The 57,671-nt window shown below is 34.6% G+C and carries 53 protein-coding genes and 1 other annotated feature (2 of these 54 cut by a window edge); of the genes, 35 read left to right on the top strand and 18 right to left on the bottom strand.

The features are described from left to right. The 9 genes from DRZ96_RS03925 to rpmH all read right to left on the bottom strand — a co-directional run. Positions 1-335 carry the 5' portion of a ParA family protein gene (locus tag DRZ96_RS03925; protein ID WP_070701482.1) on the bottom strand. Its footprint begins 421 nt before the window's first position, so only the first 335 of its 756 coding nucleotides appear in the window; the start codon lies at positions 333-335; the stop codon falls past the left edge of the window. Between the two features lie 250 nt (positions 336-585). Further along, positions 586-1,278 (bottom strand): 16S rRNA (guanine(527)-N(7))-methyltransferase RsmG, encoded by a 693-nt coding sequence (gene rsmG / locus DRZ96_RS03920; RefSeq protein ID WP_112889651.1) that lies wholly within the window; start codon positions 1,276-1,278, stop codon positions 586-588. After that, the gene (mnmG, locus tag DRZ96_RS03915; protein WP_112889650.1) at positions 1,268-3,172 is read right to left on the bottom strand and encodes a tRNA uridine-5-carboxymethylaminomethyl(34) synthesis enzyme MnmG; all 1,905 of its coding nucleotides are present in this window, start codon (positions 3,170-3,172) and stop codon (positions 1,268-1,270) included. Before mnmG ends, rsmG begins: the two co-directional genes overlap by 11 nt. A 6-nt stretch (positions 3,173-3,178) precedes the next feature. Beyond that, the gene (gene mnmE / locus DRZ96_RS03910; RefSeq protein ID WP_112889649.1) at positions 3,179-4,558 is read right to left on the bottom strand and encodes a tRNA uridine-5-carboxymethylaminomethyl(34) synthesis GTPase MnmE; all 1,380 of its coding nucleotides are present in this window, start codon (positions 4,556-4,558) and stop codon (positions 3,179-3,181) included. Between the two features lie 77 nt (positions 4,559-4,635). Next, complete coding sequence (jag, locus tag DRZ96_RS03905) at positions 4,636-5,439, bottom strand: RNA-binding cell elongation regulator Jag/EloR (protein ID WP_070701474.1); 804 nt, start codon at positions 5,437-5,439, stop codon at positions 4,636-4,638. After that, the gene (locus DRZ96_RS03900; protein ID WP_112889648.1) at positions 5,439-6,173 is read right to left on the bottom strand and encodes a YidC/Oxa1 family membrane protein insertase; all 735 of its coding nucleotides are present in this window, start codon (positions 6,171-6,173) and stop codon (positions 5,439-5,441) included. The genes jag and DRZ96_RS03900 overlap by 1 nt, the downstream gene beginning before the upstream one ends. 17 nt (positions 6,174-6,190) lie before the next feature. Beyond that, on the bottom strand, positions 6,191-6,406 hold the full coding sequence (yidD, locus tag DRZ96_RS03895) for a membrane protein insertion efficiency factor YidD (protein ID WP_070701457.1): 216 nt from the start codon (positions 6,404-6,406) through the stop codon (positions 6,191-6,193). Continuing rightward, on the bottom strand, positions 6,403-6,738 hold the full coding sequence (gene rnpA, locus DRZ96_RS03890; protein ID WP_083315525.1) for a ribonuclease P protein component: 336 nt from the start codon (positions 6,736-6,738) through the stop codon (positions 6,403-6,405). Before rnpA ends, yidD begins: the two co-directional genes overlap by 4 nt. Before the next feature lie 8 nt (positions 6,739-6,746). Next, complete coding sequence (rpmH, locus tag DRZ96_RS03885; RefSeq protein WP_005955298.1) at positions 6,747-6,881, bottom strand: 50S ribosomal protein L34; 135 nt, start codon at positions 6,879-6,881, stop codon at positions 6,747-6,749. Positions 6,882-7,315: 434 nt separating this feature from the next. Between rpmH and dnaA the strand changes: the two genes are divergently transcribed. The 13 genes from dnaA (at position 7,316) to DRZ96_RS03820 (ending at position 22,646) form a co-directional block, all read left to right on the top strand. Further along, a complete protein-coding gene (gene dnaA / locus DRZ96_RS03880) occupies positions 7,316-8,665 on the top strand; it encodes a chromosomal replication initiator protein DnaA (RefSeq protein ID WP_112889647.1) in 1,350 nt (449 codons plus the stop codon). Positions 8,666-8,813: 148 nt separating this feature from the next. Next, positions 8,814-9,908, top strand: coding sequence for a DNA polymerase III subunit beta (gene dnaN, locus DRZ96_RS03875; RefSeq protein WP_112889646.1), 1,095 nt, complete (start codon positions 8,814-8,816; stop codon positions 9,906-9,908). A gap of 2 nt (positions 9,909-9,910) precedes the next feature. Beyond that, positions 9,911-10,123 (top strand): S4 domain-containing protein YaaA, encoded by a 213-nt coding sequence (gene yaaA, locus DRZ96_RS03870; RefSeq protein ID WP_070701449.1) that lies wholly within the window; start codon positions 9,911-9,913, stop codon positions 10,121-10,123. After that, a complete protein-coding gene (recF, locus tag DRZ96_RS03865; protein WP_112889645.1) occupies positions 10,120-11,193 on the top strand; it encodes a DNA replication/repair protein RecF in 1,074 nt (357 codons plus the stop codon). Before yaaA ends, recF begins: the two co-directional genes overlap by 4 nt. 16 nt (positions 11,194-11,209) lie before the next feature. Then, a complete protein-coding gene (gene gyrB, locus DRZ96_RS03860) occupies positions 11,210-13,123 on the top strand; it encodes a DNA topoisomerase (ATP-hydrolyzing) subunit B (protein WP_112889644.1) in 1,914 nt (637 codons plus the stop codon). 9 nt (positions 13,124-13,132) lie between these two features. Continuing rightward, positions 13,133-15,562: a DNA gyrase subunit A gene (gene gyrA, locus DRZ96_RS03855; RefSeq protein ID WP_112889643.1), complete on the top strand. Its 2,430-nt coding sequence runs from the start codon at positions 13,133-13,135 to the stop codon at positions 15,560-15,562. 8 nt (positions 15,563-15,570) lie between these two features. Further along, positions 15,571-15,882 carry an STAS domain-containing protein gene (locus DRZ96_RS03850; RefSeq protein WP_112889642.1) on the top strand — a complete coding sequence of 104 codons (312 nt, stop codon included), beginning with the start codon at positions 15,571-15,573 and terminating at the stop codon, positions 15,880-15,882. 1 nt (position 15,883) lies between these two features. Next, positions 15,884-16,234, top strand: coding sequence for an ATP-binding protein (locus DRZ96_RS03845; RefSeq protein WP_070701439.1), 351 nt, complete (start codon positions 15,884-15,886; stop codon positions 16,232-16,234). Between the two features lie 8 nt (positions 16,235-16,242). Continuing rightward, the gene (locus DRZ96_RS03840; protein ID WP_070701437.1) at positions 16,243-17,028 is read left to right on the top strand and encodes a SigB/SigF/SigG family RNA polymerase sigma factor; all 786 of its coding nucleotides are present in this window, start codon (positions 16,243-16,245) and stop codon (positions 17,026-17,028) included. Further along, positions 17,028-17,699 (top strand): transporter associated domain-containing protein, encoded by a 672-nt coding sequence (locus tag DRZ96_RS03835; protein ID WP_112889641.1) that lies wholly within the window; start codon positions 17,028-17,030, stop codon positions 17,697-17,699. The genes DRZ96_RS03840 and DRZ96_RS03835 overlap by 1 nt, the downstream gene beginning before the upstream one ends. Before the next feature lie 295 nt (positions 17,700-17,994). Next, the gene (glpK, locus tag DRZ96_RS03830; protein ID WP_172605457.1) at positions 17,995-19,485 is read left to right on the top strand and encodes a glycerol kinase GlpK; all 1,491 of its coding nucleotides are present in this window, start codon (positions 17,995-17,997) and stop codon (positions 19,483-19,485) included. A 377-nt stretch (positions 19,486-19,862) separates the two neighbouring features. Next, positions 19,863-20,097: a binding site (T-box leader), on the top strand. 49 nt (positions 20,098-20,146) lie between these two features. After that, positions 20,147-21,226, top strand: coding sequence for an iron-containing alcohol dehydrogenase family protein (locus tag DRZ96_RS03825; RefSeq protein WP_112889639.1), 1,080 nt, complete (start codon positions 20,147-20,149; stop codon positions 21,224-21,226). 175 nt (positions 21,227-21,401) lie between these two features. Beyond that, positions 21,402-22,646: an L-cysteine desulfidase family protein gene (locus DRZ96_RS03820; RefSeq protein WP_112889638.1), complete on the top strand. Its 1,245-nt coding sequence runs from the start codon at positions 21,402-21,404 to the stop codon at positions 22,644-22,646. Positions 22,647-22,745: 99 nt separating this feature from the next. On the opposite strand, the gene DRZ96_RS03815 is transcribed toward DRZ96_RS03820, so the two are convergent. Continuing rightward, positions 22,746-24,176, bottom strand: coding sequence for a TraB/GumN family protein (locus DRZ96_RS03815; protein WP_112889637.1), 1,431 nt, complete (start codon positions 24,174-24,176; stop codon positions 22,746-22,748). A 1-nt stretch (position 24,177) separates the two neighbouring features. Next, positions 24,178-25,254 carry a pyridoxal phosphate-dependent aminotransferase gene (locus DRZ96_RS03810; RefSeq protein ID WP_112889636.1) on the bottom strand — a complete coding sequence of 359 codons (1,077 nt, stop codon included), beginning with the start codon at positions 25,252-25,254 and terminating at the stop codon, positions 24,178-24,180. An 87-nt stretch (positions 25,255-25,341) separates the two neighbouring features. Here DRZ96_RS03810 and DRZ96_RS03805 point away from each other — a divergent pair, with 87 nt between their 5' ends. The 6 genes from DRZ96_RS03805 (at position 25,342) to DRZ96_RS03780 (ending at position 31,994) form a co-directional block, all read left to right on the top strand. Further along, positions 25,342-26,340 carry a threonine aldolase family protein gene (locus DRZ96_RS03805; RefSeq protein ID WP_112889635.1) on the top strand — a complete coding sequence of 333 codons (999 nt, stop codon included), beginning with the start codon at positions 25,342-25,344 and terminating at the stop codon, positions 26,338-26,340. Between the two features lie 8 nt (positions 26,341-26,348). Next, the gene (locus DRZ96_RS03800; protein ID WP_112889634.1) at positions 26,349-26,984 is read left to right on the top strand and encodes a hemerythrin domain-containing protein; all 636 of its coding nucleotides are present in this window, start codon (positions 26,349-26,351) and stop codon (positions 26,982-26,984) included. 265 nt (positions 26,985-27,249) lie between these two features. Continuing rightward, positions 27,250-28,293: a Fic family protein gene (locus tag DRZ96_RS03795; protein WP_112889633.1), complete on the top strand. Its 1,044-nt coding sequence runs from the start codon at positions 27,250-27,252 to the stop codon at positions 28,291-28,293. A 212-nt stretch (positions 28,294-28,505) separates the two neighbouring features. Further along, positions 28,506-31,259: a heavy metal translocating P-type ATPase gene (locus tag DRZ96_RS03790; protein WP_112889632.1), complete on the top strand. Its 2,754-nt coding sequence runs from the start codon at positions 28,506-28,508 to the stop codon at positions 31,257-31,259. Beyond that, entirely contained in the window at positions 31,256-31,525 is a 270-nt protein-coding gene (locus DRZ96_RS03785; protein WP_005955077.1) for a metal-sensing transcriptional repressor, read from the top strand. The genes DRZ96_RS03790 and DRZ96_RS03785 overlap by 4 nt, the downstream gene beginning before the upstream one ends. Before the next feature lie 7 nt (positions 31,526-31,532). Further along, positions 31,533-31,994: a hypothetical protein gene (locus DRZ96_RS03780; protein WP_112889631.1), complete on the top strand. Its 462-nt coding sequence runs from the start codon at positions 31,533-31,535 to the stop codon at positions 31,992-31,994. Positions 31,995-32,040: 46 nt separating this feature from the next. Here DRZ96_RS03780 and DRZ96_RS03775 read toward each other — a convergent pair whose 3' ends face one another. After that, on the bottom strand, positions 32,041-33,441 hold the full coding sequence (locus DRZ96_RS03775; protein ID WP_172605456.1) for a phospholipase D-like domain-containing protein: 1,401 nt from the start codon (positions 33,439-33,441) through the stop codon (positions 32,041-32,043). A gap of 20 nt (positions 33,442-33,461) precedes the next feature. Continuing rightward, positions 33,462-33,878, bottom strand: a complete 417-nt coding sequence (locus tag DRZ96_RS03770) for a hypothetical protein (protein WP_112889629.1) — start codon at positions 33,876-33,878, stop codon at positions 33,462-33,464. Positions 33,879-33,986: 108 nt separating this feature from the next. Between DRZ96_RS03770 and DRZ96_RS03765 the strand changes: the two genes are divergently transcribed. Genes DRZ96_RS03765 through DRZ96_RS03755 form a run of 3 tightly spaced genes read left to right on the top strand, consistent with a single transcriptional unit; the run spans position 33,987 to position 35,858 of the window. Continuing rightward, positions 33,987-34,376: a GntR family transcriptional regulator gene (locus DRZ96_RS03765; protein WP_112889628.1), complete on the top strand. Its 390-nt coding sequence runs from the start codon at positions 33,987-33,989 to the stop codon at positions 34,374-34,376. After that, positions 34,366-35,208, top strand: coding sequence for an ABC transporter ATP-binding protein (locus DRZ96_RS03760; RefSeq protein ID WP_112889627.1), 843 nt, complete (start codon positions 34,366-34,368; stop codon positions 35,206-35,208). The genes DRZ96_RS03765 and DRZ96_RS03760 overlap by 11 nt, the downstream gene beginning before the upstream one ends. Further along, complete coding sequence (locus DRZ96_RS03755) at positions 35,205-35,858, top strand: ABC-2 transporter permease (protein ID WP_112889626.1); 654 nt, start codon at positions 35,205-35,207, stop codon at positions 35,856-35,858. Before DRZ96_RS03760 ends, DRZ96_RS03755 begins: the two co-directional genes overlap by 4 nt. A gap of 50 nt (positions 35,859-35,908) precedes the next feature. Here DRZ96_RS03755 and DRZ96_RS03750 read toward each other — a convergent pair whose 3' ends face one another. Continuing rightward, positions 35,909-37,753, bottom strand: coding sequence for an ABC transporter ATP-binding protein (locus tag DRZ96_RS03750; RefSeq protein ID WP_112889625.1), 1,845 nt, complete (start codon positions 37,751-37,753; stop codon positions 35,909-35,911). Then, positions 37,740-39,476, bottom strand: a complete 1,737-nt coding sequence (locus DRZ96_RS03745) for an ABC transporter ATP-binding protein (RefSeq protein WP_112889624.1) — start codon at positions 39,474-39,476, stop codon at positions 37,740-37,742. Before DRZ96_RS03745 ends, DRZ96_RS03750 begins: the two co-directional genes overlap by 14 nt. A 167-nt stretch (positions 39,477-39,643) precedes the next feature. Here DRZ96_RS03745 and DRZ96_RS03740 point away from each other — a divergent pair, with 167 nt between their 5' ends. Beyond that, positions 39,644-39,883: a CDIF630_02480 family spore surface protein gene (locus DRZ96_RS03740; protein WP_070701395.1), complete on the top strand. Its 240-nt coding sequence runs from the start codon at positions 39,644-39,646 to the stop codon at positions 39,881-39,883. A 51-nt stretch (positions 39,884-39,934) separates the two neighbouring features. Beyond that, positions 39,935-40,486, top strand: coding sequence for a phosphatase PAP2 family protein (locus tag DRZ96_RS03735; RefSeq protein WP_112889623.1), 552 nt, complete (start codon positions 39,935-39,937; stop codon positions 40,484-40,486). On the opposite strand, the gene DRZ96_RS03730 is transcribed toward DRZ96_RS03735, so the two are convergent. Then, the gene (locus tag DRZ96_RS03730) at positions 40,460-40,897 is read right to left on the bottom strand and encodes a nucleoside deaminase (protein ID WP_172605455.1); all 438 of its coding nucleotides are present in this window, start codon (positions 40,895-40,897) and stop codon (positions 40,460-40,462) included. The genes DRZ96_RS03735 and DRZ96_RS03730 overlap by 27 nt on opposite strands. 268 nt (positions 40,898-41,165) lie before the next feature. Between DRZ96_RS03730 and DRZ96_RS03725 the strand changes: the two genes are divergently transcribed. After that, positions 41,166-42,044: a DegV family protein gene (locus DRZ96_RS03725; protein WP_112889621.1), complete on the top strand. Its 879-nt coding sequence runs from the start codon at positions 41,166-41,168 to the stop codon at positions 42,042-42,044. 79 nt (positions 42,045-42,123) lie between these two features. Here the strand turns inward: DRZ96_RS03725 and DRZ96_RS03720 are convergent, their stop codons facing one another. Next, positions 42,124-43,452: an MATE family efflux transporter gene (locus DRZ96_RS03720; RefSeq protein ID WP_112889620.1), complete on the bottom strand. Its 1,329-nt coding sequence runs from the start codon at positions 43,450-43,452 to the stop codon at positions 42,124-42,126. 130 nt (positions 43,453-43,582) lie between these two features. Between DRZ96_RS03720 and DRZ96_RS03715 the strand changes: the two genes are divergently transcribed. From DRZ96_RS03715 to DRZ96_RS03705, 3 genes are all read left to right on the top strand, one after another. Next, on the top strand, positions 43,583-44,317 hold the full coding sequence (locus DRZ96_RS03715) for a gamma-glutamyl-gamma-aminobutyrate hydrolase family protein (RefSeq protein ID WP_112889619.1): 735 nt from the start codon (positions 43,583-43,585) through the stop codon (positions 44,315-44,317). A 528-nt stretch (positions 44,318-44,845) separates the two neighbouring features. After that, on the top strand, positions 44,846-45,985 hold the full coding sequence (locus tag DRZ96_RS03710) for a YibE/F family protein (RefSeq protein ID WP_112889618.1): 1,140 nt from the start codon (positions 44,846-44,848) through the stop codon (positions 45,983-45,985). Between the two features lie 92 nt (positions 45,986-46,077). Continuing rightward, positions 46,078-49,977, top strand: a complete 3,900-nt coding sequence (locus DRZ96_RS03705; RefSeq protein WP_112889617.1) for an S-layer homology domain-containing protein — start codon at positions 46,078-46,080, stop codon at positions 49,975-49,977. 713 nt (positions 49,978-50,690) lie between these two features. On the opposite strand, the gene DRZ96_RS03700 is transcribed toward DRZ96_RS03705, so the two are convergent. After that, positions 50,691-51,770: a hypothetical protein gene (locus DRZ96_RS03700; RefSeq protein WP_112889616.1), complete on the bottom strand. Its 1,080-nt coding sequence runs from the start codon at positions 51,768-51,770 to the stop codon at positions 50,691-50,693. A gap of 115 nt (positions 51,771-51,885) precedes the next feature. Here DRZ96_RS03700 and DRZ96_RS03695 point away from each other — a divergent pair, with 115 nt between their 5' ends. The 7 genes from DRZ96_RS03695 to DRZ96_RS03670 all read left to right on the top strand — a co-directional run. Next, complete coding sequence (locus DRZ96_RS03695; RefSeq protein ID WP_070700085.1) at positions 51,886-52,155, top strand: ACT domain-containing protein; 270 nt, start codon at positions 51,886-51,888, stop codon at positions 52,153-52,155. Positions 52,156-52,164: 9 nt separating this feature from the next. Then, complete coding sequence (locus tag DRZ96_RS03690) at positions 52,165-53,520, top strand: PFL family protein (RefSeq protein WP_112889615.1); 1,356 nt, start codon at positions 52,165-52,167, stop codon at positions 53,518-53,520. 32 nt (positions 53,521-53,552) lie between these two features. Further along, positions 53,553-54,950: an APC family permease gene (locus tag DRZ96_RS03685; protein ID WP_112889614.1), complete on the top strand. Its 1,398-nt coding sequence runs from the start codon at positions 53,553-53,555 to the stop codon at positions 54,948-54,950. A 1-nt stretch (position 54,951) separates the two neighbouring features. Next, the gene (locus tag DRZ96_RS03680) at positions 54,952-56,577 is read left to right on the top strand and encodes an amidohydrolase (protein WP_112889613.1); all 1,626 of its coding nucleotides are present in this window, start codon (positions 54,952-54,954) and stop codon (positions 56,575-56,577) included. A gap of 6 nt (positions 56,578-56,583) precedes the next feature. Then, a complete protein-coding gene (locus DRZ96_RS03675) occupies positions 56,584-57,072 on the top strand; it encodes a GAF domain-containing protein (RefSeq protein ID WP_112889612.1) in 489 nt (162 codons plus the stop codon). A 160-nt stretch (positions 57,073-57,232) separates the two neighbouring features. Beyond that, a complete protein-coding gene (locus DRZ96_RS10500) occupies positions 57,233-57,382 on the top strand; it encodes a hypothetical protein (protein ID WP_172605454.1) in 150 nt (49 codons plus the stop codon). 50 nt (positions 57,383-57,432) lie between these two features. After that, on the top strand, positions 57,433-57,671 hold the 5' end (the start) of the coding sequence (locus DRZ96_RS03670; protein ID WP_112889611.1) for an ABC transporter ATP-binding protein. The gene runs 421 nt beyond the window's last position; 239 of the gene's 660 nt are visible here — the first part of the coding sequence; the start codon lies at positions 57,433-57,435; its stop codon lies beyond the right edge, outside the window.

Here is a 57,671-nt window from a genome sequence, read left to right as displayed (position 1 = left end):
TTCACCTTATCTATCATCTTTTTTAATTTAAATTGCCAATCTTCGTGCCTTGCTAGTTCTATCTCCACTCCAGCAAACTCCGAGTTTGATGGGATTATATCAAGTTTTGAAAAACCTGTTGGATATATCGAATCCAATTCTTCATCTATTAAAAAATCGTAAATCATATTGTCAAATTCATATAGACCAAGGCCCGATGTAGCATTTCCTTGGGGATCCATGTCCACTATTAGAGTTTTTTTGCCTCTTAGAGCCAATGCTGAACTTAAATTTATGACTGTGGTGCTCTTTCCAACACCACCCTTTTGATTAAAAACTGTAATTACAACAGACATATTCTTACCTCATTTCTATATAATTAATAATATCATGTTTAAGAAGCATTTTAAAGATGAGGAAAGTATTAGTGCAAAATTTTTATTCTAATTTTAGCCTCATGCTCTACGTAGAGCACAAATAATATTTATACTAAATGCTCTACGTGGAGCATAATAATTTATCGAAATATTAAGTTTTATTGCAAGCAAAAAGGCTCCACGTGGAGCCTTAATTTTTTCTTTGTGTTTGTTTGTGTAAATAACTAACTTATAGGGGAGACTTCCTAGGTTTACCTTCACCTCTTGGATATTTCTTGTCAGTAGCTTTTACCTTTTTTATTACAATTATATAGTGATCAATATCATTAGGTAGGGGAGTGTGAATTACATCTTCAACTTCTCCACCCATAACTTCTATTGCTCTTTTGCCATTCTTAATTTCTTCTTTATACTCTGGTCCTTTTTGAGATATGAAATATCCACCGACTTTCACAAAACCCATTGCATATTCTGTAAGAGTTGATAGGTTGGCCACAGCCCTTGATACCGCAACATCAAACTGTTCTCTATATTCATCTGTCCTTGCAACTTCTTCTGCTCTTGCATGAACTGCCCTTATGTTTTTAAGGCCTAGGTCTTCTATAACTCCATCCAAGAAGTCAATCCTCTTTCTTAGGGAGTCTAGTAGGGTTACATCGAGCTCTTCATTGTAGAGTTTTAATGGGACTCCAGGAAATCCTGCTCCTGTTCCAATGTCTATAATTTTTTCACTTCCGCTAAACTTTCCAGTTTTTATAAGGCTTAGGCAGTCCAAAAAGTGTTTTACATTAAACTCATCATCTTCAGTTATTCTTGTAAGATTTGTGTGTTGGTTATAATCTAGGATTAATTTTTTATATCTCTCATACTTATCTATATTTTTTGTATCAAGGTCATATTCCTTGAAATAATCAACTAACATTTTTTCTCCTCATTTGTTCTAAGTGGATAAGAAGGACATTTATATCAGCAGGTGAAACTCCAGTTATTCTCGATGCTTGACCAATAGATTCTGGCCTAATATCAGATAGCTTTTCTCTTGCTTCAATCCTAAGACCATCTATAGCCTTGTAGTCAAGGTTCTTTGAAAGCTTCTTATTTTCAAGCTTTTTAAATTGTTTGATTTGGATTTCTTGCTTCTTAATATATCCTTCGTATTTTATTTCTATTTCTATATTTCTTATTACATCTTCACGGACAGGAGGTCTATCTGGATCAAAGACTTCTAGTTTTTTATAATCAAGTTCTGGCCTTTTTATCATTTCATAAAGACTAAAGGAATTTTGAGTCTCAGTAGATCCAAGTGACTCTAAAATCTTATTGTTTTCAGCAGTTGGGTTGATTTGAATCTTCTTAATTCTCTTTATTTCATCTTCAATTGCCTTTTTTCTGTATAGGTAACCTTCATATCTCTCATCATCTACAAGACCAATTTCCCTTCCTCTTTCAGTCAATCTGAGGTCTGCGTTGTCTTGTCTAAGTGTTAGCCTGTACTCTGCCCTTGATGTCATCATCCTATAGGGTTCACGAGTTCCCTTGGTTACAAGATCATCGATTAAAACGCCTATATAAGCTTCAGACCTATCTAGGATAAAGGGATCTTTTCCTTGGACCTTTAGAGCTGCATTGATACCTGCAACTATGCCTTGGGCTCCTGCTTCTTCATAACCACTGGACCCATTTATTTGTCCTGCAAAGAAAAGACCTTCATAGTCCATGTGTTCAAGACTTCTCTTTAAAAGAGTTGCATCAATGGCATCATATTCTATGGCATAGGCAGGTCTAAGGATTTTGCAGTTTTCCATCCCAATTATTTCCTTGTAAAACTCTTGTTGAATTTCAACAGGTAGGGAAGAGGAAACACCTTGTATATACATTTCATCAGTAGTAAGTCCTTCTGGCTCAATAAATACTTGGTGGGAATCCCTGTCCCCAAACCTCATAACCTTGTCTTCAATAGATGGACAATATCTTGGGCCCTTTCCCTCAATGTCTCCAAGGGCCAAGGCAGACCTTTCAATATTATCCCTTATAATTTCGTGACATTTCTTAGTTGTGTAAGTAAGGTAACAAAGTTCTTGGTCAATATCATATTTCTTATCAATATTTAAGAAGGAAAATGGAATGATTTCTTCATCTCCAGCCTGTTCCTTCATAACAGATAAGTCAATAGAACTTCTTAGGACCCTGGCTGGTGTACCAGTTTTAAGCCTTTGAAGTTCCATTCCAAAATCTTCTTCCAAACTAGAAGAAAGGTGGTTGGCAGGTCCAAAACCAGATGGACCAGATGAGAAGTTAACTTCTCCCATAAAAATCCTTGCCCTAAGATAAGTTCCACTGCAGATTACAACAGCTTTGGTATTGTATTTTGCACCATTTCTTGTCAAAACTCCACTTACCTTATTACCTTCTTTTAAAATTCTTATAGCTTCATCTTCCACAAGATAGAGGTTTTCTTCATTTTCTAGAACTCTCTTCATCTCTTCGTGATATTTTCTCTTATCAGCTTGAACCCTAAGCGAATGAACTGCAGGTCCCTTAGATGTGTTTAGCATCTTAGATTGGATAAAAGTTTTGTCAATGTTTTTAGCCATTTCTCCACCAAGTGCGTCAATTTCACGAACTAGGTGGCCCTTTCCAGTTCCTCCAATATTTGGATTACAGCTCATTTGCGCAATTGAATCTAAATTTATACATAATAGGAGAGTCTTTGCACCAAGTCTTGCAGAGGCAAGGGCAGCCTCACTGCCAGCATGGCCTGCTCCAATGACTACTGTGTCAAAGTCTCCCGCTTCATAATATTTAACGTCTGACATCTTTACCTACTTTCCTATACAAAAATCAGAAAATACCCTGTCTAAAATATCTTCTGTTGTAATTGTTCCTGTTATTTCAGAAATGTGGCCTATTACATTTTCTAGGTCAACTTCAATTAAATCTAAAAAGACCTTTTTCTTTAAGCTCTCATTTACCTCTAAAAGAGATTTTTTTGCTTCCTTTAAGGCATTTATATGTCTTAGATTGGAAAGGACTGAATCAGAGGATATTTGAAGTTCTCCGTCAAAGAAGAGGTCAATAATTAGGTTTTCTATCTTTTTTACTGACTCATTTTCCATTACAGAAAGTCTCAAATAATCATCCTTGAAGTATTTTTTTATTTCTTCATCAGAAATCTTTTGTTCCAAGTCATCCTTATTTAAAATAGTGATGTGCTTCTTGTCCTTTATTAGATTTAAAATTTCTTCGTCGTCCTTGTCAAACTCACGAGAAATATCAAAAATTGCAATAACAAGGTCAGCTTCCTTTAGCTTTTCTCTGGCTATATTTACACCAATTTTTTCAACTTCATCGTCAGTTTCCCTGATTCCTGCTGTATCTGTGATCTTCAATAGGACACCATCGAGGTTTATATAGTCTTCTATAATATCCCTAGTTGTTCCAGCAATATCAGTGACTATGGCCCTGTCATATTTTAAAAGACCATTTAAAAGAGAGGACTTACCAACATTTGGTTTTCCAAGGATAACTGTGTTTATTCCATCCCTTAAAAGCCTTGAATTCTTTGAATTATCTAAGAGATTATCCATCTTATCAAGGATTTTGTTGGACCTTTCAATAAGGTCATTATAGGCAGCATCCTCAATATCCTCATCTGGAAAGTCAATGTTTGCAACAATTAGAGCCTGCATAGATACAAGTTCGTCCTTTAATTTATTAAGAACTTCACTCAAGGCACCACTTAATTGATTTAAACCCATGTCAAAAGACAAGTCAGTCTTTGCCTTAATCATGTCAATTACGGCTTCTGCTTGAGTTAAGTCAATTCTTCCATTTAAAAAGCCCCTCTTAGTGAACTCACCTTTTTCAGCAAGTCTTGCACCTTTAGAAAGAATTAAGTTAAGAATCCTTTTTACAGATACCACACCACCATGGCAGTGGATTTCAATAATGTCTTCTGCTGTATAGGAGTGGGGTCCCTTCATCTTAACAACTAGGACTTCATCGATTTGTTTATCTCCGTCAACTATATGACCGTATAAAAACTTCCTATTTTCAGCCTCTGCCATCTTTTTTCCACTGGCAGATTTGAAAATTTCATCTATTATATTAATTGAATCATCGCCACTCATTCTTACTACAGCAATGCCGGCCTCGCCGATTGCTGTAGAGATAGCAGCTATTGTATCATTTAAATTTCCCATTTTATCATTCCTTTTAGATTATATTACTACAATTAAGACAAATAAAAAAGAAGGCTTTTAAAATAAAGCCCTCTTTATCAATATTCTCTCTCTTTTTGAATTACTACTTTTCTAAAAGGATCCTTTCCTTCTGAATGAGTAAGTACTCCTTCAAAATCTTGTAAAGCTGTGTGGATAATCTTTCTTTCATAAGAATTCATAGGTTCAAGCTTTATGGACCTACCAGTCTTAAGAACCTTGTTGGCCATTTTGCCAGCAAGATTTTCAAGAGTCTTCTTTCTCTTATCCCTGTAGCCACTAGAGTCAAGGTTGACCCTAATGTATCTTGAAGATTTTTTATTAACAATTAAGTTTAAAATATATTGGATAGAATCAAGAGTTACCCCTCTTTTTCCAATTAAAATTCCAAGTCTATTTTCATCTCCGTTGACATTTACATTTAGAGTATTATTTTCTAATTCCATTTCCACAATATTATCAAGTTCAAGAGTTTCAAGGATTTTTCCTAAAAATTCTCTTGCAGCACTTAAGATTTCTTCATTTTCTTCATCAAGAGTCTTAATAGCTTCTTCCATATGAACTTCATCTGTGGAAACTTCTTCGTCTTCTATTTCAAGTTCATCATCAGTATTTTGAACTACTTCTTGGCTCGTCTCTGGTTCAATTTCTTCATTAAATATTTCATTTAAGATGCTTTTTGTCTCATCTACTTTTGGCCAAACTTTTACAGTGGCATCCTTAGAACCAATAAGTCCCAAGAAACCCTTTTGACCCTCATCAAGGACTTCAATTTCAGCATTATCTCTTGTAATATTTAATTCATTTAGAGCCTCTCTTACTGCTTCATCTACGGTTTTGCCCGTCTTAATTACATAATTCATTACTTGTCCTTAACCTCAACTTCTTCAATTTCATCTTCTACAATCTTATTAGTTATGAGCTGTTGACCTATTGAAAAAATATTGGAAACAGTCCAATAAATTACAAGTCCTGCTGCATATTTTCTTGCCATTGAAAAAATTAAAATTGGCATTACAACCATCATAGTAGACATCATTGACTTAGCTTGATCAGCACCTGCTCCTTGAGTTGCAGGGTTCTTAGTAGTAATAAAGGATACTAAGAAAGTCGAAGCTGCCGCTATAATAGGCATAATTAAAGTTTTGTCAGCATGATCAATATTTTCTATATAAAAGAAGTTCTTGTTCATTGCTTCATAAAAACCTGGATCTGTAAAAGCGAAGGTTTGTGGGTTCAAAAAGACCCTATAAAAGGCAATCAATACAACCATGGTAATAATCATTGGAAGACATCCTCCAGCCATGTTGTAGTTGGCATCCTTATAAAGCTTTTGTTGCTTAGCAGCCAAAGTTTGTGGGTCGTTTTTGTACTTCTTTTGAATCTTAGTAAGCTCTGGTTGAAGTTTTGCCATTTTCTTTTGATTTTTCATCTGAGAAATATTTAGTGGCAAAATCAAAAGCTTAATAATGATAGTTGCAATTATAATTGAAAGTGCAAAAAATGAAATTGCAGCTGGTTCTTGTGGTATAATTGCTGCTAGACCATCATAGATGAATCTAACAAAAGTACCAAGTATAGTACTAATTAAATGCATTAATAATTTCCTCCAATTTAAATGAGAGGATCGTATCCGCCCTTGTGGAAGGGATTACACTTTAAGATTCTCCTTATAGTCAAATAAGTTCCCTTAAAAAATCCATACTTCTCATAGGCTTCGTAGCTGTATTGTGAACAGGTTGGGTCAAACCTACAGTGTCTTCCTGGAAGAAGATAGGTTGAAATAAACCTTTGATAAAATCTTATTAAAATCATACAAATTTTACTCATTTAACCATCTTCTTTTGTCTTTTTAAAACAGAAAAAAAAGAATTCTTAAAGTCTTTAAAGTCCGAATCACATGCATCCTTCTTTGCGACAAATACATAATCGTATCCAGGCTTTATTTTATGAGAATTCTCTCTTAAAAGGTGTTTTAATCTTCTTCTGATAAAATTCCTATTTACTGCATTGCCGACTTTTTTTGTGGCAGTAATGCCAAATCTCGGATAGTCTCTATTGTTCTTAGCAGTAAAAAGAGTGATGTATCTAGATCCAGAAATCTTCTTATTAGAATAAACCCTTTGAAATTCACTATTCTTTTTTAAATAACAATCCTTCATTATAAAACCTAAGCTGAAAGTTTCTTTCTGCCCTTTCTTCTTCTTGCCTTAATTACGGCTCTACCTGCTCTTGTTCTCATTCTAGCACGAAAACCGTGTTCTCTTTTTCTTTGTTTGTTTTTTGGTTGATAAGTTCTTTTCAAAATTCTCACCTCTTTCTATCCTTATCATTTTATTTACAAATTAGAGTCTTGTCAAGTAATATAGTCAATTAATTAACTTTCAAAACCAAAAAAATATAAATATTAAATAATTTATGAGAGTTCATTCAAAGCCCTTATTGTTGATAAGTATAGTCTTATTTGTTAAAATATATGTGGATAATTGTGAGTTATATGTAGATAATAATAAACCTGTTTATAAATAAAGTTATTAACAATCTGTTGATAAGATGTTGATAGTTTTATTTTTATTTTTCTAAAAACTGTGATTTAGCAAATTTTTTAGGCAATCTATCAACAATTCAACCAAAATCATATTGTTTATATTTACTTATCCACAAGTTTACTCACAATTGTATATAGATTTATGAACTGTTATTTATCAACAATATATAAATTGTTAATAAGGAGGAAATATGGACAAGGAACTTTCCACTATGTGGGAGTCTTTCTTAAAAGAACTTGAAAAAAAATCAATGTCTCAAGTTACATACTCCACTTGGTTTTCCAGAATGCTTCCAAAATCAATTGATTATGATGAAGAAAAAATCATAATCACAGTTCCCTCTCCCTTTATAAGAGATTATCTTGTAAATAATAAGAGGCACTTTGACCTCGTAGGGGAAGCCCTCAATGAGATTACGGGAATTGATTTTGATATAAGCATAATTTCAGAAGATGAAGCAACAGACCAAAACCCTGCAGGCCTTATAAATAAGAACTTCTTAAGCATATCAAGGCTAAACCCAAAATACACTTTTGATACCTTTGTGGTGGGCAAGAGCAATGAATTCGCCCATGCAGCAGCTTTGGCTGTCTCTGAAAATTACGAAAATCCGCAAAATGCCTTTTCAAACCCCCTCTTCATTTATGGAGGTGTAGGACTTGGAAAGACCCATTTAATGCATGCAATTGGACATTTTGTACTAGAACAAGATCCTACAAAGAAAATTTTATACGTGACAAGTGAGCAGTTTACTAACGAGCTTATAAATTCAATCCAAACTAATAAGAATGAAGACTTTAGGAATAAATACAGGAAGGTTGACCTTCTACTTATAGACGATATCCAGTTTATAGCTGATAAGGACAGGACTCAGGAGGAATTTTTCCATACCTTTAATGAGCTCCATGAGCAAAATAAGCAAATTGTCCTTACATCTGATAAACCGCCTAAGGATATCAAGAGCCTTGAAGAAAGGCTTATTTCTAGGTTTGCCTGGGGTCTTGTAGTAGATATTGGACCTCCAGATCTTGAAACTAGGATTGCAATTTTGAGGAAAAAGGCCGATTCTGAAGGATTCGAGGTTTCCCAAGAGGTAATGAACTTTATTGCAGAAAATGTCAGAAGCAATATAAGAGAACTTGAGGGAGCCTTATCCAGGGTTATGGCCTATTCAAAGCTAACAGATTCAGATATTTCCGTTGAATCTGCTGCCATAGTCCTTAGGGATATCTACGAAACTAAGGCCAAAAAACAAATAACTGCAGAATATATAAAGTCTGAAGTTGCTAAAAAATATGGACTAAATCTTGATGATTTAAATTCTAGAAAAAGGACCAAGGCTATAGCCTATCCAAGACAAATAGCCATGTATATAACAAGAGAACTAACTGATCTTAGCCTTCCTAAGATTGGAGATGTATTTGGTGGACGTGACCACTCTACTGTTATTCATGCCTACGACAAAATAAGCAAGGATTTAGAAGATGATCCTGTATTTAAAATTGAGATTACTAATTTAATAAAAGAGATAAAATCTTAGCTGTTGATAAGTTTTTATAAGTGTCAATCTTATCCACAACTTATCAAGAGAAATTTTTATTGTAACTCATAACTTTTAGGGACTTATTAACAAATCCACAGGCCCTACTACTATTACTGATTAATATACTATTTTCTAGGAGGAAAAAATGCTAATAAAGGTTAACAGAAAAGAACTGACAAAACATATTTCCATAGTTCAAAAAGCAATTTCTCAAAGAACGACTATGCAAATACTTGAAGGTATAAAAATATCAGCCAAAGATAATATTCTTACTCTTACTGCAACAGATACAGAAATAAGCATAAAGACTGAGCTTAAGGCAATTGTTGAAAGAGAAGGAGAAATTGTAATAAATTCAAGACTCTTTGGAGATATTATTAGAAAACTTGAAAATGACATTATAAATATAAATGTAGAAAATTATATGATGAACCTTAAATGTGGTGATTCAATCTTTAACTTATCCACACAAAAGGCTGATGAATATCCAGACCTACCAAAAGTAGAAGAAGATATCACTATAGATATGTCAGCTAAGGACCTAAAAAACATTGTAAAGAAGACAACTTTTGCCGTTTCTAGTGACGAATCAAGAATTGTCTTTACAGGTGTCCTAATGGATATAAAGAAAAACTTTATAAATTTTGTTGCCCTAGATGGATTTAGGATGGCAATACAAAAACTTGAAAAGGAAACTGGAATTGAAAATTCAATTATAATTCCATCCAGGTCACTTAATGAACTTGTAAAGATAGTTGATGATGAAGAAAATCTTAAGTTAAATATTTCAAGAAATAATATTGTCTTTAAGTTTAACAATACTGTATTTTATTCAACTTTATTAAGTGGAGACTTTTTTAGCTACAGTGCTCTTCTAAGAGATGAACACAAGATTTCTACATCTGTATCAAAGAGAGAATTCCAACTTGCAGTGGAAAGGGCATCTCTTCTTGCAAGAGAAGACAGAGCCAACCTAATAAAATTAAATGTAGCTGAAAATTATATTGATATAAAAAGTAATTCAGAAATTGGAGATGTTTTTGAAAAAGTTAAAACATCAGAACATGATGAAAGTTTAGATATTGCTTTTAATTCAAGATATATTTTAGACGGGGTTAAGATACTAGAATCTGATGAAATTGTCCTTAATTTCACTGACTCAGTAAACCCACTAATAATTACAGAAAAAGAAAATGATTCCTATATATATCTTGTCTTACCAGTAAGACTTGCGGGGTAACTATGGAAACAATTAAAATAAATACTGAATTTATAAAACTAGATTCCTTCCTAAAACTAACAAACCTTTGTGAATCAGGTGGTCTTGCAAAGACCCTTATCCAAGAAGGTGCTGTTATGGTTAATGGAGAAGTGGAAACTAGGAGAGGAAAAAAATTATACAAGGGAGACAAAATTTCTTTTGAGGGAAATGACTTTATAATTGGTGAAAAATGAAACTCAACCATCTAAGACTTTTTAATTTTAGAAATTACAAGGGTTTAGATTTTATTCCAGGTGAAAATATAAATGTTCTCTATGGTCTAAATGCTTCGGGAAAGACCAACTTGTTGGAATCAATTTACATGTCTATAAGGGCCACTTCTTTTAGGAGCCTAAAGGACAATGACCTCATTAATATAGATGAAAATTCCTCAAGTATTATTACAAGATACATGACAGAGGACTACAAGGACGACTACAGGATTGAAATTTCAAAGTTTGAAAACAAGAAACTTTTTATAAACGATGACAAGGTAAATACTAAAGAATACAGAAAATCTAGATTTGTAGTGCTTTTTAATCCTGAAGATTTGAATATAATAAAATATTCACCCAAGGAAAGAAGAAAATTCTTAGACGACCTGCTTTCAAATATTGACCTAAATTATGATTTTTATATGTATAAGTATAGGAGACTTTTGTTCGAGAGGAACAAGCTTCTAAAGATGAACATGGACAGAAATCTTCTAGATGTCTACGACAGGGAAATCGTAAAAAATGGTACCAAGATAATTATAATGAGGTTAAAGACTATTAAAAAGTTAAATGAAATTGCCAAAAAACATTATAAAAACTTATCTGGAGACGATTTAAATATAACCTACCTATCTACAGTACCAGTTTTCGTGGACGAGGAAGAGCTAATGGAAAATTATTTGAAAATATTAAAGGAATCCCTCCCAAAGGACCTTGAGAAGAGATACACAACAATTGGGCCCCACAGGGATGACTTGGACTTCAAGATAAATAAATTTTCCTCTAAGTCTTATGGGTCCCAGGGAGAGCAGAGATCTATAGTCTTGAGTTTAAAATTATCTGAAGCAGATCTTATAAGAGATTTATATAAAACAAAGCCTCTACTTTTACTTGATGATGTCTTTTCGGAAATTGATTCTAAGAGAAGTAGATACTTATTACATTCACTAAAAGATTTACAGACCTTTATCACCACAACAGAGGCTGACGAATTTCTAAAATCCGTTGATGCCAATTTTTATAGGGTGAGTCAAGGTAGGATTTTGTAAAAGAACAGGAGAAAAAATGGCAAAGGACAAAAGACATTATGACGCGTCGGATATACAGGTCTTAGAAGGACTAGACCCCGTTAGAAAAAGACCGGGTATGTATATTGGATCTACTGGACCAAGAGGTCTACACCACCTAGTTTATGAGGTTGTAGACAACTCCATTGACGAGGCTCTTGCCGGTATATGTGATCATATTATTATAAAAATAAATAAAAATGGAAGCGTTGAAATAACTGACAATGGTTCAGGTATACCAGTTGACATCCATCCACAAACAGGTAAGTCTACAGTAGAAACAGTACTTACAATCCTTCATGCAGGTGGTAAGTTTGACAACTCTGCCTACAAGGTTTCTGGTGGACTTCACGGTGTTGGTGTATCTGTAGTTAACGCTCTTTCAAATAAATTAGTAGCAACTGTAAAAAGAAATGGAAAAATTTACAGGCAAGAATTTTCCAAGGGACACAGAAAAAGTGACCTAGAAGTTATTGGAGAAACTAAAAAAGATGATACTGGTACAACAATTTACTTTGAACCAGACGATACTATCTTTGAAACTGTAGAATTTTCTGATGAAGTTTTATCCAAGAGATTTAGGGAGATGGCCTTCCTAAATAAGGGGATAAAAATTGAATTTATAGATGAGAGAAAAGACTTAAAGGAAGTCTTTCACTATGAAGGTGGAATAAAATCCTTTGTTGAATTTATTAATGCAAAGAAAAAGCCAGTCCATGATGAAATCATCTACATAGATGAAATTAGGGAAGAGACAGCAGTTGAAATTGCAATCCAATACACAGACTCCTACTCAGAAGTTGTGCTTTCTTTTGCAAATAATATTAACACTGAAGAAGGTGGAACCCATCTTTCTGGTTTTAGGTCAGCCCTAACAAGGACCCTAAATGATTATGGTAGAAAAAATAATATTATAAAGGAAAAGGAAGAAAACCTATCTGGTGAAGACGTAAGAGAAGGTATTTCTGCAGTTATAAGTGTAAAATTACCTGACCCACAATTTGAAGGCCAAACTAAGGCAAAGCTAGGAAATTCTGAAACTAGGGGAGTTGTAGATTCAGTTTTATCTGAAGAATTGGCAATTTTCTTGGAAGAAAATCCAAGAGTTGGAAAGCAAATCCTAGACAAGGCTCTATCAGCAAGACGTGCAAGAGAAGCTGCCAGAAAGGCAAGAGACCTTACAAGAAAGAAAAATAATCTTGAATCCATGACCCTTCCAGGCAAGCTTGCAGACTGTCAAAATGACGATCCAAAGAGAAATGAAATCTTCCTAGTCGAAGGTAACTCTGCTGGTGGTTCTGCCAAGGACGGCAGGGACTCAGCTTACCAAGCAATCCTACCTCTTAGGGGTAAGATTATGAACGTTGAGAAAGCAAGGCTTGATAGGATGCTAAATTCTTCAGAAATCCGTGCCATGATTACAGCTTTTGGAACAGGGATTGGAGAAGAATTTAACCTAGAAAAATTAAGATACGACAAGATCATAATAATGACCGATGCCGACGTTGACGGTGCTCACATTATGACTCTTCTACTAACATTCTTCTTTAGATACATGAAGCCACTAATAGAAGAGGGACATGTCTATGTTGCCCAAGCTCCACTTTATGGAATAGAAAAGGGAACTAAGATTTTAAGATATTGTCACAATGAAAAGGAACTTAGACTTGCCCTTAAAGAATACAAAGATTCTAAGGTCAACATAAAGAGGTACAAGGGTCTTGGGGAAATGGACCCAGAACAACTTTGGGAGACTACAATGAACCCAGACAACAGGCTTCTTTTAAAGGTTAATATAGACGATTTAACAGAAGCAGATGACACTTTCTCAATCCTAATGGGATCAGAAGTTGAACCAAGAAGAGACTTTATAACAGAAAATGCAGTTTATGCAGATTATATAGATGCATAGGAGTAAACTATGAGTGAAAATAAGATTATAGAATCAGGAATACTTGATGTAGATATTAATAAAAAGATGAGATCATCTTATCTTGACTATTCAATGTCTGTAATTGTTGCAAGAGCACTTCCTGATGTACGTGATGGACTAAAACCAGTCCATAGAAGAATTTTATACGGTATGCAGGGACTTAATCTTGCATCCAATGGACCCTACAGAAAGTCAGCAAGGCTTGTTGGGGATGTAATGGGTAAGTATCACCCTCACGGTGACTCATCTATTTACGAAGCAACAGTTAGACTTGCCCAAGACTTTAACACAAGATATATCCTAGTTGATGGCCAAGGTAACTTTGGTAACATTGACGGTGATGGGGCTGCGGCTATGCGTTATACAGAAGTTAGGATGACCAAGCTTGCAGAAGAAATGCTAAGGGATATAAATAAGGATACAGTTGATTTTGTTCCAAACTTTGATGAGAACGAAAAGGAACCAACAATACTTCCAGCAAGATTTCCAAATCTTTTAGTAAATGGATCTAGTGGTATTGCAGTAGGTATGGCTACAAATATGGCTCCTCACAATATGAATGAGTCCATTGACGGAATTATAGCCTACATTGATAATGATGAAATTTCTATTGCTGAGCTTAATCAAATAATTAAGGGACCAGACTTCCCTACAGGTGCCCAAATTATGGGAACTGAAGGAATAAGAGCAGCCTATGAAACAGGTAGAGGAAAGATAACTGTAAGGGCAGTTGCAGAAATCAAGGCCTTTAAGAACAATCGTGAAAAAATTGTAATTACAGAGCTTCCTTACCAAGTTAACAAGTCTTCACTTATTATGAAGATAGCAGACCTTGCCAAGAACAAGGTAATTGATGGAATTTCTAATATAACTGATGCCTCAAACAGGAAGGGCATCAACATAATAGTTGAACTAAAAAGAGATGCCAATGCAGAAGTTGTTTTAAATAAGCTTTACAAAAACACTCAAATGCAAACAACTTTTGGGATTATAAATCTTGCTCTAGTTAATGGTAAACCAGAAATCCTAAATCTTAAGGAGATTATAAGATACTATGTTGACCACCAAGTTGAAGTGGTGACTAGGAGGACAAAGTTCGACCTAGACAAGGCAGAAAAGAGGGCCCACATAGTTGAAGGTCTTTTCATAGCTCTTGATAACATCGACAGGATTATAAAAATTGTAAGGGCATCTAAGGATGACAAGGAAGCTAAGGAAAAGTTCTATGAAGAATTTAAATTAACAGAAGAACAATCCCAAGCTATCTTGGACATGAGAATCAGAAGACTTACTGGACTTGAAAGAGATAGACTGGAAGCTGAATATGAAAAACTTCAAGCTGACATCAAGTGGTTTAGGGAAATCTTAGAAAATAATGATGTCCTTATGAACCTAATCAAGGAAGAACTTCTTGAAATAAAGGAAAAATATGGTGACCTAAGAAGAACTGTTATTTCCCACGATTCTACTGATATAGAAATTGAAGACATTATAAAGAAAGAAGATGTTGTAATAACTCTTACTCAATTTGGCTATATCAAGAGAATGAGCGAGGGAACTTATAAGCCACAAAAAAGAGGTGGCAGGGGAGTTTCTTCAGGCAATATGAGAGATAAGGACTTTGTCAAAGAATTATTCGTCACATCTACTCACGATATGATTTTATTCTTTACATCACTTGGTAATGTCTTTAAATTAAAGGCCTATGAAATACCAGAAGACTCAAGGACATCAAGGGGTACAGCTATTATAAATTTACTTGACCTTGAAGAAGATGAAAGGGTAACTTCAATAATACCTGTTAAAGAATATGACCCAGACCTAAACTTCTTAATGGTAACTGAAAAGGGACTTATTAAGAGAACTCCATTTAAGGATTACAAAAATATTAGAAAATCTGGTATCATTGCTATAAAGTTAAATGAAGATGATAAATTAATCAATGTTCATTTGACTAAGAATAATGAAGATGTAATACTTGTAACTAAAAAGGGCCTATCCATTAGGTTCAACGAAGAACAAGTTAGGAAGTCTGGCAGAAACTCCATGGGAGTTAAGTCCATAGACCTTGTTGATGATGACATTGTAGTTTCATCTGATTTAGTGGTGGAAGATAAGTATCTTCTTGTTATATCAGAAAATGGTTATGGAAAATTAACAGAAATAGACAAGTACAGACCACAAAATAGGGGTGGAAAGGGACTTCTAACTTACAAGATTACAAATAAAACTGGAGATGTTGCTTCAGCTGCTGTAGTAGAAAAAGAAGACGACGTTATGATAATTGCAAACTCTGGAATTATTATAAGGATTCTTACAGAAGATATCTCCATCCAAGGAAGAAATACATCTGGTGTTAAACTTATGAATTTGACAGATGCAAAAGTTGTAGCTGTTGCAAATTATATTGGAGACTAGGAGGATTTATGGAATTTAAATTAGAGTCAAAAAACACTGATGAATTTTTAGTATTATATCCAATGGGAGAACTTGACGTTTATAATACAAAGAAATTCAAGGAAAAATCTATAAAACTTTATGAAAAGGATAAGAAGGATATTTTATTTGATTGTAAAGAACTAGAATATTTAGACTCTACAGGCTTAGGATCTCTTATCTATATCCTAAAAGAAGTAGAAAAAAATGATAATAAAATTGTAATTGAAAACCTAAATCCACAAATTATGAAACTCTTCAAGATAACTAAGCTTGAAGATATGTTTGAAATCAGGGGGTAGTATGGATACTTTAAAATACCAAATACCCAATGATGCCAAATATTTTTCTACAGTTAGACTTATGCTTTCTGGAATCTTAAATATCCTAAATAGGGACATAGAAGAGATAGAAGACCTAAAGATGGCTGTAACAGAAACTTTAAATATTTGTCACAAGTTAGGCGAAGATGACCATATAGACTTGGTCTTTGAAATAGAAGAAGCTAAAAATATAAAAATTTATGTAAGTGAGATTAATGAAGAAAAATTAGATGCATCTGAAGACCTATCCCTTGCAAAGACTATTATAGATTGTCTTGTAGATGAATCTCATTTTGATGGAAATAAATTTATTTTATCTAAAAAATTATAAGGGTTGCTATGAATTTAAAAGAATACAACAATTTAGATAGAAGACTAACAAAGGAAGAGAGAAAAGAACTTTTTAATGAATATCACAAGACAAGAGAGCAAGAAATCAGGGATATTCTTATAGAAGAGCACCTCTACATTGCAGAAATCCTATCTAAAAAATATACGGGCAGGGGAATAGATTATGATGATATCTATCAAGTGGCATCTATTGGATTAATCTATGCCATTGAGAGATACGACCCTGAAAAGGGCTTCGAGTTTTCTTCCTTTGCCACTCCAACAATAATTGGAGAGATAAAAAAATATTTTAGGGACAATGGTTGGACTATTAGGGTCCCAAGGAGAATCCAAGAACTTTCAAAAAAGATTTCCAATGCGACTGTGAGTCTTTCACAAAAGTACCAAAAGACTCCAACTATAGACGAGATTGCAGAATACTTGGATTCAACTCCAGAGGAAGTTATGGAGGCCATGGAAGCATCTAAGGTCTACACTCCACAATCTCTTGATGTAACTTATGAATCTGGAGATGAAAATGAAGTCAACTTATCTGATTTAATAGGAATTGAAGAAGAATATTTTGACAAGATAGAATCCAATGACTTTTTTAAGAAGGCTATGGAAAACCTAGACGAAGTTGAAAGGACCATTTTAATTGACAGGTACTTCAACAAGAAGACTCAAGTTGTAATTGCCAAGAAATTAAACATTTCTCAAATGACAGTTTCAAGAATTGAGAAGAAGGTCTTGGAGAAGATGAAAAAAGAAGTCGCTAAGACTATGGAGGTATAATGAATAGAAATAGATACCTGGTTACACTTTTAAAATTAGTGAATACATTTGAAATAGTTGTTTCGATAATGCTTATAGCAGGAGTAATTGTTTCAGTGCCAGATATAATGAAGTATTACTTCAAGATACTGACAAGTGATGCAGGCTTGTCCTATGAAATATTCCAAAATTTTCTATCCCACGTCCTCTTGTTAGTAATAGCCATAGAGTTTGTGGTACTTATGATTGCACATACAGACACCAACATCATCCACTTGATCTTGCTTGTAATTTCTAGAAAGATGCTGGTTTATTCTGACACTATGCTTGATTTACTTATAGCAACTATTGCCATAGCAGTACTCTTTGCTGTTAGAAAGTTCTTGTTAACAGGAGTAAATATGGATGCTGAAGGAAATGAAAATGAGTACTCTGCATCAACTCCTATGAAGATTCTAAACAAGAGGTATGGATTTGATATAGAAGCAGGCGAAACTACGACTATTGGTGGTTATGTAGCGGGTCTTCTCATAAAGAATGCAGAAGAGCCAGAAGTTGGCGTTATTGTCGACGATGGCGAATACATCTTTCAAATTGTCAAGATGGCAAGTGGTGGTGTAATAGAAACTGTTTCTGTTGAGAGAATCGATGAGAAAATAGAAAAAGAAAAGAAAAAAGATATCAAAAAATAAGATAAATAAAGATTAAAAGTGTCGGTTTGTCCGGCACTTTTTTTGTGATTATAAAACTTATCTTAGTTAATTTTAGATTAGCAAGTGATAAAAAATTTGAACTTATAAAATTTATCTTAGTTAATTTTAGATTAGCAACTTATAAAAAAACTAGTAAGTGCAAAATTATTAGTTATTTAAAAAATTTTAAAAGTCTGTAATATTTTGTAAATTGTAAATTACAAGTCCATAATTTTTACTAAAACTACAAAAGGGAAGAAAAAAATATTTAAAATGTTATAATAAACTTGGTGATATGATGAAATACATAATGGCATTCGATGCAGGTACAACATCTGCAAGAACTATAATTTTTGATAAAAAGGGAAATCCAGTTTCTGTTGCCCAAAAGGACCTGATTAAACACTTTCCAAAACCTGGTTACGTAGAAGAAGAGCCAGATGACTTGTGGTCCAAGCAAATTGGTACAGCAGTTGAAGCCATGTCTAGGAAGGAAATTGACCCCGAAGACATAGCAGCAATTGGGATAACTAACCAAAGGGAAACGACAATTGTCTGGAACAAGAAGACAATGGAGCCAGTTTACAATGCAATTGTCTGGCAGTGTAAGAGGACTGCAAAATATTGTGAAGAATTAAAGGAAAGAGGCCTGGAAGAAACTATTAGGGAAAAGACAGGTCTTGTAATTGACCCTTATTTTTCTGCGACAAAAATCAGATGGATCCTTGAAAATGTGGAAGGAGCAAGAGAATTAGCAGATAAGGGAGACCTCCTCTTTGGGACAGTTGAGACCTATCTTATTTATAAGTTGACAGATGGAGAAGTCCATATAACTGACTATACCAATGCTTCAAGGACTATGCTCTTTAACATAAAAGAAAAGAAGTGGGACGATGAACTTCTTGAAATTTTTGACATTCCAAAGTCCATGCTTCCAGAGATAAAAAATTCTAGTGAAGTTTATGGCAAGTGTAAGTCCAAGTATCTTGGTTGCGAAATACCTATAGGAGGGGCAATTGGCGACCAACAGTCCTCACTTTTTGGGACAGCTTCCTTTGAAAAGGGGATGGCAAAGTCTACCTTTGGAACAGGAGCCTTTATCCTAATGAATACAGGTGATGAGCTAATTAGGTCGCAAAATGGTCTTGTGACAACTATAGCCTGGGCCATGGACGGACAAATAAAGTATGCCCTCGAAGGTTCAATCTTTGAGGCAGGATCTTGCATAGACTTTATGCGTGACAATTTAAGGATAATTGACCAGGCAGATGATTCTGAATACATGGCAAACAAGGTGGAAGATACTAACGACTGTTACTTTATTCCAGCCTTCACTGGTCTGGGTGCTCCCTACTGGGATCAATATGCCAGAGGGTCTATAGTAGGCCTTACAGGGTCCGTAAATAAATATCATGTAGTGAGAGCTGCCCTAGAATCAATAGCCTATTTATCCTGCGATGTAATAAAGGCCATGCAAGAGGATTCAAAGACAAAGATCAGGTCTCTGACAGTTGACGGTGGAGTTAGCAAGAATAACTTCTTGATGAAGTTTTTATCAGACATAGTTGATGTCCACATAGAAAGGCCAAAAGTTGTAGAACTAACTGCCTTAGGAGCTTGTTATATGGCAGGGCTGGCTGTAGGATTTTGGAAAGATATTGACGAAATAAGAGAAAATAACGCCATAGATAAGTGCTTCGATCCAGATATGGATGAAGAAGAGAGAAATAAAAAGATATCAAGATGGCATGAAGCTGTTAAATATTCCATGAATTGGGCAAAATAAATTTAATTTTTATAAAATTTAAAATATTAACCAGATCTATTTTACTTAGGTCTGGTTTTTTATTTGAGAAAATCAGAAAAATTTTGAAAATTATATTATTTATTTTTAAAATGATCTTAAAATTTAATAAACAAATTTATATTTTTTTAATTTGATTTTATAATTTTGTCCTAAATTTATTAATTTTATTTAATGATTTTTTATTTTAATAAATCAGGAAATTTGTTGATTTAATAAGGATTTGAATTGTATTTAAATTAAACAATATTTTAAAATAATAAAATTTTGTTTAAAAACCTATTGACTTTTTAATTAGAAGTATTTAAAATGGCACTTAATATTTAAAAATTTCTAATTTTTTAGAATTTAATATTTATTTAAATGTTTTGAAGTGGAAAAGTAAGTGAAGAATGTTTTTACAGAGAATTGCCATTAGCTGAGAGGCAAAAAATTGAATTTACTGAAAATGGCCACTGAACTAAAATGCTGAAATGAAGTTTAAATAAGTAAGTGTTTTCGGGATCTCCCGTTACAGAGAAGTTCATTATTGGATAAGTGCATCATTAAGATGAATTAGAGTGGTACCGCGAGTTTATGAATCCCGTCTCTTTGTATATAAAGAGACGGGTTTTTTTTTATTAGGTGCCCAAGGAGGAAAAAGATGAAGACAGTTAGATTACCAAATTATAGTATTTCAAATAGAGAATATGAGGGTCTGGGACAAATAGTGGAGTCCTATGGATTTAAAAAAGTTGTCCTTGTGGGTGGAAAAAGAGCTCTTAAAGCAGTTTCACAAAAGATAAGAGATGGCCTGAGAGATTCAAGTGTAGAAATCCTTGGGGAATTTATTTATGGAAAGGAATGCACACTTAAAAATATTGAAGCTCTTAAAAATAAAAAAGAGGTATTAGAAGCAGATGTAATTTTTGGAATAGGTGGGGGCAAGGCCCTTGATACAGTAAAAGTCCTCTCCTATTATCTTGGAAAACCCTGCATCTCATTTCCTACAATTTGTTCCAACTGTGCTGGAGGGACAGCAATAGCAGTTGTTTATAATGATGATGGATCCTTTTTAAAGTACGAACCAACACCAGCTGCAGTCCATATTTTTGTGGAAATAGAAACTATAGCCCAGGCTCCAGAAGAATATTTTTGGGCGGGAATTGGAGATGGAATTAGCAAGAAGGCTGAGGTCTTATTTGCATCACAAAATGATGATCCTATTGATTTTGTAGCCACAATGGGCCTTAGTTTAGCAGAATCATCTCAAGACACCCTAATAAAATATGGTGAAGAAGGTCTAAGGGATGTTAAGAATAAGGAAGTTTCAAGGTCTGTTGAATCTATTGCAAGTGAAATTTTAATAAACACAGGCTATATTTCTAACTTAACTAATGGGGAAGATTATTATTATAATTCTTCTCTTGCGCATGTATTTTTTAATCTCTCAACCCTAATAGAAAGAAAGGGAGAATACCTTCATGGTTATTTGGTTTCTTTTGGAGTCTTAGTCCTCCATGCTTACGACAAAAATTATGAAGAATTAGAAAAAATTGCTAGATTTAACAAAAAGCTTGACCTTGCATTGTGCTTGGAAGACTTGGGTCTTAAGAGAGAGGATGTTTTTACTATGGCAGACCACATTGAAGAAACTCTTGAATGGAAGAGGTCTAGTGTAGCCTTGACTCGAGATAAATTTATAGAAGCTTGCCTTTATGCAGATGAATTTGGAAAAAAATAAAAATACAAATACAAATACTCCTAATTATGATGGGACCCGGTGGATTCACTGGGTTCTTTTTAAAAAAATTTATTTGTACATAAGAATCTAAAACTAATAATTCATAAATTTAATATTAGGAAAAGCTTATCTTATTTTGTTATAATAAAGATAGATTAAATATAAGGAGATTTTTATGAACTATAATAAATATTTAAGGGAAAAAATGGTGCCGGCCTTTGGTTGTACCGAGCCCATAGCTTTAGCCTTTGCAGCCAGTCGTGCAAGATTTATCTTGGGAGAGGACCCAGATAAAATCAAGGCCAGCTTATCGGGCAATATTATAAAAAATGTAAATAGTGTAAAGGTTCCAGGGACTGATGGAAGAAAGGGAATTGAAATTTCTCTTGCAGCTGGTGCCTTCTTGGGAGACCACACAAAAAAACTTGAGGTCCTATCTGATGTAGACAAGTCAAAGCTTGAATATCTTGATGACCTAATAGATAAGGGACTTTGTGACATTGAACTCCTCCATGAGAAGAAGGGACTCTATATCGACGTAGCCATGGAAAAGGGAGATAAAAAATCTCGCGTCATCATCAAGGACTTCCACACAAATATTATTTATGAAAGTCTAAATGATGAAGTCCTTTTTGAAAAGAAGGAAGAAGAAATAAAAGAAGAAGACAAGATTGACCTTTCATTTGATAAAATTTATGATTTTGCAAAAAATGGAAATTATGACGAGATAATTGACGTCTTGGACAAGGAAATCGAGTACAATTACGCCATTGCCAAGGAAGGAATAGAAAATCCTTGGGGAGCAAATATTGGGAAGATGGTCTTAGAAGAAGCAGGAGACAAGTATTCTGAAAAACTTGTGGCCTATGCAGCTGCAGGTTCTGATGCTAGAATGTCAGGTTGTGAAAAACCAGTTGTTATAAACTCAGGATCAGGCAACCAAGGGATAACAGTTTCTGTCCCAATAATTATCTATGCCAAAGACCATGATATAGAAAAAGACAAACTTTATAGATCCCTTATTTTTGCCAACCTAATTGGCCTTTATATAAAAGAAGGAATTGGCGAACTTTCAGCCTACTGCGGAGTTGTATCTGCAGGTTCTGCTTCAGTTTGTGGCCTTGCCTTTATGGAAGATGAAGACAAGGACCTAATCAAGGAAATTTTAACAAATGCCCTTGCAACAAACTCTGGCCTAATTTGTGACGGAGCAAAAGAATCCTGCGCCATAAAAATTGCATCAAGTCTAAAGATGGGCTTCTTGGCCTACAAGCAAGCCAAGGCTGGTAACTCCTTTAAGGCAGGAGATGGAATCGTAAAGGGAGACATAGATGAGATGATAAAAACTGTGGGCCACATTGCCATGGAGGGTATGAAGGAGACAGACGAAGTCATCTTGAGAGAGATGATTGGCAAATAATTTTGCAATCTATTTTATTGAGATAAAAAATTAAAAGTTTATAAAAATTCACATAAAAAGACGAAGTCCAATGACCTCGTCTTATTTTTTCACAATTTTTTATTTTTCAAGAACTTCATAACCCATGTCTTTTAAAATTCCTGTTACAGAATTTTCTGGAACAAGGTGGGCTGCACCAACTAAGATGAAATAAGTATTTTCTCCATCTTCCTTTAGCATGGCGTCAATTTTTTTGGCCATATTCTTGTCTCTTTCACTTAAGAGGGACTCGTTAAATTTTTCTGAAGCCTCGTCCCCATCACTTGATAAAAGACTTATCATCTTGTCCTTATTTCCAATTTCCCAAGCACTTAACATTTCATTAAGTCCAGCATTTATATTCTTGTAACCATTTTTTTCTATTTCATCAGTTAAATTCTTAATCATAGAGATATAGGACTCTTTATCAAAGTTAGAAAGTAAATCTGATTGGAAATCAACAGACTCAAGTTCTCCTAATTCAAGATTATTTAAAAGACTAAGAGCTAAGAAATAGGACTCAATACCATAAGTTGCAGTTGCAACTTCTCCTTTAGGGTCTACTGACAATGAATTATATATGGCCCATGGCTTTAACTTATTGACTTGGTCCTCAGTCATTCCAAAGTCCTTAAAAATATTTGCAACTCTAGCAAATAATTCTTCTCCTAAGTCATTCTTTAGGCTTCCGCCATCTTTGTAATACATTTTTTCTTGCATTTCTTTTAATTTTTCTTGATTAGTTAAATCAATTTCCATAAAAATTTTGTCTGAATTTTTAAGAGAATTTATAATATTTTGGTCAATTGGATACATAGAGGATTTACCTATGTGAATAGATCCAAGCATATAAACCTTGTTTTTTTTATTTTCAATTTCGTAGAAAAATCCCTTAGCTACTTTATCATTGTCTTGTAAAATCTTTTTTGTAGCCCTGTTATAAAGAGCCAGGACTTCTTCTAGAGGAATTTTGCTATTTAAATATTTTTCATCTTCTTGTCCAAAAAATATTTTTGATTCTTTTAAATTTTTAACTGCAAACTTGTCATCATTTAAAAGTTTTGAAATTGATTCAAGTGTTTCAAGTCGAGTTAAATCTTTAAAAGTAAAATCTCCACCTGTTTTTAGACCACGAGATTCAATTTTTTCTTTTGCAAGTTTGTAGGCTGTGTTTGCATCTTCTAAAGTAACAGCTTTTCTAAAATCCTTTCCTTCAAAGAAACTTGAAGCAGGATATAAACCCATAAATTGAACATCATTAAGATCTACACTTGCCCATGGACTGAAACTTGGAGACTTGATTTTAGGAGTTTTTTCTTTAGATTTGATCTCTTTAGATTCTTCTATTTTTTTATCTAATGTATTTTGATTTTCTGCATTGTTGCTGACAGATTCTTCGACTTTAATTTCTGTAACTGCAGGACTTGTATCTTCTTGTGCAAAAGCAAAGTTAGGTAGGAAAAGTGTAGGTACTAGTGCTAAAGTCGTCAGTATTTTTTTAAATTTTTTCATATTAATCACCCTTATAAATTTCTTTTAGTTTTTTTAACAATTTTTCATTTGCAGGATCTTCCAAAATACAGATTCTAAAATAAGATTTGTCCAAATTTTTAAAACTTTTGCAATCTCTTACTACTAAACCTTCTGTGAGAAGTTTTTCTCTTAATATTGTAGAATTTATACCCTTAAGTATCTTAATTAAAATAAAATTCCCAAAACTCTCATAGGCCCTTAAATTTTCTATACCAGAAAGTTCCTTATAAAAATTTTCTCTACGGCTTCTTATAAAGTCAAAAACTTTTTCAAGATAAGCTTCATCAGAGAACATGACCTTGCCGCAAATTTCTGCCACAGAATTAATCTGCCAGAGGACCTCCTTGTCCTTGAAAAACTTCAAAAGTCCTTCATTGGAAGTCAGTCCATAGCCAAGTCTTATGCCAGGAAGGGCAAAAAACTTTGATGTCCCCCTTACGACCACCAAGTTGTCATAAGATTTTGTAAGACCTGATGATGAGTAGGTCTCCATGTTTGTGAACTCAATATAGGTTTCGTCCACCAAGACCTTGGCACTAGTTTCTCTTAAAACTATTTCAATCTCAGACTTTTTTAAGATTGTCCCAGTTGGATTGTTGGGGTTTGCAAAAATCAAGAAATCAATATTTTTTTCATTGATTGTATTTATTAGCTGGTCTAAATTTATTTTAAAATCATTTTTTTCTTCTAGATTGTACTCAAATATGTGGGAAGAAATTTTTCTTAACTCCCTCTCATATTCAGAGTAGCAAGGTGATAGGATCATGGCAGCTTTTGGAGCAAAATAATAGATTGTATCCCTCAAAATTTCTGTAGACCCAAGTCCAAGGACAATATTTTCTCTCTTGCAGGATGCGTATGTAGAGATGGCTTCCCTTAAATCAAGATAGTCCACGTCAGGGTAAGTTGAAAGTAAGTTTAAGTTGTCCTTTAGACTTTCAAGGGCTTTCTTAGATGGTCCCAAGGGATTTATATTGGAAGAAAAATCCCTAATGTCTTCAATTTTTATGCCTTCTTTTTTCGCAATCTCAAAAACATTTGCGCCGTGACTGTTCATATTAACACCTCGTTTTCTATTGTACCCTATTTGGTAAAATTTTACATATATTATATAATAAGGGGTAAGAAGAGGGTGAGGTGGCTTATGAATAATTTTAGAAATGACTACAGTGATTTTGGATCCAAGGAAATCTACCAAGAGATAGAAAAGATTTTTGACCATAAGATTTCTGGCTATGGGACTGATGAAATTTCAAACCAGGCTAGGGACTTAATATTAAGGGAAATTGGAAGGGACGCGGACATTGAGTTTGTGTCTGGAGGCACTGCCACAAATATTTTGGCGACGACTTTTGGTCTTAAGCCCTATGAAGCAGTCTTATCTGCATCAACAGGCCACATAACCCACCACGAAACTGGGTCCATTGAAGCCACAGGACACAAGGTTGTGACTATTAAAACGCATGATGGAAAGTTAAAAGCAGATAAAATTAGAGACTTTATTGATGACCAGCCAGGTGAAATTGATGTAAAGATAAAAGTTGTCTACATTTCTCAAACTACTGAAGTGGGAACTGTCTATTCCATAGATGAAATAAAGGAAATTTATGAAGTCTGCCAAGAAAAAGACCTATATCTTTATATTGACGGGGCGAGGATTGCCCATGCCATGGCTGCAAATTCTAGTAATTTATCAGATTATGCCAAGTATTCCCACATTTTTTCCATTGGTGGAACAAAGAACGGGGCAATCCTTGGTGAAGCCCTGGTGATTTTAGATGAAAACTTGAAGAAAGACTTTAGATATTACTTAAAACAAAGGGGAGCCATGATGGCAAAGTCCTTCTTAATTGGTCTATCTTTTAAGGTCTTATTCCAAGATGGACTTTATTACGAGAATGCCAAGAAGGCCTATGAAATGTCAAGGCTTTTAGTTGATGGTCTAAAGGATTTGGTAAGGGACCCAGTCTTTGGGGAATCTAACCAAGTTTTTATAAAATCTAACCCAGAAGAAATTGAAAAATTAGAAAAAGAAAATATTTTTGAAATAGAAAACAAGAAGGAATCTATAATTAGACTTGTTACAAATTATAGGACAAGTGAAGAGGAAGTAAGAGGATTTTTAAATTCTATAAATAATTAGGAGGAATTATGTTAGAAAGAAATATGACAGTTGAAGCTGCAGTAATGGAAAACCCAAAAGTCTTAAAGGAAATCCAAAAGCTTGGAGGAGAATACGACTTTATAGCTATGGAAAGGCTTGAAGATGCCCTAGAATCTCTTGGAGAAAACTATGACCTATTTATAAAAAAAGTTGAAGGTCAAGATGACTTCAAGGATATGGACAGAGTTAGGAAGATGAATAAGGAAGAATTAATCCACTACATTGTAGAAGAAATTCACCCACAAGAACTTGCTACAACAGAAAAAATCGACGAAATCTTTAGGGGAGCTATTAAAAAATATTACAGAGAAAGAGGAGAACAACTCTTTGTGATCTATGAAGTTCTTCTTCTTATAAAGGCCGAACTTGTTTCTCACTTTTCCAGCGAAGAAGAGTTTGAATTTAAGGACGCTCTTGCAGGCAAGGATGTCGACTTCGAAAATCTACTTGCGGAACACGAAAAGACTATTGGCCTATTTGACAGGATCAAATACCTAACTCGTGACTACAAGATGAATGCAGAAGAGCCAGAAATCAAGGAACTCAACAAGCTTATGGGAGAACTTGACGAAGACATGAGAAGACACATCTATATAGAAAACGAAATTCTATTTAAGATGTAAGGTCCTGGATTTATAAATAAATTATAAATTATAATTAAAATATTAGGATTGGCACTGGGGAGTGTAAAATATTTTATGAAATTTAAAATTTATAAATAATTAAAAGTAAAATGGTTTAGCCTAGGCTAGGCCATTTTTTATTGTTCCGAAAGATGCCTTATATTTTTCCTTTTGCTTGATATCCTTCCGAGGAAGAAAAATTATCCCATAAAAATATTTTTTTCGCATAAAACATGCTATAATTTATGCGAAAAGGGAGGTTTTTATGCGTAAATTTGATTATAGTTTATTGAAAGAAAAAAAATGGGATGCTGAAATCTTAAATTATATTTCACAAATTAGTGAGTATAAGGGAAGACAAGAATTATACTTAAGCCAGAAACCAGCAGTTCTCGATAATCTAGTAGAACTTGCTATTATACAGAGTACCCAAAGTTCCAATGAAATCGAGGGAATAAGGACAACTGATTCCAGAATAAAGGACTTAGTAAATAAAAAAGTTGCTCCAAAAAATAGAGATGAAGAAGAAATTATTGGTTACAAAGAAGTCCTATCTACAATTCATGAATCTTTTGATTATATCCCAATAAATTCAAAAATAATTTTACAACTTCATAGAGACCTCTACAAATATTCAAACAAATCAATTGGTGGAAAATATAAAAATTCACAAAATTATATTTCGGAAACAAGAAAAGATGGAGAAACTATAGTTAGGTTTAGACCTCTTGATCCCTTTGAAACTCCACAAGCAATTGAAAAAATTTGTCAAGAGTACAATAGAGAAATTGACAAGGGAGAAATAAACCCCCTAATACTAATTCCAATTTTTATACACGATTTCTTGTGCATCCACCCCTTCAATGATGGAAATGGAAGAATGTCAAGGCTTTTAACAACTTTGTTATTATATAAGCTAGGTTATGTCGTAGGACGATATATAAGTCTTGAAGAAAAAATAGAAAAAACCAAGACAAATTACTATCTTGCCCTAGAAAAAAGTGGTGTAAATTGGCATGGAAATAGTGAAGATCCAACATTTTTTATAAAATATATTTTGGCTATTATACTTGCTGCCTATAGAGATTTTGAAGATAGGGTAAATATTTTCGATACAAAGCCATCGTCACTTGACCAAGTTTTAAATGCTATTGATAAAAAATTAGGAAAATTTACCAAGAGTGAAATCATGGAACTTGCTCCTGCAATTAGCAAGTCCTCTGTGGAAAAATCCTTAAAAGAATTGTTAGAAAAAGATATAATTGAGAGACATGGAAGTGGAAGGGCAACCTATTATACAAAAAAATAATTTAGATAATATATTTAGGATAAGATTAATATCTTGTCCTTTTTATTTTTTTTAAAACTTATCCCATAAAAATAAAATTTTACCCGTAAAAAACCACGAAAATTATGAGTATTTTAAAGATATTAAGAAGTCTTATCAAAAACTTGTAAAAAAGTTCTTTTAGTGTTAGTATAAAAATAAAGGAACACCCCTAGGGGGGTATAGGAGGTAATATGGAAAAGAAATTTGATGTCAGTGGCATGACTTGTTCGTCTTGTGTCGCCAATGTCACAAAAGCTGTTGAAAAGCTTGATGGTGTAAGTGGCGCCAACGTCAACCTCATGACCAACTCAATGAAGGTAAATTTCGATGAAAATATAGTAGATGATGAAAAAATTATAGGTGCTGTGGAAAAGATTGGCTATGGAGCAAGCCCAGCTGGTGAAAAAACAAAAAGTGAAGATAAACCACTTGATGACAGGGAGAAGGCCCTAAAGCACAGGCTTATATCTTCAATTATCTTTATGGTGATTCTCATGTATATAGCCATGGGTCCTATGATTCACTTGCCAACTCCAGGAATCTTTCATGGAAGAGAAGGGGCTATTATCTTTGCCTTTTCACAATTTCTCTTGGCCCTTCCTGTAGTCTACATCAACAGGGATTTTTACATCTCTGGATTTAAGGGACTGAAGAACAGGGCTCCAAACATGGATAGCCTTGTTGCCATTGGTTCTCTTGCAGCCCTTGTCTATGGAATCTTTGCCATTTACATGATGGCCTATGGCTTTGGCCAAGGAGACATGGAACTTGTAGATTCTTACAGGCACAATCTTTATTTTGAGTCTTCAGCCATGATTCTTACTCTTATAACTGTTGGAAAATACTTGGAAGAAAAATCCAAAAACAAGACAAGGTCATCTCTTGCAAATTTAATGGACCTTGCCCCAAAAATGGCAACAGTAATAGAAGATGGCGAAGAAGTTGTGAAGAATATTGAAGATGTAAGAGTGGGAGATATCTTGCTTGTAAGGCCTGGCGAATCTGTGGCAGTTGACGGCAAGGTCATCGAAGGTGCATCTTCTCTTGATGAATCAGCGGTGACTGGAGAGTCAATACCAGTTCAAAAGTCTGTGGGAGACAAGGTAATCTCTGCTTCCATTAACACAACTGGGTCCTTTAAGTTCAAGGCAGAGAAGGTTGGAGAAGACACAACTATTTCTCAAATTATAAAATTAGTTGACGAGGCCAACCAGTCCAAGGCTCCTATAGCCAAGCTTGCAGATGAAATTGCCGGGGTCTTTGTGCCAGCAGTCTTAATTATAGCTGCCCTAACCTTTGTAGTTTGGATGGCTCTAGGTTATGGATTTGAAAATGCCCTTAACTTTGCAATTTCTGTTTTGGTTATTTCTTGTCCTTGTGCCTTAGGCCTTGCAACACCAGTTTCAATAATGGTGGCAACAGGCAAGTCTGCAGATTTTGGACTTCTCTTTAAAAATGCAGAAGTTCTAGAGAATCTCCACAAGATTGATGTAATCGTAATGGATAAGACTGGGACAATCACTGAAGGAAAGCCAATCCTAACAGATATTGTGACAGACTTAGATGAAGAGAACTTCTTAAAAATTGCTGGATCTATAGAAAAAAATTCCCAACATCCATTGGCTTCAGCAATTATAAATTACGCACAAGAAAATGATATAGACTTAGAAGAAATCACTAACTTCAATTCAGTTAGTGGCAGGGGCCTAAATGGAGAGATTGCAGGAAATAAGTATCTTGCAGGAAACCTTGAATATATGCTTGAAGAAAATATTGACCTTAAGGACTTTAAGTCCAAGGCAGAAGAATTAGCAGGAGAGGGCAAGACTTCCATGTACTTTGCCAATGAAAGTGAAGTCATGGGGATAATCTCTGTAAAGGACTTGCCTAAGGAGTCATCAAAAGATGCAATTAAACTCCTAAGAGATATGGGCAAAAAAATTATTATGCTAACTGGAGACAATGAAAAAACTGCAGAAGCAATTGCTGATGAAATTGGAGTTGACGAGACTCTTGCAGGACTTCTTCCACAAGATAAGAACAAGGAAATCGACAAGATCCAAAAATCTGGCAAGAAGGTCCTAATGATTGGTGACGGGATCAACGATGCCCCATCCCTTGCCAAGGCCGACATAGGCATGGCAATAGGTCACGGGACAGATGTGGCAATTGAGTCATCAGACGTAGTCCTAATGAGGTCAGACCTCTTAGATGTTGTTTCAGCCCTTGAACTTTCCAAGGCGACAATAAAAAACATCAAGCAAAATTTATTCTGGGCCTTTTTCTACAACACAATTGGAATTCCTCTTGCTGCAGGTCTCTTATTCCCAGCCTTTGGGATAAAACTTTCCCCAATGTTTGCAGCCCTAGCCATGAGTTTGTCCTCAGTCTTTGTTGTAAACAATGCTTTAAGGCTAAGAAGGTTTAAACCAAGGGGAGTGAAGAGATCCTTGGAAGAAGCAAATTCTTCAAGTGAAAAAGAAATTGCAAAAGAAGAAAATCTTATAGAAAAAAATGAAAAAAGAACTAAAATAAAAGTAGAAGGTATGACGTGTGGCCACTGCGAGAAAAGAGTTGCTGATGCCCTAGAAAAAACTGGCAAGGCAAAAGATGTTGTGGCAAGCCACGAAAATTCTTCTGTAGAATTTATAGACCAAGGTCTAAGCCCAGAAGAAATAGAAAATGCCATTGAAGAAGCAGGTTATAAAATTATTAAAAATAAAGGAGAAGATAATATGGAAAAAATTTTAAATGTTGAAGGAATGTCTTGTAACCACTGTAAAGCTGCAGTAAGAAAGGCTCTAGAAGGTCTTGACGGAGTAAAAGAAGCTGACGTTAGCCTAGAAGAAAAGAATGCAAAAGTAGAACTTGACAAGGACGTGGCAGATGAAGCACTTGTTAAGGCTGTTGAAGATGCAGGATATACTGCAAAAATAGCAAAATGAGAGCTGACAAGGAAGTCCAACTTAGGAAATTAAAAACTGTCAGGGGACAAATTGATGGCCTTATAAAAATGGTGGAGGAAGACAGGTACTGCCTAGACGTCTCCAACCAGCTCATGGCCTCAATCTCCATCCTAAAAAATATAAATAAGGATGTCCTGACAGCCCACCTAAGGGGTTGTGTCAAGGATTCCTACTCCAAGAGCCAGGAAGAAATTGACGAAAAAATCGAAGAAATCAACACAATTATAAATAAGTTGTCAAAGTAGGCTTGATATGAAATTTAAAAAAATATGTTATTTGTTTCTGGTCTTAATTTTTCTCACAGCTTGTAAGAAGGATGAAAGTCACGAGATAAAATTTTCCACTGGAGAAGTTTATAAGTTTCAAGATTTATCTGTGGAAGTAATAGCTGATGAAGAAGATATGACTACAAGAGAGATTTTTTCTTCTGAAGGCAATGAAGAAAAGTTAGGAGAGATAATAAGTCTCTTGGAAAATTGCAAAGTAGTGGACCAGGGATATTCCTATGCTTCAATCCCAGGTTACAATTCTTTATTAATTAATCTACACAATAAAGATGAGGAAGATACAATATATATGTACAACTCAGAAAGAGATAGGGACACAAATAAATTTCACTATTCTTTTTATGGAAAGCTTGGCGGCCAAGAAGGCCCTGCACTCTTATCCGATGACGACTTGATTTCAGAAATAAAGTATATAGTTGATAAATAAAAAAGATCACGGTAATTTTTACCGTGATTTTTTTATGTTTAAATTTTTACCAGGTGCAGAGGCCTGTTTTTTCTTGGATTTTCCAGAGAATCCTCATAATAAATCTACTTTCATAAAAGTCTTCGATAGGTAAGGTGTAATCGCCATCTTTATTATTCCAAATTCTTGTGTAGTAGTCTTTCATATCTCTTGCCATTGGTGAATCTTTTTTCATTTCAACTGCAAGATTTGTCTCAAGGTTAAAGTTATCCAAGTTTCTCCTTGTATAGTTGGCTGATCCAAGGATGGCAAGGGGATTCTTGTCCTTGAAGTCGAAGTAAATAAATTTTGTGTGGAACTGCTCTCCAGATGTTTGATACCAGCGAATATTTATGTCAGGATAGTCTTCCTTTAACTGACTAAGGGCAGGTCTGTTGGGTGATCCATTTTTCTCAAGTCCAAAGGCATCCTTGTTTAAATCTGCAATGATTTTTACATCAACTCCACGCTTTGCAGCTTCGCCAAGTTCTCTTAAAATCCTAAATTCTGATAGATAGAAGATTCCGAGATTTATCTCGTCGCCCTTTTTTGTTTCCTTAATATTTTTTGAAATTTCATCATAAATTTTTCCTTCAGTGATGACCTTTAGCTTGTAAGGAGAAGTGACTTCTTCTGCCTTAAAATTTTCTATTACGTCAGGTAATTTGTCAAAAAATATGGACTCAGACTTAATTAAATCTTCCATGGACTTGCCACGAAAGACCATGGCCACATTGGAGTGGTGGGCTGATGGGTCGTGGGGATTTGCCGATGCAACTAAAGCTTCCTTTTCTGAAATCAAGACTTTCCTGTGGTTGCCCTTGAAGTTGGCAAGTTTTAAAATTGACCTAATATTTACCTTGTCGGCATCCTTGTCAAAAAAGTTTTTGATCCAGCCGCCACCATATGTTCCAAACCACTGGATATAGGCCCTGTAAATTCCAGATACAAGGGCGTTGGAGTCACGCATCTTGTTTAAGTCAGTGACTACCACTTCAATTCCATTTTCACGAAGCCTCTTCAGATTATCTTCTTCATAGGCCCCGTAAAAATTATTTATTGGGTCTGTGACAAATAAAATTGGCATTTCAGGATTTTCCTTCTTCTTTGCAATTAAGAGGTCCGTCATATCCTTTACTTGACTTGGGAAGGTCATGGAGTCTGGGTACTCGTCGTTAAAGAGGAAGAAGTCCAGCATGAGAAAGTCCTGGGCATTCTTTATAAGGTCCATCTCGCGTTTAAAAATCCTCTTCTCGTGAAGTCTCTTTCCATCCTTTAGATAGGTCAAGTCATACAAAAACTCGCAATCAGCATCCCTAAAGTCAGATGAAAGGTTGGTGCCAGGGGGATTTTTTGTATTCAAGCTGTATATAATTGGAATAATAATAAGTAGTAAAATAATTATCATAATTTTCTTTTTCTTTTTCAAAATCTTCTCCAAAAATTAAATTAGTTTGTGGGGATCAGGTCTTGGACCCTTGTCCCAAGCTTTCCATATTCTCTATCAAATTTAATATAATATTTTCCTGTATTTTTATATCTAATATAAAAAGAAATTTCTTCTCCATTTCTCAAGTTTTCATTTTTGCTCCACTCAATGCTTGGGTTGTGAAGGATTTTTTCTATCTCTTCTCTGTCATTCTCATTTTTTAAACTGACAATTTTTGGATATTCAAGGATTTCTATCTCAGCCTTGCCAGACCCATCGTAGCCAGTGAAGTGAAACTGAATTGTGAGAGGGTCCATGGTCACATAGGCGTCAGGCTTTCTTAGCTTTAAATGATAAAAGCAAGTGGAAAATATTATTAAGCTTGCAAAAATTATAAAAGTCACATTCTTTTTATTTCTTAAGTTCTTCTTAGCCATCAATAAGCCCTCCTTTTCCCCTATTATATCAAAAATATTTATAAAAAATTAAAATAATTGACAAACTGTTATAGACTGTTATATAGTGTTATGTAACAAGGAGGCAAAATGAAAATTATTTTAATAAATGGATCCTCAGTTCCTCTTTATGAACAGATAAAGAATGCCATAAAAGAAAATATCTTAAAAAACAAGGTTAAAGAAGGAGAACAGCTTCCTTCTGTAAGGACTCTTTCTAAGGATCTAAAGGTCAGCATCTTGACAGTGAAGAAGGCCTACGACGAATTAGAAGAAGAAGGCTTTGTCGAGTCTAGGCAGGGACTTGGGACTTTTGTGGCAGGCAAGGACTCAGAGGTCAAAAGAGAAGAATTACAAAAAGAATTGGAAAATCACTTGCAAGAAGCCATAAAATTATCTGCCGATTTAGATTTAGATAAGGAAACAATTTTGGAATTATTTGAATTTTTATACAAGGAGGGCTTGGACTATGACGAATAAAATTGAAGTTAAAAATTTGAAAAAGACCTATGACAATTTTGTCTTGGGAGAAGATTCCTTTGAAATAAAAAAGGGATTTATCACTGGATTTATTGGAAAAAACGGAATGGGAAAGACAACAACTATAAAGTCTCTCTTGTCTCTAATAAATTATGATGGAGAAGTATTTGTGGAGGGAGAAGATGCAAGGAATTTAAATTATCTTCAAGATGTGGGGATAATTATGGACGACTCCTTCTTGTCAAAGGATTGGAAGATTTCTCTTGTAAATGAAGCCATGAAGTGTGGTTATGAAAATTGGAAGGAAGAAGAGTTTTTTGAATATGTCAAAAAATTTGGAATAGAAAAAGATAAAAAAGTTAGGGAATTATCTCGTGGAATGAAGATAAAACTTATGCTTTCTATTGCCCTTTCTCACGAGGCAAATCTCTTGATTTTAGATGAGCCAACAAGTGGACTTGACCCAAGTATGCGAGATGAACTCACAGATATTTTAAAAGACTTTGTGGAAGATGAAAATAATACAGTGCTTTTTTCCACCCACATAACTGAAGACCTAGACAGGATTGCCGACTATATTATTTTTATTGATGATGGAAAAATAATTGATTCATCTAGTAAGGAAGAATTCTTGGAAAAATATTTGGTCCTAAAGGGTGGATCAGAGGACAGGGACCTTTTAAAAGATTTTGATGTCCTTGGCATAAAAGCAAACTCAACTTCCTTTGATGCCCTTGTAAAAAATGTAGAGAGAGAAAAAATTCCAGAGGACTTATTTGTCGAAGAGCCAGATATAAATAAAATTTTAGTTTTATATGGGAGGATGAAATGAAAGATATAAAGAAGATTGTAAACTTAGACTATATTTCCATAAAGCCCTATTTTACCCTCAAAAATTTAATAATAATGATTTTCTTGTACTTGGTCTACTTCTTTGTAACAAGTAATCCCTTGACTGCAAACTCAGCAATCCTCATATTTTCTATAGTTTATTCTTCCTATCCCTTTTTAATAGGAGAAGAAGCAGGGAGCGACAGTCTTTATAGGATCTTTGGCATAAAATCTGAAAAAGTTGTTCTAGGCAGATATGTTTTTGCCTTGGTTTTATTTATCTTTGCCCTTTTAATAAGCATAGTTTTCTCCATAATTTTTTCTTTCTTTGTTGAGACCGCTGACATCAGAGAGTTTTTGGCGACAACTTTAGCTTATCTCCTAGTCTATTTAGTTTTTATTTCCCTTAAGTATCCACTTTATTTTAAGTTTGGATACAAGAAGGCTAAGTCCATTTCGGCTTTAACTTTTGTCTTAATTGGTCTACTTTCTTTTCTTGTTATGGCTCTCAAAGATTCTTTAAATGACCTATTTCTATTTATGGAAAACAATATTTTTATGACTTTACTAATTTCACTATTACTTGTTTTGCTAATAGTATTCATGTCTATAAAAGTCTCACAAAAATTTTATAAGAAAAGAGATTTCTAAAAGAAATAAGGTGTTGGAAATATCCAGCACCTTATTTCTTTTATAAAATTTTATTCGTCGAAGCCACCTGTATAGAGTTTGTAATAGATTCCCTTTTGTTCAAGTAGGTCGGCGTGGTCGCCTCTTTCTACTATCTCGCCATTTTCCAAGACGATAATAACGTCTGAGTTCATAATTGTTGAGAGCCTGTGGGCGATGACAAAGGTTGTTCTGCCCTTCATGATTTGGTCCATGCCCTCTTGGACAATTTTTTCTGTACGAGAGTCAATTGATGATGTTGCTTCATCTAGGATCATAACTGGTGGGTTGTAGATTTCTGCTCTTGCAATAGATAGGAGCTGCATTTGACCTTCAGATAGTTCGCCACCTGAACCACTTATCATGGTGTCATAACCATCCTTTAGGTTCTTGATAAAGTCGTGGGCGTTAGTCCTCTTTGCAACTGCAATAGTTTTTTCCATGTCAACATCTTCCACAGAGTAATTTATATTTTCTGCAATTGTACCTGTAAAGAGGTGGGTGTCTTGGAGAACCATGCCAAGTGATGAACGAAGGTGGTCCTTCCTAATCCTCCTAATGTCTATGCCGTCAAAGGTGATTTCTCCACTGTCGATTTCATAAAACCTGTTTATAAGGTTGGTAATAGTTGTCTTGCCGGCACCTGTTGCCCCAACAAAGGCAACCTTTTGGCCAGGTTTTGCATAAAGATTTATATTTTTTAGAATTTTCTTCTTTCCATCGTAGGAGAAGTCAACATTTTTAAAGCGAATGTCCCCCAAAAGCTCTCTATACTCGTCAGTCTTAAGGTCGTGCCAATAATATTTTTCTTCTCCATCAAGAACTTTTACAACTTTTTCAACTTCGCCAGAGTAGTCTTCTGGCTCAACTTCAAGGAAGTCAAAAATTCTTCTGGCACCTGCTATGGCAAGGACCACAGAGTTGATGTTACCACCAATTTGTCCCATGGGACCTGTTAATGTCCTTGAAAGTTGTAGGAAGGAAGCCACCACTCCAACAGTGATGCCAAAGCCACCGTGAACTGCCATTAGGCCACCGATTAGGGCAAAGAGAATGTACTGAAAGTTTCCAATTCCAAAAATTATTGGGAAGAGGAAGAGTCCCAGCCTATTGGCTATCATGGTGTTTTCCATTAGCTCTTCGTTGATTATCCTAAAGTCTTCTCTTGCATTTTCTTCATGGTTAAAGACCTTTACAACTCTTAGGCCGTCAATCATCTCTTCGATGTAGCCGTTAGTCTTGGCAAGAGATTTTTGTTGGTTCAAGAAGAAGTGAGAAGACTTGCCACCAATCACATTCATGGTAAAAATCATAAGTCCCACTGTCAAAATTATTATAAGTGACAGGAAGAAGGACTGTGAAAACATGGCGATTAAGACCATGATAATTGTCATGGCAGAGGACACAAAGGATGGGAAGGACTGGGCTATCATTTCCCCAAGAGCCCTGACATCATTTGTGTAGTAGGACATAATGTCTCCGTGACTATTCCCATCAAAGTAGGAGACAGGTAGGGACTGCATCTTCTTAAACATAGTCTTTCTCATTTCGCCAAGAGTTGTTTCAGATATTGAAACCATAAGTCTTGAATAGGTGAAGGAGCAAATAACCCCAATCCCCAAGAATATTCCCATCTTAATTAACATGGACAAGAGATTAGAGAAATCTGGGTTTGAACTATTTACCAAGGGGATGATGTAGTCATCAATTAAAAATCTCATGAAAAGTGACACAGAAATTGTGGCAAAGGATGAAATTATTACCATGAGGGCAACTCCTAGGAGTTTAAACTTATGCCTTTTAAAGATAAAGGAGAATAATTTTTTTGCCGCTTCCTTATTTTCAGGAGATGTAATTTTTGTCTTATTCTTCTGCATCAAAATCACCGTCACTTTCTTGAGTTTCATTAATTTCCCTATAGATTGGACTCGTTTCTATAAGTTCTTCATGTCTTCCTATAGATTCAATTTCTCCAAGGTCAAGGACTAGGGTGTAGTCAGTGTTCTTTAGGGACTTGATCTTTTGTGAAATCAAAATCTTTGTCATGTCTGGTCTCAACTTATTTAAAGAGGAAATTATTTTTTCTTCAGTCTTGTTGTCAAGAGCAGAAGTTGAGTCGTCCATAATTAAAATCTTTGGATTCTTTAATATTGACCTTGCAATAGAAATTCTCTGCCTTTGACCACCAGAGAAGTTTGTTCCTCCTCTTTGAACCTTCATGTCTAGGTCCTTTTCAGGATCGATGAAGTCGTCACAGGAAGCAATGTAGAGGGCTTCTTTTAACTCTTCGTCACTTAGGTCATCTCCAGCCCATTTTAAATTTTCACGCAGAGTCCCAGTGAAAAGTTGATTTTTTTGTAGGACTACAGAAACTTGGTCACGAAGAGACTCTAAGTCATAGTCACGCACATCTTTTCTCCCAACATAGACAGTCCCCTTTGTTGGGTCAAAGAGCCTTGCAATAAGACTAATGAGTGTAGACTTACCAGAACCTGTTGGTCCAATCATACCCACATAGTCGCCAGGATTTATCTTTAGATTAATATTTTTAAGGACTGACTTTTCTAGGTCTCCAGAATAAGAAAAGAAGACGTCATCAAAGACAATTTCTCCGTTTTTTACTTCCTTAACAGAGTCTTCTGGGCTGACAATAGAAGGTTTAGTTGCAATAACTTCGTTGATACGTCTTATAGAGTTTCTCGCAATTGTAATTTGAACTAGAATCATTGACAGCATAAGAAGGGAAATTTGAATTTGAATTGCGTAAGTCACAAGACCTGTCAAGGCTCCAGTTGTCATCTTGCCAGCCACAATAAAGTGACTTCCCAACCAGGCAATTAATATTGTCATGAGATAGGTGGAAAAGTTCATTAAAGGATTGGAAAAAGCTAGGAGCTTGGAAGCCTTGATGTAATTATTTTGTAGGTCATCAGAAACTTCATTGAACTTTTGAATTTCCTTTTCTTCTTTTACAAAGGACTTAACCACACGAATAGCAGATAGGTTTTCTGACACATCTGTGTTGAGCTTGTCTGTAATCTTAAAAACTTTTTCAAAAATTGGATAGGCTCCTTTTATTATAAGTCCCATCCCAATCCCTATTAGGGGGATGATAATAACAAAAGTCGGAGCAAGGTCCCTTGAAAGCCTAAAGGACATGATAAAGCAAAAGATTAGGGTAAGGGGCGAACGGATTGCCATCCTTATAGTCATTTGAAAGGCCATTTGCACTGATTGGACATCAGTTGTCATACGAGTGATAAGGGAACCAGACTTAAACTTGTCCATATTCTCAAAGGAAAAGTCTGTAATGTTTTTAAACATTGAGGCCCTCATATTTTTTGCAAGACCACTTGATGCCTTAGTGGCAAGATAGCCCGAGATCAATCCAGTGGCAAGGGAAATGCCTGCTGCAATAAATAAAATTATTCCGTACTTAATTATATTTTGAGAGGAGTTAATCAAGATCCCCTGGTCTATTATTTTTGTCATGAAGAAGGGGATTGATGCGTTCATCAAGACCTCTAGCAAAACAAAAAAAGGCGAGAGCACAGCGTACTTTTTATACTCGCCTAGGTTATCGAAAATTACTTTTAACATATAACACTTCCTAAATATATATATTTAACATAAAACAATTACCCAAATAAGATTTATTAAATCTAATTTAAAAACTTTAATAGATTATACTCAAGATTTACTCAAACTATTTGTAATTATAAGATATTTGTAATAATATATAACTAACAAATATATGGAGGGATAATATGACAGACAATAAAAAAGAAAAAGATTTAATAGAAAACTCAACAACTCTTTCTGATGCAAAGAAGAAAGAAATGAAAGCAAACATGGACCAACAAAAGGAAATTAACTCAGAAGATAGACCAGATTCTGATATCTATGCAAAGACTGAAGGACAAGATCCTGAAACAGGAATCGAAATTCCAACAGACGAAGAAGTTGAAGAAGCTAAAGAATGGGTTGACAACGAAAATAGAATGTAATTTTTAGGGCCTAGTGATAGGCCTTTTTTTGTAAAAAATATAGGAGTTTTTATGGATAGCAAATTTTTAAACTGGCTCCTTGGAATAAGGAACGACGTCTTAAATAGGTACATGATTGCCATCACTCACCTGGGGACTGGAGGAGCAATTTGGCTTTTTACAGTTTATATCCTCTTCTACTTAGGCTTTAGGGTTGAGAGCATAAATGTAATACTTGCCCTTATCTTTAACGGGATAGTCTGCAACCTCTTATTGAAAAATATCCTAAAGAGAAAGAGACCGTCTTGGATAAATAAGGTGGAGCTCCTTATAAAGGATCCCACAGACTTTTCCTTTCCATCAGGCCATGCTTCATCTTCCTTTGTCGCAGCCCTGACAATTTACTTTTACTTTAGGGGGATGGGGATTTTCTTCCTTGTGATAGCAGCCCTAATTGCCTTCTCAAGGATCTATCACTTCGTCCATTATCCCAGCGACGTAATCATTGGGGCAATCATTGGAATAATCATAGCCCTTCTCACAAAAAACTACTACGACAAATTTATATTGGACTTTATGCAGGTAAATCTTCCCTTCTTATTTGGACCTCTTCCTAAGATCTGAGAAGAAGTTAGAGATTTGGCTTGCACATTCTCTTTCCAAGATACCATACTCATAATTAATCCTGTGATTAGTTATGAGTTTTTCTATTTTTTGGTGGGAAATTACAGCACCAAACCTCTTGTTGCGGGCACCAAAATATAAATTTTTGATTCGTGCATTTAAAATTGCTCCCACACACATTAGGCAGGGCTCAAGGGTAACATAGATGTCACAGCCTTCTAAGTGGTAAGAATTTAAATGTCTTGAGGCCATGGATATTGCCATGATCTCTGCGTGGGCTGTGGGGTTTTGTAAATCTTCTTTTTTATTGTAACCATATCCAATTATTTTATTATTTTTTACGACGACACATCCAATGGGCACGTCATCTGATAAGAGAGACCTGCGACCATAGCGGATTGCCTCTTTCATAAACTTAATTTCCATAAAAATATTATATCAAAATGAAAAAAATAAAGAAGAAAGTCCCATGATTATTCAAATAAAAGAATATATGAATAATAAACACTGTGTTATAATATGATAAGAAGTAGTCATTAATATATAAACTATAATCTAATAAACATAAGTGACTAGAATAAGTTTTGAAAATAAAGTTTTAAAAGATAAATCGATTATTTATACAGCAAATTACTTTTAATTGAAATATACAGGCTGGACTTACAGCAGGGAGGAACAAATGACTTTTAAGATAATATCCGACTCCTCATGTGATTTAGATAAAAAGACATTGGACAATTTAGACTTAGAAATTTTTAAAATAAATTGTGTAGATGAAGAGGGTCAAGACCTATCTGAAGATATGTCCAATAAGGAAATCTATAAAAAAATGAGAGAAGGATTCTTTTTTAAGACAAGCCAGATAACTTTCTACGAGTACCTAAAGAAGTTTGAAGAGTTTGCAGAAGAAGGCACAGATATTATTTGCCTAACCCTATCCTCAGGCTTAAGTGGGACCTATCAAAATGCCTGGATGGCAAAAAAAGAAATTGAAGAAAAGTATAGCATAAGAGTTGAGATAGTGGACTCACTTGCAGCATCAGTTGGCTTTGGACAAATTACTTACTTTGCAGGACTGGCTGCAAAAAATGGTGCTACTTACGATGAAGTACTAGACCTTCTAAAATTTTTGGTGGAGAAAACTAAGCACATCTTCACAGTTTATGACCTTAAATATCTCTATGAAGGTGGAAGAGTCTCTAGGACCAAGGCAAAAATTTCAAACGTCCTAAATATACTTCCCATATTAGAAGTTGATGAAGAAGGAAGAATATATTTGTCAGAAATAGTTCGTGGCAAGAACAAGTCCTACAAGAAGATGATGGAGATGATGGACGAAAAGACATCATCAGATGGGTCAGATAGGGTCTTCCCAGTTTATGCTGACGATATAAAAGTTATTGACCCACTTATAAAAAAATTAGAAGAGAGGGGCTATGACAAGTTCCTATCCTTAGAGGTGGGACATACTATTGCAGCCCACGTGGGGCCAGATATTTTCGGCCTAGCCTATCTATCAGAAAACATACCAGAGGAATTTAAAAAGTATTTAGGTTGATTGATTTTAAAATTAAAAATACACAAAAAATTAGGAAGTCACGCGACTTCCTTTTTTAATGTCTTAAATTTTTATAATCTCATGCTTTTTTAATTCTTAGGGCAGACTTATTTAGCATCTTTCTTAGTGAATAAAGGGCAATAGCAAATACTATTAGTTCTGATACAACTGCTCCGAAGAAGAGGTATCTCACTCCAAATAAGTGAACCATTAGATAAATTGAAAGGAAAAGTGAAACTGATCCTCTTAAAATATTTATTATGATGGAATACTTTGGGTCTCCAATGGCAGATGAGAGGGATGCAATAAATAAATTGTGACCTGCAAATAAAAACATAAGGGCGTAAATCCTCATTGGCCTAATGGAAGATGAAATCATACTTTTGTTCTCCAAGAACATATTGAACTGAGTTTCTGCACCAAAGTAGGCGATGGCATACATAATCACAGAAATTATAAAGACAAAGACAAAACTCATCCTTATAATCTTTATGGACTTGTCTCTTTCCTTGGAACCATGGTAGTAGGAAAGTAGGGGCAGAGTCCCGTGGCAAACTCCTTGGAAGGTGGAGTTGGCAAAGAGTGACATGTAATTTATAACTGCGTAGGCAGAAAGATATTCTGGTGAAAGATACTTTATTATAAATAAGTTAAAGATAAAGACAAAGGTTGCAGTGTTTAGTTCAGAGATAAACTCTCCAAAACCATAGACAACAGTCTTTTTTAAATAATGAAAGACTTCTTTAGCACTCATCTTAATTTTTACAAAGCGAAGGTAACCCTTGGCGGCCCTAAAGTGAATAAAAAATATGAGGCAAGACAAAAATTGTGCAATGCCCGTTGCAAGGGCAGCTCCTCTTACTCCCATTTGAAACTTGTGGATTAAGATGTAGTCTAAGATTATATTAGTTACACAAGCAGAAACTGCACCAATAATTGCAGTCCTAGGAAAGCCGTCTACCTTTACCAAGACCTCAAAGGCATAGGCAATGATGTAGAAGGGCGAGAAGAAGACAATTACAGACAGATAGTCGTGAGATAGGTGGAATAGAGTTGAGTCTGCTCCCAAAAATCCTATTATTTGATCCATAAAAATTATTGCAATAAGGGCAAGCAATACAGAAAAGGCCAGGATAAATAAAATTATAAAGGTAAAGACCTTGTTGGCCTCATCCTTGTTTCCCTTACCTAGTTCTATTCCTATAATTGTTTGTGATCCGACACCAGTTATAATTGCAATTGCAAACAAGAAGTTCACATAAGGCACAACTATTGTTACAGCCGATAGCTCTAGCTCGCCGGCAAAGTTTGCAACGAAGAAGCCGTCAACAATTGTGTATATAGAAAAAACCCACATTGCAATAATAGATGGGATTACAAACTTAAAAAATTGTTTATTTAAACTCATAAAACACCTCTAATCTAGTAATTATATATTAATTAATTTTTTTAGGCAATAAGCTAGTCAATAACATATTCTATTACAATTTTTATAAGTCTTTGTTATAATGAGTTTAATAAAAAAAGGGAGGAAGATTATGAAACCAATTATAGGAATTTCTGTTAACTCACTTAGGGATATTTCTCAAAATGACGTTGGACAAATTGGAGTAGAAGGCCAAGACTGGCAACTAATAGCAGCAGATTATATTAGGGCAGTTGAAAGAAATGGTGGAATTCCAATTTTAATTCCAAACATCAAAACTATTGAAGACATGAGGACAGTTCTAGACAAGATTGACGGACTTCTCTTATCAGGCGGTCACGACGTAAACCCAAGGACTTACAACGAGAGAAACTCTGGCAAGGCTGGTAAGTTCGACAACTTAAGAGACCACGAAGAAATCTTCATGACAGAATACGCCCTTGAAAAGGACATCCCTTTCTTGGGGATATGTAGGGGACTTCAAATCTTAAACGTAACACTTGGAGGATCTATCCACCAAGATTTGCCATCAGCAGGTTTCCCAGCTCACTCTATGAGTAACTCTTTAAGAAACGAACCATCACACGAGCTAAAGGTCCTAGAAGACACTCCACTTTTTGACATCTTTAAAAGAGAAGAAATCTGGACAAACTCCTACCACCACCAAGGAATAAATGAATTGGGAAAGGGATTAAAGAAAGCTGCTCTATCAGAAGAAGGACTAGTAGAAGCAGTTTACTTAGATGACAAAAAATTTGCCCTTGCAGTTCAATGGCACCCAGAAATGATGTACGACGACAAGGAAATGAATATGATTTTTGAAAAATTTATTGACGCTTGCAAGTAAGTTTATAAATTTTTGAGAAAATTAAGGGGTTGTTGCAAAAGACCCCTATAATAGAAAAAAGACGAGGAAACATAAAAATCCTCGTCTTTTTGTAATTAGAATATCCCTGGTTAGACCAGGGGTTCAATTTAGCTTTAGCGATGAAAAACTAATAAAAAAATACCTCCATGTTGAAATAAATTGTGGTTTACCAGAACACAAAAATAACAGGAGGTTTTTTATTTATTTAATACCTCTATCTTATTTCTTTTGTTTAGTGTAAGACGTTTATAGCTCATAGTAACCTCCGTGTGTGTTTTTGTAGTTATTAACATTTTACACGAAGTTAGTATGAGTTTTTATTTTTTATTTGTGTCACATTTAATTTTATAACTTATCAAATGAAAAGAGAGACTCGAATTAAAGAGTCTCACCAATATTTGACATAGAGCCTTTTTATAAAAGTAATGGGATAATAAATTTTATTTTACATTAAATATATATAAAATTTACTTTTGAATGCAATAATTTTGCAGAAGGAGTGAAAAGATGAGTAAAAAAATAAAATATATTTGTAACGGGACGTTAGTTTTAATTTTAATTTTAATTTTTATTTTTTGGAAAGATGTAGACTTTGGAGATACAGTTATCGTTCAAAACGCAGTTTCTTATGAGAAGGGTAAGGTTATAAAAGTTTTAGATGAAGATACAGTTGAGAGTTATCCAAATTTAAAGACTGGATCCCAAAAAGTTTTGGTTGAAATGAAAAATAAAAGGTTTGATAAACCAATAACTATAGAAAATAATTTATTTTCGGAACATTCTGTGTACTTAAAGGAAGGTTCTAAGGTAATAGTTTATGTGGACGAACCAAAGGGGATTGAGCCATATTATACAATATATAATTACGACAGATCTGCCTCAATAGCTATTATGTTAATTTTATTTTTAATAATGTTATATGCAATTGGAAAGTCAAAGGGGATAAAATCTGCGGCATCACTTTTTATAAGTTTATATTTAATGTTTTGTTTTATGATCCCTCTAATATATTTGGGACATTCGCCAGTATGGGTTACAATATTAACCTGTGTCTTGGGAAGTATTTATTCGGTTGTAATACTTCAAGGTTACACATTAATTGGACTTGTAAACTTAATAAGTGTGTCAGTTGGATTTATATCTGCTGCAATATGTTTTTATATTTCATCTTATTTCACACACTTAAGTGGATATAATTTAGCTGATGTAGAAGGACTCTTACTTATAAATTCAAAAACAGGATTACAAATATATCCTCTTATGTTTGCAGGTGTTGCCATAGCAGCCTATGGAGCTTGTAAGGATGTTTCCGTTTCAATATCTTCTGCACTTCATGAGATATATGTAAAAAATCCTAAAATAACAAAAATAGAACTTTTTAAATCTGGGATGATAATAGGAAAGGATATTATAGGTACTATGGTCGATACTTTGGTATTTGCATTTTTGGGAAGCTCCATAGCTACAGTTTTAGTTTTAATATCCTATGGAGTTGATTTTAATCAATTAGTTAGTTCAGATTTTTTTGCTGTTGAACTTGTCAATTCGCTCATAGGTACAGCAGTAGTAATTATAATGGTTCCAGTTAGTGCTTATCTATCAGGAGTAATCTATAAAAAAGAAAAAATTAAATTAAAAAGAAGATAAATTTACAAAATCTTTAAAAAAACATTACAGATTATATTCTTTGACTTTACAATATTGTGAAATAATAATTCTAACTGAAGAGGAGGTATATAATGAAAAGGAGATTCAGTTTATTTTTAGCTATACTAATGTTAGTTTCAGTATTTTCACCATTAGGATTGGGATTTGAAGGTAATGAAATTAGATTTAGTACAAATGTAGTAGAAGCAGCAGAAGATGATGCTCAATCAAATGAAGGAACACCAAAAGAAGAAGTTAATGATGCATCAAATGAAGTGACACCTAAAGAAGTTAATAATGCATCAGATGAAGTGACACCAGATATGGACAATGGAACATCTTCTACAGATGAAGAAGTTAAATTGACAAATGATATATTGACTATAGGAAAAGATGGCACAGAAAGAAACTTCACATGGTATGCCAATACAAAAGAAAAAGGAAAGTTTGAGTTTGCAAAACTAAATGCAGAAAAAGATTTTAAAGATGCAACAGTTCTTGATGCAACAGTTAAAGAAACAAATAAGGACGGTTTCTCAAGTAATCAAGTAACTTTAGATGGATTAGAACCAGACACTGAATATATGTATAGATTCTCTAATGGAGATACAGTTTCTGAAGTTAAAACTTTTAAAACTGGTGGAACAGGAGATTTTAGTTTCTTTGCAGCAGGAGACCCTCAAATAGGGGCTGGTTTTGAAGACGAAGATGAAAAAGGTTGGGACAAAACACTAAAGCTTTTACCAGAATTAGATCCTAGTGCATCATTCTTACTCTCACTTGGAGATCAAGTAAATATTTCAGACAATGAAAGACAATATGATGCTTACATTAATAGAGATGGATTCAATGGATTAACTCTTGCACCAATAATAGGAAACCATGATTCAGGAAATCATGCTTACACAGAACATTTTAAACTTTCAAATGTTCAAGAAGAAGGTAAAACAACAGCAGGAAGCAATTACTACTATGTTTATAATAATACTTTATTTATTTGCTTAAACTCAAATAATAGAAATTATGCTGAGCATAAATCGACAATAAAAAAAGCAATCGCAGAAAATCCAAATGTAAAATGGAAAGTAGTGGCATTCCACCACCCTCCATATACAGTAGCCTCTCATGCATTAGATGGATATATTAGTAATATGAGATCAACACTTGTTCCAATATTAAAAGAAAATAAAATTGACCTTGTACTAAATGGACACGACCACGTTTATACAAGAACTCATGTAATGGATGGAACAAAACCAATAATTGAATGGGAAAATGGAGAAGAAGGGAAAGCACCAAATGAATATGTAAATCCAAAGGGAATTATATATGTAACAACAAACTCGGCATCAGGCTCCAAACATTACGATATAATGAAGAATCAAAACTTTGAATTTTCAGCATTTAAAAATCAAGAATATGTTCCAAATATTTCAAACCTAAAAATCACAGATAATTCTATTGAAGTAACAACTTATAGAACTAATGATAGTTCAGTTGTAGATAGCTTTAAAATTATAAAAGGAGATCCAACACCAGTAAAGCCATCAGAAGTTAGAGTTACTTTTAAAGTTGATGAAAACAAAGGGAAATTCGTACCAAATGAAGATGGCGTAATTCTAAATACAAGAGTTCTTCCAATGAATTTTGATGCAACAAAATTAGAAAAAATGGCACCAGAAGTAGAAGGACTTGATGGATATGAATTTAAAGGTTGGGACAAAGAGTTTGTAGGCGAATTAGACCAAGATTTAATAATTAATGCTATATTTGAAAAAGTAGAAAAAACTGAACCAGAAGCAGGAAGTATTCAAACAAATGCCATATTGACTATAGGAAAAGATGGCACAGAAAGAAACTTCACATGGTATGCCAATACAAAAGAAAAAGGAAAATTTGAGTTTGCAAAACTAAATGCAGAAAAAGATTTTAAAGATGCAAAAGTTCTTGATGCAACAGTTATCGAAAAAACAAATCTTTCAGGATATTCAAGTAATCAAGTAACTTTAGATGGATTAGAACCAGACACTGAATATATGTATAGATTCTCTAATGGAGATGCAGTTTCTGAAGTTAAAACTTTTAAAACTGGTGGAACAGGAGATTTTAGTTTCTTCGCAGCAGGAGACCCTCAAATAGGATCAGGTGGACCTTTAAATGGTAAAGAAGGATGGGATAAAACACTAAATCTTTTACCAGAATTAGATTCTAGTGCATCATTCTTACTTTCACTTGGAGATCAAGTACAGGCTGGAAAGGACGAAGAAGAATATGATGCATATATTAATAGAGAAGGTTTCAATGGATTAACTCTTGCACCAATAATAGGAAATCATGATGATAGAGGAAATGCTCACGAAGAACACTTCAAAGTTTCAAATGTACAAAATGAAGGAAAATCAAATGCAGGAAGTAATTACTATTATGTTTACAACAACACATTATTTATCTGTTTAAATTCAAATAACAAAGATTATGGAGAACACAAAGTTACAATTGAAAAAGCAATTGCAGAAAATCCAAATGTAAAATGGAGAGTAGTAACATTTCACCATCCTCCATACACAGTAGCACGTCATGCATTAGATAAGTATATTACAGATATGAGATCAACACTTGTTCCAATATTAAAAGAAAATAAAATTGATCTTGTATTAAATGGACACGACCACGTTTATACAAGAACTCATGTAATGGATGGAACAAAACCAATAATTGAATGGGAAAATGGAGAAGAAGGAAAAGCACCGAATGAATATGTAAATCCAAAGGGAATTATATATGTTACAACAAACTCTGCATCAGGTTCTAAATTTTATGACATAATGCAAGATAAAAAGTTTGAATATTCAGCAGTAAAGAACCAAGAAAAAGTTCCAAATATTTCAAATGTAAAAGTTACAGATAATTCAATTGAAGTTACAACTTATAGAACTAGCGACAAATCTATTGTAGATAGTTTTAAAATTGTAAAAGAAGATCCAACACCAGTAAAGCCATCAGAAGTTAGAGTTACTTTTAAAGTTGATGAAAATAAAGGAAAATTCTTACCAAATGAAGATGGTGTAATTCTAAATACAAGAGTTCTTCCAATGAATTTTGATGCAACAAAATTAGAGAAAATGGCACCAGAAGTAGAAGGACTTGAAGGATATAAATTTAAAGGTTGGGACAAAGAGTTTGTAGGCGAATTAGACCAAGATTTAACAATAAATGCTATATTTGAAAAAGTAGAAAAAACTGAACCAGAAGAAGATAATTCAGTTGAACCAACTAAACCAACTCCTACTCAACCAGAAAAAGATGACACAAGAGAAGAACCAATAAGACTCTTCCCTAGACATCATGATCGAACAGAAACTCATCCTGTTTATGTATCAAAATCAAGTATATTCACAAAAGAAGATGCATTAAAAAAGGGAAAGGAAATTGCAAATAAAAATTTAGCAAAAAATTCTGGAAAAGCTACTGATATTGATGGACATTGGGCTAAAGATTCAATAAATTACGCACTTGAAAATAATTTAATTGACTTAATAGGAAATGAATTTAAACCAAATAAAAATGCTACAAGATATACTGTAGTAAAGGCATTGGGAAAATTCAAAAAAATTGATGTGGAAGAATATAAAGGCAAGTCTTTGAAAGATGTTGATGCAAATTCAGAAGAATCTGCTTATGTAAATTGGGCAATCGAAAATGGTATTATAGCAGGCTATGAAGATAATACTTTTGGAGGAGATAGAGAGATAACTCGTGAAGAAATTGCGAGAATACTAAATTTATTTGCTGAAAAATTTGATATAAAAGTAAAGAATCTAGAAGCTCCTAAATTTAAGGATCAAAATAAGATTTCTGACTGGGCATCAAAAGATGTAAAAGAAGCAACAGAAAAGGGTCTATTAGTTGGACGTGATGATGGAACTTTTGGACCTAAAGATAATTTAACTAGGGCAGAAGTCGCTCAAATGATTGTAAACATGATTAAATAAAATCACAAGTTAAAGTAAATCTCAGTGTAAGAGCTGAGGTTTATTTTTATCCAATTCTTTATTAAAAAACAATAAAAATTCATTGAAAATCATTAAATTAAGTTTTATTTTTAAGGCAAAAGAAGGTTCTCATGAAAAATTTTAGAGTAAAATTTATTGATGCTTGTAAGTAAGTTTATAAATTTTTTAGAAAAAAAATTAAGAAAAAGTTTTTTATTTTTTCATTAAAAAAACACATAAATTAAATTTTTGTAAGTGGATATTTGCCTAAATTTATAGGTGGCATCCACTTTTTAATTAAAAACTATAAATTATATATTAGGAGGGGGAGTAATACCCATTCGGGCACGCAGGGGTCCTCGGAACGATCCTTACCCTCTCTTAAAACCTCCCCCCTATCCCAACGGCCTGGCAGGGGCCTAGATTACAAAATAAAAATAAGACAGCCTAAAGAATAAAGAAACACAAATTGTCGCAAGCTTCAATTTGCGAACTGACTAACATCATTTGCTTCGCAAAATGTGTTAGATCATGTCACTCGCTTCGCTCAAACAATTGGATTTTTTACGGCTGTCTTTTATTTTTATTTTCTTCTACCTAAACTCATTTGTTAATTGATAGTTTGAAATAAAATGAACTTAGGTGAACTCAAATAAGCTTTAAATGTAATTAAGACTTTAAAATAAATAAACTTTAATGATAAATTGATTGAATCATTCGAAATAATCAACTGTCCACTTTACTGCAATTCCTGTTTTTTCGTGGTAGAGGATTCCGTCGCAATGAGGCCAGTTTTCTTTTCCCATTTTCTCCTTTGCTTCTTCATAGTCTTTTTTCTTGGCTATTTCTATTGTGCCTGGGATATGGCTTGGTCCCTTATCAATGTAGACCACATCTTCTTCGTAGCCAGGAACTTCTTCTAGCTTGTGACTGAAGTCCTTTAGTCCTTTTTCCTGAGCCAGATAAAATAGTTCTTCCATTATGAAATCATAATTTTCTTTTCTCTCATTAGCAAACATTAATTTGCCAGCGATTTCATCGTCATTCCTAGCCATTTTTTTAATTGAAGGTCCATAGCCTGCCCCATCCATAGCTTCAATCTTTTCATCGAAGACAAAATTTTTATCATTATCTAAAACATATTGGATTTCCATGGGAATAGTATAGCCAGATACTTCATTAAAAATTCCATTATTATAGGAATAATTTGCATTATTTACAGATGCAAGAAAAATTAACTTGCCATCTTCAAAGAAGTCTTTAACTAATTGAGTGCAATAAATTTGGTAGTCACCAGGGTTCTTCATAGTTTCAATATTTTGAACTTGATTTGAAATTAGAAGTCCTAGGGCCTTGTTCCTTAAATTTTCTTTTGACTCAAGAATTTTAGATTGGTCGTCTGTAAACTCTTCGTTGTGAAAAATATTATCTTGACTCTCTCTTGCTAGCTTAACTTCTCTGGATTCGGAAGAAACTATTACATCGCCCAAGTTATCCTCGATCTTATCTATTGTCTTATCAGATAAACTTGTGTCCTTAAAAATTTTTTTGTAGTCACTGTCACTTAAGCTGCCAATAATTTCTGATTTAGGAAATTTTTCACCAGACTCACCAGCATTTTCCCTAGCAATAAAAAGTTTTATATTGCTATTACTTGTCTCAGTTTTTCCACTTTCTTCGACTTTATTTTTTTCTTCAGAATTCTTATCTCCATTAGAATTTTTATTTCCTCCACAAGAGGATAAAAACAAAATTCCTATCAAAGCAAGAATAATAATTTTAAATTTTTTCATGTCGTCCTCCTTTAATTTAATATTATAATAAAGTTTAATTAATGACAACAGAAAATAGAGCATTAGAGCCTTAAATTATGGTATAATAATTGTAATTTTATTTAAGGGGGAAATTATGAGAGCCGTTATAACCGTAGTAGGTAGTGACAAAATTGGTATTGTATATGAAGTAGTAAAAAAGATGGTGGAATTTGACCTAAACATTGTTGATATTACACAAACAATTTTAGATGATTACTTCACAATGATTGTTATTGTTGATTTGACTAAGATGAACGTTGAGTTCCAAGAAATTGTAGACGCTTATGAAAAACTTGGAGAAGAGCTTGGACTTTCTATAAGAGTTCAACACCAAGGTATCTTCGACAAGATGCACCAAATTTAAGGAGCAGACATGGATAGACAAAGAATTTTAGAAACTGTAAGAATGCTGGACCAAGAGAACCTAGACATTAGAACAGTTACTCTTGGAATATCACTTCTAGATTGTATAGACAAGGACGGAGATGTTGCCCGCAAGAAGATTTACGACAAGATCACAAAATATGGCAAGCACCTAGTTGAATATGCCGACGAAATTGGACACAAGTACGGGGTAGAAATTGTAAACAAGAGGGTTTCAGTTACTCCAATTGCCCTAATCGCTGGTGCCACTGATGAGAAGGACTACATAGAATTTGCTAGGACTCTTGATGCTGCTGCAAAGGAAATTGGTGTAGACTTCATTGGTGGTTATTCTGCCCTTGTTCATGGAAAAATGACTCCTGCTGATGAAATTTTAATAAATTCCATCCCAGGAGCTCTTGCTGAAACAGAAAAAGTTTGCTCTTCTGTAAATGTTGGTACAACAAAAAATGGTCTCAACATGGACGCAGTTAAGCTAATGGGAGAAAAAATTGTAGAAACTGCAGAATTAACTAAAGAGGCAGACTCCATTGGATGTGCAAAGCTTGTTGTATTTGCCAACGCAGTTGAGGACAATCCCTTTATGGCAGGTGCCTTCCACGGTGTTGGAATGGGCGACGTAGTCCTTCATGTTGGAGTTTCTGGCCCAGGAGTTGTCAAGTACGCCCTAGAAAAAGTTAGGGGAGAAAGCTTCCACGTAGTTTCAGAAACTATTAAGAAGACTGCCTTTAAGATAACAAGACTTGGAGAATTAATTGGCACTGAAGTTGCCAAAAAAATTGGAGTTCCTTTTGGAACAATTGACCTATCCCTTGCTCCAACTCCAGCAATTGGAGATTCTGTTGCAAGAATCCTAGAAGAAATTGGAGTTGAATTTGCCGGTGGTCATGGAACTACTGCAGCCCTTGCCATGTTAAATGACGCAGTTAAAAAGGGTGGCATCATGGCATCTGACCACGTTGGTGGTCTATCTGGTGCCTTCATACCAGTGAGTGAAGACGAGGGAATGATTGAAGCTGCAAGAAATGGTCACATTGGTCTTGATAAGCTTGAAGCCATGACTTGCGTATGCTCCGTTGGTCTCGACATGATTGCAATTCCAGGAGACACAAAGGCAACAACTATTGCTGCAATTATTGCTGACGAAGCTATGATTGGAATTATAAATCAAAAAACTACTGCTGCTAGACTTGTTCCTGTAATTGGAAAGGGTATTGGCGACGAAGCAGTTTTCGGTGGCCTACTAGGATCTGCTCCTATTGTACCAGTTCATCCAGGAAATGCTGATAGGTTTGCAAACCGTGGTGGCTATATACCAGCACCAGTTCACAGCTTTAAAAATTAAAATTAAAATAAAAATAAAGAAAGAGGTGTGCTATGAATAACAATTCAAAGGACATTGAAAAATTAACCACAGAGAACACTCAGTTTAATAGAGAAATTGGAGTCTTTGGTGGAGTAAGTATTATTGGCGGGATTATGATAGGGTCAGGTATCTTTTACCTAGGTTCCTATGTTCTACAAAGGACTAATATGAACTCTGGCCTTGCTCTTATTTGTTGGATTATTGGTGGACTTATTACCTTATTTGGTGGCCTCTGCTATGCAGAACTTGGTACTGCCATGCCAAAGGCTGGTGGAAGAATTGTCTACCTAAACGAAGCCTACCACCCAATAGTTGGATTTATATCTGGTTTTACTGATTGGATAGTTGGTGGACCAGGTTCCGTTGCCGCAGTTGCCATTGCCCTTATGTCAGTTTTCAAAAGTTTCTTTGAAATTTCTGATTTTGGAATTAAGATGGCAGCCATAACTTTGATAATTGTCTTAACTATCTACAATATGTTTGGAGTTAAGGCTTCATCAATATTACAAAACCTATCCATGGTGGCAAAACTTGTTCCTATTGGTATTGTAATGATCGCAGCCCTCTTTGTAGGTAAGGTTAGTCCAGACTTGAGCCTTACAACAGCCCTTGAACACTCAAGGACAAGTGACACAAATATCTTTGGCATGATTGCCATAGCAGTTGTTGCAACTCTTTGGGCCTACGAAGGATGGACTAACTTAAACACAGTTGCAGAAGAAATTAAGGATCCTCACAAGAACCTGCCCCTAGCCCTTATAATTGCTATTGGTGGAATTACAGTTCTTTACACTTTATTTAACTTTGCTATTATGAAGGTTATCCCTCATGAAGAAATTGTTGCAATGATAGATGGTGGAGACCTATACCTTGGAACAGAAGTTGCCAAGAGGGTATTTGGAAATGCAGGGCTTATTATAGTAAGTGTGGGTATGATCCTTGCAATGTTTGGTACTCTTAATGGACTTATACTTGCCCAACCAAGGATGTACTATGCCATGGCAGTTGAAGGTCACTTCTTCAAGTCCTTTGCCAAACTTCATCCAAAGTACAGGGTTCCAACAGCACCAATGATTGTACAATGCGTATTCGCTTGCCTACTTGTACTTTCATCAAACCTTGACCAACTTACAAACATGGCTGTAATAACAGGAATGATTTTCTCAGTTCTTACAATTTTATGTGTGCCAATATTAAGAAAGAAATATCCTAAGATTGAAAGACCTTACAAGGTTTGGTTCTACCCAGTGTCTGTTATAATTACAGCCCTAATCTTTGCAGGACTTGTTGTCCAAGGTGCAATAGAAGACCCAATCACAGGACTTACTGGACTAATAGTGCCAATCCTTGGTGCAATCACTTATATGATTTTTGATGCAAAAATAAAAAGAGAAAAAAACGAGGGATAAGATGAAAAAATTATTTTACAATGGAAAAGTTTATGTCAATAGAGATGAATTTCAAGAGGCAATCTACCTTGAAGGGGAATTTATAAAAGAAGTTGGAAAAACAGAAGACCTTGTAAAAAAATATGATCAAGAAGATGTAGAGAAAGTTGACCTTGAAGGAAGAACAGTTATACCTGGTCTTAACGATTCCCACCTTCACTTTATGCAATTTGGCGAAAGCATGAACCAAGTTGACATCGAAGGAGTTGAATCCATTCAAGAAATGATTGATAGATGCAAGATCTTCATGGAAAAAAATCCCAAGAGATGCGAAAAGGGAATCCACGCTATTGGTTGGAACCAAGACTTCTTCAAGGGAGACAAGAGGATACCAAATCGATTTGACTTAGATAAAATTTCTACAGAAATCCCCATAGTTCTTGAGAGAGTTTGCGGTCACATAGTTTCATCAAACACAAAGGTTATAGAAATTCTTGGGCTTACAAAGGACAGCCCACAATATCCTGACGGCGAATTTTTGATTGGCGATGATGGCTACCCATCTGGAGTTTACACAGCCAATGCCTGCAACTTTGCCAAGGACGTAATACCTGACTTCACCCTTGAAGAAAGACGTGAAATGCTAATAGAAACTATGGACTACGCAGTATCTTGTGGACTTACATCAGTTCAATCCAATGATGTAGGAACAACTTTTATGAATGGACCTGTGGCCTTTGACCTCTTAAAGAACATTTATAAAGAAAATAAAAAAATTAGATACAGACACCAAGTTTGCTTTAACGACTTTGGAGAATTTGAAAATTATTTGACTGACGGAGAATACTCTAAGAAGGACAAGGAATATGATACAAATTACTTAAAGCTTGGACCTTTAAAACTCTTTAAGGACGGTTCACTTGGTGCAAGGACTGCCCTAATGCGTGATGGCTACAATGACGACAAAGACAACCACGGACTACCTTGGATCAAGGACGAAGAGATGAGAAAGTATGTAAATCTTGCATTAGAGAATAATCTTCAAGTTATAACTCACGTTATTGGGGACAAGGCCATTGAAGACACGATAAAGTGTTATGAAGATGCTTTTGTTGATGGAGAAAATAAACTCCGTCACACTCTTGTTCACTGCCAAATCACTGACAGAGAATTAGTTGAAAGGATAGCAAGAGATGACATCTGCGTAATGGCACAGCCAATCTTCTTGGACTACGACATGCAAGTTGTGGAAGACAGGTGTGGCAAAGAACTTGCCTCCACATCCTATGCCTTCAAGAGCCTAAAGGACCTTGGAGCCCACGTAGCCTATGGAACTGATGCACCAGTAGAAAATCTAAATCCTTTCCCAAATATTTACATGGCTGTAACTCGTAAGGACAAGAAGGGAAATCCTGAAGGAGGATTTTATCCTAAGGAATGTGTGGACATCTACGAGGCCATTGATGCCTACACAGTGGAATCTGCCTATGTAGAATTCCAAGAAGACATCAAGGGAAGGATCAAAAAAGATTTCTTGGCTGACTTTGTAGTCTTAGACGAGGACATCTTTACAATTGACCCAATGGAAATAAAAGACATTAAGCCAAGGATGACAATTGTTGGTGGAAATGTAGTTTACAAAAGATGAGGAAATATGACTTTAGAAATTAAGGGAATAGAAAACTTGGACAATAAAGAAAGACTTGACTACATGGTGGACTTTGGCAAGGCTACAATAAAAACCGAAGACGACATGATAGCCATGATGGCAAATATTACTTCTATAATTTTTAATGTAGTGGAAAATCTAAACTGGGCAGGCTTTTATCTTGTGAAGGAAGGTGAATTGGTCTTGGGACCCTTCCAAGGTCTTCCTGCTTGCACAAGACTTTCTGAAGAAGGAGTTTGTGTGGCAGCCTGGAAGGATAAAAAAGTCATGAGGATAGAAAATGTCCACGACTTTCCAGGCCACGTTGCCTGCGACTCGGCATCTAATTCAGAACTAGTCTTGCCAATCCTTGTTAAAGATGAGGTTATAGGAGTCTTGTACTTAGACTCACCAAGCCTAGGCAGATTTACAAGTCTTGAAGAAGAAAAATTTAGAGAACTTGTGAAGGCCATGGAAGAAGAATTATCTAAATAAATTTGAGGAGCTTAGTCTCCTCTTTTATTTTGCCCAAAAACTTATAAAATTATTTTTGATCTTGAGATAAAATATTTTTAAAAGCAAAATGTAAAAACAATAAAAATTGCAGTTATTACTCATGAAGTAAAGCACATAAAAAATTAGAATGGAGTTAGAAATGAAATACTTAACAATATCAAACATTATTATATTTGTTGGAATTTATATTTTTGCAAGTTCTATCCTGAATAGAGATAAGAATAAGAAAAAATTTTTGGGAATCATCCTGACAGTCTTGGGATGCATCTTAAAGTCTTTGAATTATTAAGCTTAAAAGAAAAACAAAATCACAGGAGACTTGCAGGCTAAGGAGGCAATATGAAAGACATAATACTTGTTGAAAATATTGAGAAATCCTTTAAGGACAAGGAAGTCTTTTGTGATTTTTCTTTGTCTATAAGGGAAAAAACAGTCCACGCCCTTGTGGGACCAAACGGGTCTGGAAAGACAAGTCTCTTGAGGATCTTGACAGGAATTTACAAGTGCAAGGGTCATGTGGAAGTTAAGGGAACCTATGCCATGCTACTTGAAAATGACTACCTCTACGAGGACAAGAC

The organism is Peptoniphilus harei, assembly GCF_900454685.1.
Classification (GTDB): Bacteria; Bacillota; Clostridia; order Tissierellales; family Peptoniphilaceae; genus Peptoniphilus_A; species Peptoniphilus_A harei.
The sequence above is the reverse complement of the archived record's forward strand: the minus strand, read 5'-3'. Positions and strand labels throughout refer to the sequence as shown.

Bases quoted from the DNA above. Each gene is read 5' to 3' on its own strand.
- rsmG (WP_112889651.1), bottom strand. From the start codon at position 1,278: ATGTTAGTTGATTATTTCAAGGAATATGACCTTGATACAAAAAATATA.
- mnmG (WP_112889650.1), bottom strand. From the start codon at position 3,172: ATGTCAGACGTTAAATATTATGAAGCGGGAGACTTTGACACAGTAGTC.
- mnmE (WP_112889649.1), bottom strand. From the start codon at position 4,558: ATGGGAAATTTAAATGATACAATAGCTGCTATCTCTACAGCAATCGGC.
- jag (WP_070701474.1), bottom strand. From the start codon at position 5,439: ATGAATTATGTAATTAAGACGGGCAAAACCGTAGATGAAGCAGTAAGA.
- DRZ96_RS03900 (WP_112889648.1), bottom strand. From the start codon at position 6,173: ATGCATTTAATTAGTACTATACTTGGTACTTTTGTTAGATTCATCTAT.
- yidD (WP_070701457.1), bottom strand. From the start codon at position 6,406: ATGAGTAAAATTTGTATGATTTTAATAAGATTTTATCAAAGGTTTATT.
- rnpA (WP_083315525.1), bottom strand. From the start codon at position 6,738: ATGAAGGATTGTTATTTAAAAAAGAATAGTGAATTTCAAAGGGTTTAT.
- dnaA (WP_112889647.1), top strand. From the start codon at position 7,316: ATGGACAAGGAACTTTCCACTATGTGGGAGTCTTTCTTAAAAGAACTT.
- dnaN (WP_112889646.1), top strand. From the start codon at position 8,814: ATGCTAATAAAGGTTAACAGAAAAGAACTGACAAAACATATTTCCATA.
- yaaA (WP_070701449.1), top strand. From the start codon at position 9,911: ATGGAAACAATTAAAATAAATACTGAATTTATAAAACTAGATTCCTTC.
- recF (WP_112889645.1), top strand. From the start codon at position 10,120: ATGAAACTCAACCATCTAAGACTTTTTAATTTTAGAAATTACAAGGGT.
- gyrB (WP_112889644.1), top strand. From the start codon at position 11,210: ATGGCAAAGGACAAAAGACATTATGACGCGTCGGATATACAGGTCTTA.
- gyrA (WP_112889643.1), top strand. From the start codon at position 13,133: ATGAGTGAAAATAAGATTATAGAATCAGGAATACTTGATGTAGATATT.
- DRZ96_RS03850 (WP_112889642.1), top strand. From the start codon at position 15,571: ATGGAATTTAAATTAGAGTCAAAAAACACTGATGAATTTTTAGTATTA.
- DRZ96_RS03845 (WP_070701439.1), top strand. From the start codon at position 15,884: ATGGATACTTTAAAATACCAAATACCCAATGATGCCAAATATTTTTCT.
- DRZ96_RS03840 (WP_070701437.1), top strand. From the start codon at position 16,243: ATGAATTTAAAAGAATACAACAATTTAGATAGAAGACTAACAAAGGAA.
- DRZ96_RS03835 (WP_112889641.1), top strand. From the start codon at position 17,028: ATGAATAGAAATAGATACCTGGTTACACTTTTAAAATTAGTGAATACA.
- glpK (WP_172605457.1), top strand. From the start codon at position 17,995: ATGATGAAATACATAATGGCATTCGATGCAGGTACAACATCTGCAAGA.
- DRZ96_RS03825 (WP_112889639.1), top strand. From the start codon at position 20,147: ATGAAGACAGTTAGATTACCAAATTATAGTATTTCAAATAGAGAATAT.
- DRZ96_RS03820 (WP_112889638.1), top strand. From the start codon at position 21,402: ATGAACTATAATAAATATTTAAGGGAAAAAATGGTGCCGGCCTTTGGT.
- DRZ96_RS03815 (WP_112889637.1), bottom strand. From the start codon at position 24,176: ATGAAAAAATTTAAAAAAATACTGACGACTTTAGCACTAGTACCTACA.
- DRZ96_RS03810 (WP_112889636.1), bottom strand. From the start codon at position 25,254: ATGAACAGTCACGGCGCAAATGTTTTTGAGATTGCGAAAAAAGAAGGC.
- DRZ96_RS03805 (WP_112889635.1), top strand. From the start codon at position 25,342: ATGAATAATTTTAGAAATGACTACAGTGATTTTGGATCCAAGGAAATC.
- DRZ96_RS03800 (WP_112889634.1), top strand. From the start codon at position 26,349: ATGTTAGAAAGAAATATGACAGTTGAAGCTGCAGTAATGGAAAACCCA.
- DRZ96_RS03795 (WP_112889633.1), top strand. From the start codon at position 27,250: ATGCGTAAATTTGATTATAGTTTATTGAAAGAAAAAAAATGGGATGCT.
- DRZ96_RS03790 (WP_112889632.1), top strand. From the start codon at position 28,506: ATGGAAAAGAAATTTGATGTCAGTGGCATGACTTGTTCGTCTTGTGTC.
- DRZ96_RS03785 (WP_005955077.1), top strand. From the start codon at position 31,256: ATGAGAGCTGACAAGGAAGTCCAACTTAGGAAATTAAAAACTGTCAGG.
- DRZ96_RS03780 (WP_112889631.1), top strand. From the start codon at position 31,533: ATGAAATTTAAAAAAATATGTTATTTGTTTCTGGTCTTAATTTTTCTC.
- DRZ96_RS03770 (WP_112889629.1), bottom strand. From the start codon at position 33,878: ATGGCTAAGAAGAACTTAAGAAATAAAAAGAATGTGACTTTTATAATT.
- DRZ96_RS03765 (WP_112889628.1), top strand. From the start codon at position 33,987: ATGAAAATTATTTTAATAAATGGATCCTCAGTTCCTCTTTATGAACAG.
- DRZ96_RS03760 (WP_112889627.1), top strand. From the start codon at position 34,366: ATGACGAATAAAATTGAAGTTAAAAATTTGAAAAAGACCTATGACAAT.
- DRZ96_RS03755 (WP_112889626.1), top strand. From the start codon at position 35,205: ATGAAAGATATAAAGAAGATTGTAAACTTAGACTATATTTCCATAAAG.
- DRZ96_RS03750 (WP_112889625.1), bottom strand. From the start codon at position 37,753: ATGCAGAAGAATAAGACAAAAATTACATCTCCTGAAAATAAGGAAGCG.
- DRZ96_RS03745 (WP_112889624.1), bottom strand. From the start codon at position 39,476: ATGTTAAAAGTAATTTTCGATAACCTAGGCGAGTATAAAAAGTACGCT.
- DRZ96_RS03740 (WP_070701395.1), top strand. From the start codon at position 39,644: ATGACAGACAATAAAAAAGAAAAAGATTTAATAGAAAACTCAACAACT.
- DRZ96_RS03735 (WP_112889623.1), top strand. From the start codon at position 39,935: ATGGATAGCAAATTTTTAAACTGGCTCCTTGGAATAAGGAACGACGTC.
- DRZ96_RS03730 (WP_172605455.1), bottom strand. From the start codon at position 40,897: ATGAAAGAGGCAATCCGCTATGGTCGCAGGTCTCTCTTATCAGATGAC.
- DRZ96_RS03725 (WP_112889621.1), top strand. From the start codon at position 41,166: ATGACTTTTAAGATAATATCCGACTCCTCATGTGATTTAGATAAAAAG.
- DRZ96_RS03720 (WP_112889620.1), bottom strand. From the start codon at position 43,452: ATGAGTTTAAATAAACAATTTTTTAAGTTTGTAATCCCATCTATTATT.
- DRZ96_RS03715 (WP_112889619.1), top strand. From the start codon at position 43,583: ATGAAACCAATTATAGGAATTTCTGTTAACTCACTTAGGGATATTTCT.
- DRZ96_RS03710 (WP_112889618.1), top strand. From the start codon at position 44,846: ATGAGTAAAAAAATAAAATATATTTGTAACGGGACGTTAGTTTTAATT.
- DRZ96_RS03705 (WP_112889617.1), top strand. From the start codon at position 46,078: ATGAAAAGGAGATTCAGTTTATTTTTAGCTATACTAATGTTAGTTTCA.
- DRZ96_RS03700 (WP_112889616.1), bottom strand. From the start codon at position 51,770: ATGAAAAAATTTAAAATTATTATTCTTGCTTTGATAGGAATTTTGTTT.
- DRZ96_RS03695 (WP_070700085.1), top strand. From the start codon at position 51,886: ATGAGAGCCGTTATAACCGTAGTAGGTAGTGACAAAATTGGTATTGTA.
- DRZ96_RS03690 (WP_112889615.1), top strand. From the start codon at position 52,165: ATGGATAGACAAAGAATTTTAGAAACTGTAAGAATGCTGGACCAAGAG.
- DRZ96_RS03685 (WP_112889614.1), top strand. From the start codon at position 53,553: ATGAATAACAATTCAAAGGACATTGAAAAATTAACCACAGAGAACACT.
- DRZ96_RS03680 (WP_112889613.1), top strand. From the start codon at position 54,952: ATGAAAAAATTATTTTACAATGGAAAAGTTTATGTCAATAGAGATGAA.
- DRZ96_RS03675 (WP_112889612.1), top strand. From the start codon at position 56,584: ATGACTTTAGAAATTAAGGGAATAGAAAACTTGGACAATAAAGAAAGA.
- DRZ96_RS10500 (WP_172605454.1), top strand. From the start codon at position 57,233: ATGAAATACTTAACAATATCAAACATTATTATATTTGTTGGAATTTAT.